The 57,671-nt window shown below is 44.1% G+C and carries 50 protein-coding genes and 2 pseudogenes (1 of these 52 running past the window's edge); 5 read left to right on the top strand and 47 right to left on the bottom strand.

What is annotated here, in order from left to right:
• The 41 genes and pseudogenes from BM195_RS13935 to BM195_RS13730 all read right to left on the bottom strand — a co-directional run.
• On the bottom strand, positions 1 to 332 hold the 5' portion of the coding sequence (locus BM195_RS13935; RefSeq protein WP_090239618.1) for a F0F1 ATP synthase subunit epsilon. The gene continues 64 nt to the left of window position 1, outside the view; 332 of the gene's 396 nt are visible here — the first part of the coding sequence; it begins with the start codon at positions 330 to 332; its stop codon lies off the left edge, out of view.
• Positions 333 to 450: 118 nt separating this feature from the next.
• Positions 451 to 1,854, bottom strand: coding sequence for a F0F1 ATP synthase subunit beta (gene atpD, locus BM195_RS13930; RefSeq protein ID WP_090239613.1), 1,404 nt, complete (start codon positions 1,852 to 1,854; stop codon positions 451 to 453).
• Positions 1,855 to 1,892: 38 nt separating this feature from the next.
• Complete coding sequence (gene atpG / locus BM195_RS13925; protein ID WP_090239608.1) at positions 1,893 to 2,756, bottom strand: ATP synthase F1 subunit gamma; 864 nt, start codon at positions 2,754 to 2,756, stop codon at positions 1,893 to 1,895.
• A gap of 100 nt (positions 2,757 to 2,856) precedes the next feature.
• Positions 2,857 to 4,368 carry a F0F1 ATP synthase subunit alpha gene (atpA, locus tag BM195_RS13920; RefSeq protein WP_090239602.1) on the bottom strand — a complete coding sequence of 504 codons (1,512 nt, stop codon included), beginning with the start codon at positions 4,366 to 4,368 and terminating at the stop codon, positions 2,857 to 2,859.
• 21 nt (positions 4,369 to 4,389) lie between these two features.
• Positions 4,390 to 4,929 (bottom strand): F0F1 ATP synthase subunit delta, encoded by a 540-nt coding sequence (locus tag BM195_RS13915; RefSeq protein ID WP_090239598.1) that lies wholly within the window; start codon positions 4,927 to 4,929, stop codon positions 4,390 to 4,392.
• Positions 4,926 to 5,453 (bottom strand): F0F1 ATP synthase subunit B, encoded by a 528-nt coding sequence (gene atpF, locus BM195_RS13910; protein ID WP_090239594.1) that lies wholly within the window; start codon positions 5,451 to 5,453, stop codon positions 4,926 to 4,928. The genes BM195_RS13915 and atpF overlap by 4 nt, the downstream gene beginning before the upstream one ends.
• Positions 5,454 to 5,568: 115 nt before the next feature.
• The gene (gene atpE, locus BM195_RS13905; protein WP_090239590.1) at positions 5,569 to 5,775 is read right to left on the bottom strand and encodes a F0F1 ATP synthase subunit C; all 207 of its coding nucleotides are present in this window, start codon (positions 5,773 to 5,775) and stop codon (positions 5,569 to 5,571) included.
• Between the two features lie 95 nt (positions 5,776 to 5,870).
• Entirely contained in the window at positions 5,871 to 6,593 is a 723-nt protein-coding gene (gene atpB / locus BM195_RS13900) for a F0F1 ATP synthase subunit A (RefSeq protein WP_090239586.1), read from the bottom strand.
• A 115-nt stretch (positions 6,594 to 6,708) separates the two neighbouring features.
• Positions 6,709 to 7,080, bottom strand: coding sequence for an ATP synthase subunit I (locus BM195_RS13895; protein ID WP_090239583.1), 372 nt, complete (start codon positions 7,078 to 7,080; stop codon positions 6,709 to 6,711).
• Between the two features lie 427 nt (positions 7,081 to 7,507).
• On the bottom strand, positions 7,508 to 9,685 hold the full coding sequence (locus BM195_RS13890; protein ID WP_090239580.1) for a S8 family serine peptidase: 2,178 nt from the start codon (positions 9,683 to 9,685) through the stop codon (positions 7,508 to 7,510).
• Between the two features lie 242 nt (positions 9,686 to 9,927).
• Positions 9,928 to 11,043 carry a non-hydrolyzing UDP-N-acetylglucosamine 2-epimerase gene (gene wecB / locus BM195_RS13885; protein WP_090239576.1) on the bottom strand — a complete coding sequence of 372 codons (1,116 nt, stop codon included), beginning with the start codon at positions 11,041 to 11,043 and terminating at the stop codon, positions 9,928 to 9,930.
• A gap of 17 nt (positions 11,044 to 11,060) precedes the next feature.
• The gene (gene upp / locus BM195_RS13880) at positions 11,061 to 11,690 is read right to left on the bottom strand and encodes a uracil phosphoribosyltransferase (RefSeq protein ID WP_090239571.1); all 630 of its coding nucleotides are present in this window, start codon (positions 11,688 to 11,690) and stop codon (positions 11,061 to 11,063) included.
• A gap of 285 nt (positions 11,691 to 11,975) precedes the next feature.
• Entirely contained in the window at positions 11,976 to 13,211 is a 1,236-nt protein-coding gene (locus BM195_RS13875; RefSeq protein WP_090239567.1) for a serine hydroxymethyltransferase, read from the bottom strand.
• A gap of 161 nt (positions 13,212 to 13,372) precedes the next feature.
• Complete coding sequence (locus BM195_RS13870; protein WP_090239563.1) at positions 13,373 to 13,957, bottom strand: TIGR01440 family protein; 585 nt, start codon at positions 13,955 to 13,957, stop codon at positions 13,373 to 13,375.
• Positions 13,958 to 13,974: 17 nt separating this feature from the next.
• The gene (gene rpiB / locus BM195_RS13865; protein WP_090239560.1) at positions 13,975 to 14,415 is read right to left on the bottom strand and encodes a ribose 5-phosphate isomerase B; all 441 of its coding nucleotides are present in this window, start codon (positions 14,413 to 14,415) and stop codon (positions 13,975 to 13,977) included.
• A 239-nt stretch (positions 14,416 to 14,654) separates the two neighbouring features.
• Positions 14,655 to 15,257: a low molecular weight protein arginine phosphatase gene (locus BM195_RS13860; RefSeq protein WP_090239559.1), complete on the bottom strand. Its 603-nt coding sequence runs from the start codon at positions 15,255 to 15,257 to the stop codon at positions 14,655 to 14,657.
• 432 nt (positions 15,258 to 15,689) lie between these two features.
• Positions 15,690 to 16,244 carry a manganese efflux pump MntP gene (locus tag BM195_RS13855; protein WP_090239557.1) on the bottom strand — a complete coding sequence of 185 codons (555 nt, stop codon included), beginning with the start codon at positions 16,242 to 16,244 and terminating at the stop codon, positions 15,690 to 15,692.
• Between the two features lie 157 nt (positions 16,245 to 16,401).
• Complete coding sequence (locus BM195_RS13850; RefSeq protein ID WP_090239553.1) at positions 16,402 to 17,424, bottom strand: L-threonylcarbamoyladenylate synthase; 1,023 nt, start codon at positions 17,422 to 17,424, stop codon at positions 16,402 to 16,404.
• Between the two features lie 290 nt (positions 17,425 to 17,714).
• Positions 17,715 to 18,116: a GNAT family N-acetyltransferase gene (locus BM195_RS13845; RefSeq protein WP_090239551.1), complete on the bottom strand. Its 402-nt coding sequence runs from the start codon at positions 18,114 to 18,116 to the stop codon at positions 17,715 to 17,717.
• Between the two features lie 66 nt (positions 18,117 to 18,182).
• Complete coding sequence (spoIIR, locus tag BM195_RS13840) at positions 18,183 to 18,791, bottom strand: stage II sporulation protein R (RefSeq protein WP_090239548.1); 609 nt, start codon at positions 18,789 to 18,791, stop codon at positions 18,183 to 18,185.
• Positions 18,792 to 19,003: 212 nt separating this feature from the next.
• Entirely contained in the window at positions 19,004 to 19,864 is an 861-nt protein-coding gene (gene prmC, locus BM195_RS13835) for a peptide chain release factor N(5)-glutamine methyltransferase (protein ID WP_090239545.1), read from the bottom strand.
• Positions 19,865 to 19,867: 3 nt separating this feature from the next.
• On the bottom strand, positions 19,868 to 20,938 hold the full coding sequence (gene prfA / locus BM195_RS13830) for a peptide chain release factor 1 (RefSeq protein ID WP_090239544.1): 1,071 nt from the start codon (positions 20,936 to 20,938) through the stop codon (positions 19,868 to 19,870).
• A gap of 188 nt (positions 20,939 to 21,126) precedes the next feature.
• Positions 21,127 to 21,747: a thymidine kinase gene (locus BM195_RS13825; protein ID WP_090239543.1), complete on the bottom strand. Its 621-nt coding sequence runs from the start codon at positions 21,745 to 21,747 to the stop codon at positions 21,127 to 21,129.
• A 172-nt stretch (positions 21,748 to 21,919) separates the two neighbouring features.
• Entirely contained in the window at positions 21,920 to 22,165 is a 246-nt protein-coding gene (locus BM195_RS13820) for a type B 50S ribosomal protein L31 (protein ID WP_090239540.1), read from the bottom strand.
• Positions 22,166 to 22,540: 375 nt separating this feature from the next.
• A complete protein-coding gene (rho, locus tag BM195_RS13815) occupies positions 22,541 to 23,821 on the bottom strand; it encodes a transcription termination factor Rho (RefSeq protein ID WP_090239537.1) in 1,281 nt (426 codons plus the stop codon).
• Between the two features lie 572 nt (positions 23,822 to 24,393).
• A complete protein-coding gene (gene glpX, locus BM195_RS13805; RefSeq protein WP_090239530.1) occupies positions 24,394 to 25,362 on the bottom strand; it encodes a class II fructose-bisphosphatase in 969 nt (322 codons plus the stop codon).
• Positions 25,363 to 25,788: 426 nt separating this feature from the next.
• Positions 25,789 to 27,075, bottom strand: coding sequence for a UDP-N-acetylglucosamine 1-carboxyvinyltransferase (locus BM195_RS13800; RefSeq protein ID WP_090239526.1), 1,287 nt, complete (start codon positions 27,073 to 27,075; stop codon positions 25,789 to 25,791).
• A gap of 283 nt (positions 27,076 to 27,358) precedes the next feature.
• Positions 27,359 to 28,000, bottom strand: a complete 642-nt coding sequence (gene fsa / locus BM195_RS13795; RefSeq protein WP_090239521.1) for a fructose-6-phosphate aldolase — start codon at positions 27,998 to 28,000, stop codon at positions 27,359 to 27,361.
• Between the two features lie 433 nt (positions 28,001 to 28,433).
• Positions 28,434 to 28,793 (bottom strand): response regulator, encoded by a 360-nt coding sequence (locus BM195_RS13790; RefSeq protein WP_090239518.1) that lies wholly within the window; start codon positions 28,791 to 28,793, stop codon positions 28,434 to 28,436.
• 229 nt (positions 28,794 to 29,022) lie between these two features.
• Positions 29,023 to 30,630, bottom strand: a complete 1,608-nt coding sequence (locus BM195_RS13785) for a CTP synthase (RefSeq protein WP_090239516.1) — start codon at positions 30,628 to 30,630, stop codon at positions 29,023 to 29,025.
• Positions 30,631 to 31,354: 724 nt separating this feature from the next.
• Positions 31,355 to 31,573 (bottom strand): annotated as a pseudogene (gene rpoE / locus BM195_RS19200) (DNA-directed RNA polymerase subunit delta); the annotation flags it as partial.
• Between the two features lie 273 nt (positions 31,574 to 31,846).
• On the bottom strand, positions 31,847 to 35,083 hold the full coding sequence (gene icmF / locus BM195_RS13775; protein ID WP_090239512.1) for a fused isobutyryl-CoA mutase/GTPase IcmF: 3,237 nt from the start codon (positions 35,081 to 35,083) through the stop codon (positions 31,847 to 31,849).
• A gap of 27 nt (positions 35,084 to 35,110) precedes the next feature.
• The gene (locus BM195_RS13770) at positions 35,111 to 35,749 is read right to left on the bottom strand and encodes a TetR/AcrR family transcriptional regulator (protein ID WP_090239509.1); all 639 of its coding nucleotides are present in this window, start codon (positions 35,747 to 35,749) and stop codon (positions 35,111 to 35,113) included.
• Complete coding sequence (meaB, locus tag BM195_RS13765) at positions 35,750 to 36,676, bottom strand: methylmalonyl Co-A mutase-associated GTPase MeaB (RefSeq protein WP_090239506.1); 927 nt, start codon at positions 36,674 to 36,676, stop codon at positions 35,750 to 35,752.
• A gap of 171 nt (positions 36,677 to 36,847) precedes the next feature.
• On the bottom strand, positions 36,848 to 37,987 hold the full coding sequence (locus BM195_RS13760) for an acyl-CoA dehydrogenase (protein WP_090239503.1): 1,140 nt from the start codon (positions 37,985 to 37,987) through the stop codon (positions 36,848 to 36,850).
• Positions 37,988 to 38,048: 61 nt separating this feature from the next.
• Positions 38,049 to 39,188 (bottom strand): acyl-CoA dehydrogenase, encoded by a 1,140-nt coding sequence (locus BM195_RS13755; protein ID WP_090239500.1) that lies wholly within the window; start codon positions 39,186 to 39,188, stop codon positions 38,049 to 38,051.
• Between the two features lie 109 nt (positions 39,189 to 39,297).
• Positions 39,298 to 40,149, bottom strand: a complete 852-nt coding sequence (locus tag BM195_RS13750) for a 3-hydroxybutyryl-CoA dehydrogenase (protein WP_090239495.1) — start codon at positions 40,147 to 40,149, stop codon at positions 39,298 to 39,300.
• 111 nt (positions 40,150 to 40,260) lie between these two features.
• Positions 40,261 to 41,445 carry an acetyl-CoA C-acetyltransferase gene (locus BM195_RS13745; RefSeq protein WP_090239491.1) on the bottom strand — a complete coding sequence of 395 codons (1,185 nt, stop codon included), beginning with the start codon at positions 41,443 to 41,445 and terminating at the stop codon, positions 40,261 to 40,263.
• A gap of 132 nt (positions 41,446 to 41,577) precedes the next feature.
• Positions 41,578 to 43,686 (bottom strand): heterodisulfide reductase-related iron-sulfur binding cluster, encoded by a 2,109-nt coding sequence (locus tag BM195_RS13740; RefSeq protein WP_090239486.1) that lies wholly within the window; start codon positions 43,684 to 43,686, stop codon positions 41,578 to 41,580.
• A gap of 435 nt (positions 43,687 to 44,121) precedes the next feature.
• Positions 44,122 to 45,795 carry an arginine--tRNA ligase gene (gene argS, locus BM195_RS13735; protein WP_090239481.1) on the bottom strand — a complete coding sequence of 558 codons (1,674 nt, stop codon included), beginning with the start codon at positions 45,793 to 45,795 and terminating at the stop codon, positions 44,122 to 44,124.
• Complete coding sequence (locus BM195_RS13730) at positions 45,792 to 46,235, bottom strand: YwiB family protein (RefSeq protein WP_090239478.1); 444 nt, start codon at positions 46,233 to 46,235, stop codon at positions 45,792 to 45,794. The genes argS and BM195_RS13730 overlap by 4 nt, the downstream gene beginning before the upstream one ends.
• Before the next feature lie 334 nt (positions 46,236 to 46,569).
• Between BM195_RS13730 and hepT the strand changes: the two are divergent.
• Positions 46,570 to 46,861: pseudogene (hepT, locus tag BM195_RS13725) on the top strand (type VII toxin-antitoxin system HepT family RNase toxin); the annotation flags it as partial.
• A gap of 186 nt (positions 46,862 to 47,047) precedes the next feature.
• Complete coding sequence (locus tag BM195_RS13720; protein ID WP_244535768.1) at positions 47,048 to 49,111, top strand: transglycosylase domain-containing protein; 2,064 nt, start codon at positions 47,048 to 47,050, stop codon at positions 49,109 to 49,111.
• Positions 49,112 to 49,337: 226 nt separating this feature from the next.
• Here the strand turns inward: BM195_RS13720 and BM195_RS13715 are convergent, their stop codons facing one another.
• The 3 genes from BM195_RS13715 to BM195_RS13705 all read right to left on the bottom strand — a co-directional run bounded on the left by BM195_RS13715 (position 49,338) and on the right by BM195_RS13705 (position 51,746).
• Positions 49,338 to 49,859, bottom strand: a complete 522-nt coding sequence (locus BM195_RS13715; protein ID WP_090239470.1) for a YwhD family protein — start codon at positions 49,857 to 49,859, stop codon at positions 49,338 to 49,340.
• A gap of 65 nt (positions 49,860 to 49,924) precedes the next feature.
• Entirely contained in the window at positions 49,925 to 50,425 is a 501-nt protein-coding gene (locus BM195_RS13710; protein WP_090239465.1) for a YwgA family protein, read from the bottom strand.
• On the bottom strand, positions 50,415 to 51,746 hold the full coding sequence (locus tag BM195_RS13705; protein WP_090239461.1) for an HD domain-containing protein: 1,332 nt from the start codon (positions 51,744 to 51,746) through the stop codon (positions 50,415 to 50,417). The genes BM195_RS13710 and BM195_RS13705 overlap by 11 nt, the downstream gene beginning before the upstream one ends.
• An 88-nt stretch (positions 51,747 to 51,834) precedes the next feature.
• On the opposite strand from BM195_RS13705, the gene BM195_RS13700 reads away from it, so the two are divergent.
• Positions 51,835 to 52,686 (top strand): lipoate--protein ligase family protein, encoded by an 852-nt coding sequence (locus BM195_RS13700; RefSeq protein ID WP_090239458.1) that lies wholly within the window; start codon positions 51,835 to 51,837, stop codon positions 52,684 to 52,686.
• A gap of 615 nt (positions 52,687 to 53,301) precedes the next feature.
• On the opposite strand, the gene BM195_RS13695 is transcribed toward BM195_RS13700, so the two are convergent.
• The 3 genes from BM195_RS13695 to pta form a co-directional block, all read right to left on the bottom strand.
• Positions 53,302 to 54,060, bottom strand: a complete 759-nt coding sequence (locus BM195_RS13695) for an HAAS domain-containing protein (protein WP_090239455.1) — start codon at positions 54,058 to 54,060, stop codon at positions 53,302 to 53,304.
• Between the two features lie 15 nt (positions 54,061 to 54,075).
• The gene (locus BM195_RS13690) at positions 54,076 to 54,414 is read right to left on the bottom strand and encodes a PadR family transcriptional regulator (protein ID WP_170848265.1); all 339 of its coding nucleotides are present in this window, start codon (positions 54,412 to 54,414) and stop codon (positions 54,076 to 54,078) included.
• A gap of 279 nt (positions 54,415 to 54,693) precedes the next feature.
• Positions 54,694 to 55,662, bottom strand: coding sequence for a phosphate acetyltransferase (pta, locus tag BM195_RS13685; protein ID WP_090239451.1), 969 nt, complete (start codon positions 55,660 to 55,662; stop codon positions 54,694 to 54,696).
• A gap of 290 nt (positions 55,663 to 55,952) precedes the next feature.
• On the opposite strand from pta, the gene hemQ reads away from it, so the two are divergent.
• Positions 55,953 to 56,693 carry a hydrogen peroxide-dependent heme synthase gene (gene hemQ, locus BM195_RS13680; RefSeq protein WP_090239449.1) on the top strand — a complete coding sequence of 247 codons (741 nt, stop codon included), beginning with the start codon at positions 55,953 to 55,955 and terminating at the stop codon, positions 56,691 to 56,693.
• Positions 56,694 to 57,022: 329 nt separating this feature from the next.
• The gene (gene gerQ / locus BM195_RS13675) at positions 57,023 to 57,478 is read left to right on the top strand and encodes a spore coat protein GerQ (RefSeq protein WP_090239445.1); all 456 of its coding nucleotides are present in this window, start codon (positions 57,023 to 57,025) and stop codon (positions 57,476 to 57,478) included.
• Positions 57,479 to 57,671 lie beyond the last annotated feature (193 nt).

Raw genomic sequence — 57,671 nt, 5'->3', positions numbered from 1 at the left:
ATATCATCCTGTTTGGACTCAAGGCGTCTTTCGGCTCGTGTTTTGGCTTCTTTTGCCCGTTGAACATCTATTTCATTAGGATCTTCCGCAGATTGGGCAAGAATTGTCACTTTCTCCGGACGCACCTCCAAGAATCCACCATTAACAGCCAGGGTTTTGGTGTCGTTTTCAAGCTTTAAACGTACTGAACTGATTGTTAATGGAGCAACCATTGGAATATGACCCGGCAATACACCGAGTTCACCATTTTCTGCCTTACAGCTGATCATTTCAAAACTGTCTTCCAATACCGGACCATCAGGAGTAACAACACTCACATCCAGTGTTTTCAATGTAACCCCTCCTAGAGACAGGTGCGTAGCTGGATGAAATCCCTGCAGCAACCGCAAATGATCAATTCATGATCTCATTGGGATTACTCCGCGTTCATCCAGTATTACATCTCCGTCATTATTCCATGTTTTTTGCGTTTTCGACTACTTCTTCAATACGTCCTACCAGGCGGAATGCATCTTCTGGCAGATCATCATGCTTGCCATCAAGGATTTCCCTGAATCCTTTAACCGTTTCGCTTACCGGCACATAAGAACCTGGCTGGTCTGTGAACTGTTCGGCAACGTGGAAGTTCTGTGACAGGAAGAATTGGATCCGGCGAGCACGAGAAACCGTCAATTTATCCTCATCAGACAACTCATCCATACCAAGAATAGCAATGATATCCTGCAATTCTTTATATTTTTGCAATGTTTGCTGCACTTCACGTGCCACTTCATAGTGATCCTCACCGACGACCTCCGGGTCAAGTGCGCGAGAAGTTGACGCCAGCGGATCGACTGCCGGATAGATACCCTGCTCAGATAATCCACGGTCCAGGTTGGTTGTCGCATCCAAGTGCGCGAATGTCGTTGCCGGAGCCGGGTCCGTGTAGTCATCGGCAGGCACATAAATCGCTTGAATCGACGTTACCGAACCTTTATCCGTTGTTGTAATACGTTCCTGCAGCTGCCCCATTTCCGTTGCCAATGTCGGCTGATAACCAACGGCAGATGGCATACGGCCAAGCAATGCGGAAACTTCCATACCGGCCTGCGTGAAACGGAAGATATTATCGATAAATAACAGAACGTCCTGGCCTTGTTCATCACGGAAGTATTCGGCTATCGTCAAACCGGTCAGGGCCACGCGCATACGTGCACCCGGCGGCTCGTTCATTTGCCCGAATACCATGGCCGTTTTGGAAATAACGCCGGAATCCTTCATTTCATAGTAAAGATCATTTCCTTCACGTGTACGCTCACCAACACCCGCAAACACGGAGATCCCGCCATGTTCTTGTGCCACGTTGTTGATCAGTTCCTGGATCAGGACGGTTTTACCTACACCGGCACCACCGAACAGGCCGATCTTACCACCTTTTGTATATGGCGCCAGCAAGTCAACAACTTTAATCCCTGTTTCCAAAATTTCCGTATCAGTTGTGAGGTTTTCAAATTCAGGCGGCTGGCGATGAATCGGATCCCGCCTGCTATCTTCTGGTACCGGCTCATCAAGATCGATATTGTCACCAAGTACATTAAAGACACGGCCAAGTGTGGCTTCACCAACCGGTACAGAGATCGGACCGCCTGTATCTTCAATTACCATGTTGCGTTTGAGGCCATCTGTTGAAGCCATCGCAATTGTACGAACTGCATTATCCCCAAGATGAAGGGCAACTTCAAGTGTGAGGTCAATGTCCATGTCATCATCGACGGGGCGGACAACTAATGCATTGTTAATATCCGGGAGCTGGCCTTCGTCAAATTTGACGTCAACAACAGGTCCCATAACTTGTGTAATGTGTCCTTTGCTCATAGATTTCCCTCCTATCCTACTATCGAACGTTCAAAGAGCTATTCCAGTGCAGCTACACCGCCAATAATTTCATTGATTTCCTGTGTAATAGCTGCTTGACGTGCACGGTTATACGATAATGTCAAATCATCAATCAGCTCATTTGCATTATCCGTTGCATTTCGCATAGCTGTCATCCGTGCTGCATGTTCACTCGCTTTGCCATCAAGCAAGGCACCATAAATTAGGCTTTCGGCATATTGCGGCAGCAGTACCTTCAGAATCTGCTCCTGATTTGGTTCATATTCATACTGGCTTGTGCCGGCATTTGCGTTCTCATCCATATTGGTTAACGGTAATAATTGCTTTGAAGTAACAACCTGGGAAATGGCACTTACATAGTGATTAAAATAGATGGTCAGTTCATCAATTTCCTCATCAATGAACATCTGAACGGTTTCAGATGCAAGCTCTTTGATATCATTAAAATTCGGCTGATCCGCCATCCCCAAAATACTTTTGGATACTGGCATTCCACGTTTTTGGAAAAACTCATAGCCAACACGGCCAACAACGATAATCGTGTACTCATCAGTTGACTGATGGCGTTTTTGAATCGTTTCATAAATTTTCTTTAGAACACCGCTGTTATAAGCCCCAGCCAACCCGCGATCAGAAGTGATCACAAAATAGCCGGTTTTTTTGACATCACGCTTTTCAAGCATCGGGTGAGCGGCATCCATATTACTATTGGCGATACTGGCAACTACTTCCTGAATTTTTTCACTATACGGAACAAATGATTTGGCATTTTCTTCTGCCCTGTTCATTTTGGAAGCCGAAACCATTTCCATTGCTTTGGTAATCTGTTTTGTTTTCGATGTCGAATCGATCCGTTTTTTAATATCTCTAAGTGATGACAAGCTTTTCACCACCCTTCCTAACAGAAATTGGAGGTCAGAGGTCGGAAACTCCGGTAACAGACCTCATTTCCCAAACCTGTATTGTTACATGAATTATGATCTATTTATCAGTTGGCAAAAATGATTTTTTGAATACTTCCACTGCTTCGCTCATTTCTTCTTCTTCGGCCAATTTGCCAGTTTCACGAATGGTTGAAAGCAGTTCTTTCCGATTGTCATCAAGCCAAGTATGGAACTCTGACTCAAATCGGGTGACATCCTCAACCGGTACGTCATCAAGGAATCCTTTTGTCAGTGCATAAATGATCATAACCTGTTTTTCAACAGCCAATGGTTTATGCAGTCCTTGTTTCAAAATCTCAACTGTGCGAGCACCGCGGTCCAGTTTGGCCTTCGTCGATTTATCCAGATCAGACCCGAATTGTGCGAATGATTCCAATTCACGGTATGATGCCAGATCAAGCCGCAATGTACCTGCAACTTTCTTCATCGCTTTCAATTGAGCTGACCCACCAACACGGGATACGGATAAACCAGCATTAATTGCCGGGCGTACACCTGAGAAGAACAAGTCTGACTGAAGAAAGATTTGACCATCTGTAATTGAGATAACGTTCGTCGGGATATAAGCACCGATATCGCCTGCCTGAGTTTCAACGAATGGCAGTGCTGTCAGTGAACCGCCGCCTTTGCCATCGTTTAATTTTGCTGCACGCTCCAACAGACGTGAGTGTAGGTAGAAAACATCCCCAGGGAACGCTTCACGGCCTGGCGGGCGGCGAAGCAACAGGGAAAGTTCACGATATGCTGCTGCTTGTTTGGTCAGATCATCGTACACAACAAGCACATGCTTTCCGTTGTACATGAACTCTTCACCCATTGACACGCCTGCATATGGTGCCAGATATAAGAGCGGTGCAGGCTCTGATGCACCCGCAGATACTACAATTGTATTGTCCAATGCCCCATAGCGGCGGAATGTTTCAACCGTACTTCTTACGGTTGACTCCTTCTGTCCAATGGCGACATAAATACAGATCATATCCTGATCTTTCTGGTTGAGAATTGTATCAACCGCAATCGTTGTTTTACCTGTCTGACGGTCACCGATGATCAATTCACGCTGTCCGCGTCCAATCGGGACAAGTGCGTCAATCGCCTTAATGCCTGTCTGCAATGGTTCATTAACTTCCTGCCGATCCATAATGGAAGGCGCAGCTGACTCAATCGGGCGGTTTTTAGTTGTTTCAACCGGGCCTTTGCCATCGATCGCCTGTCCCAATGGGTTGACAACGCGCCCAAGCAGCTCCTCTCCTACAGGTACTTGCATAACTCTGCCAGTGCGGCGGACTTCATCACCTTCATGAATATCTGAGAACGGACCTAAGATGACGATACCAACATTTCCCTCTTCCAGGTTTTGTGCCATGCCCATAACACCGTTTGAAAATTCGAGAAGCTCACCGGCCATGGCGTTATCAAGACCATGTGCCCGTGCGATCCCGTCACCGACTTCAATAACAGTACCGACATCACTTACTTCAATGTCCGAGTCAAAATTCTCGATTTGCTGTTTGATCAGCGAACTGATTTCTTCAGCTTTAATGCTCATACCATTTCACCCCTATCTTCATTAGTCTGCCGTCAAAATATTCCGTTCGATCCGTTTTAATTTGCCCTGAATCGTTCCATCATAAATTGTGTTGCCAATCTGCAGTTTAATTCCGCCAATGACTGATGGATCGACGATCGTCTTAAGTTTAATGGCCTGTTTATTAAAACGTTCAGCAAACGTATTTTCAAGCTGTTCTTTTTCGTCTTCTGACAATTCGCGAACAGAATATACTTTAGCTTCTGCAATTCCTTTCACATCATTTACCAACTGAGTAAAATGGTCAATAATGGAGGGAAAGACCCCAATACGATGACGTGCTGTCAATAGTTTGAGTGTCTTTAGCACATGTTCTGAAAATCCTTGAAACACATCATCAAGAAATTGATTTTTTTTATCATTATTAACACGCGGATGTTCCAGGAATGCAACAAGCTGTTCATTTTCGTCAAAAATCGATTTCAGGACATAAAACTCCTCAACCAATTGTTCTAATGTTCCTTTTTCATTTCCGAGCTGGAAAAGAGCCTCTGCATAGCGGTTGGCAACTACTTCACTCATTGCTCTTCTCCTGCCTCTTTAATGTATTCGTTAATCAGCTCTTCCTGATCCTGTGCACTGATTTCTTTTTCAATCACTTTGCTGGCAATTAGTACAGATAGTGAAGCGACTTTGTCCTGAAGTGTTTGAATCGCTTTTTCTTTTTCATTTTCAATTTCTTCCCGCGCTGATTCCTTGATGCGATCTGCCTCACGATGGGCGGATTCAATGATATCCTGCTCCTGCCTCGTTCCAGCACTTTTTGCATCCTCAATAATCTTTTGCGCTTCCTGTTTGGTCTGCTTTAATTGTTCAGTTGCTTCCGCCTGTGCTTTTTCAGCTTCTGCACGGCTCTGTTCAGCAGCTTCAATTTCACCTGCCACATATTCTTCACGCTTTTGCATAACGCCCATCAACGGACCCCATGCAAATTTGCGGACTAGTACAATTAAGACAATAAAGAAGAAAAGCTGGGTCAGCATATCTCCAACATGGAGTCCGCCGAGTGCCGCATAAATCGTTGTAAATCCGGTGAATGACTGCACAGAATTCACTCCTTTCACTTTACGTATCGATAACGCGCTTAGGCTGGAAGTACAAACAACGGCGAAGGTCTTTTGTGAAGATAATCTTCGCCATTATCGGACTCACTCCATTCAATTACATAACCATTAGTGCGATAACAACCGCGATAATCGGCATCGCCTCAACCAATCCGACACCAATGAACATAGTTGTCTGCAGCTGACCTCTTAATTCCGGCTGACGTGCAATCCCTTCAACCGTACGACTTACAATCAAACCGTTACCTACACCGGCACCCAACGCCGCCAAACCTACTGCTACTGCTGCTGCTAAAGCTGACATAATATAAATCCTCCTCAATAAAGTTATATTAGTTTTTTAATATTTTCCTGTTTCAGCATTCATTTGCAGAAACGGATTACTTAACAATATAAATCCTAATGATCACTTGATACTTTGTGTGAGATATAAACCATTGAGAGCATGGTGAAAATGAATGCCTGGATTGTGCCAATAAATACACTGAATCCTTGCCATGCCAACATCGGTACGGCCCCACCTAAAAACCCGAGAAAACCTGATGTCGTCAATCCGACCAATAGGGTCAACAGCACCTCACCGGCATAAATATTACCAAACAGACGCAAACCCAATGTCAGCGTATTTGAAAATTCCTCAATGACTTTAATCGGGAAAAATAACGGGAATGGACGTATAAAGTCCTTGCCATATTCTTTTATCCCGCGAGATTTAATGCCGTAAAAGTGGCTCAACACGATAACCATTGCTGCTAATGTCAAAGTGAGCCCGGGATCTGATGTTGGCGATTTCCACCATAGGTCATGCCCATATACTCCCATTGTCATAACACCGAGCAAGTTACTCACTAAAATATAGGTGATGAGTGTCAATCCCAATGGCAGGAATATCTTTCCTGTCTTCCAATCCATGGTGTCACTGATCATGCCTTTAACAAAATCAAGAATCCACTCCATGAAATTTTGTACACCTGTCGGCTTCATTTGAAGCTTCCGTGCACCCAAGACACTGAGGATAAACACAATAAGTGAAGCAATAGCTATCATCATGACATTGGATAAATTAAAATCAAGCCAAGATATTCCAAACACATCATGTATGATTGGTGCTTCATGATCCATTTCTTTTCACCCCTCTTCCAAGCACTGTTCCTGAGACTTCCGGAAAAACTTGAGGCTTAGGCCAGTTTTACTGCGATTGCCGAAGTTTTACCTATACTTTAATCCTCAGAATTTTTTATTCGTTCCTAAGCCGGAACATCATAAAATCTATCATAATGACCAAATAAGATGTCATTAATCCAATTAAAACAAAGATCATGTCGAAATATTCATCAAAGCGGAGTGCGATGATGACGGCTAATGCTGCCGCCGCCATTCTGGATAAAGTACCGAGGCCCACAGCGGACTCACTTTTTTCCACAGATTCGGCAAACGCATCTATTTTGCGCTGCAACAGCCATAAGTTGTAAAAGCTTACGGCACCGCCTAAGAGTAGTCCGAGGAAAATACGTGGATATGGTGTGAAACCTGCTCCAAGTACGGATATAGCGAGAAGGTAGAACATCCACTTCCGTTGCCTGTTGACCATCTTTTCATAGTACGACATGATTTGACTCTTCTCCCTGACATCCGAGCATGATAGATTGTTCCCCCAACGCTCAAAGATCTTTTGTAATCGTGAGGTGAATCACGCTTCATGAGGAACAAATATCATCAAATTATGTAAGGACTTTATTGCCCTTTACCAAGCAGACATGAAACCCTTACCATTCCACACTAAGCTAGTTTACATGAGCCATATCCTATTGTCAATTAGTATCTCGGATAAATTAAATTGCCATCTGCTACCATCTCATATCTGATCACAAACTTGTATTTTGACAGGGATCCTTCCATTCTCAGTAGCTATTATATCGGAAAATGAGCCCCGTTTGTTTGAACATTATGTGAACAAATTTTTACTGGGTTTTTAGACTGTTTAAGGATCCGGTCAGTACGAAGACTCTCTCGGTATTCCCGGCCTGTCTTTAAGCTTATTCCGGAATGTGAAGCTCGGTCTGATAGCTTTCCATTTGACCATTTTTAAGTTTTACATTGATAACAGCCAGGTATTGACCAGGTTTCGGGAGTTCGGATTGATCCATTTGCCCTTCATTTAAACCAACATCGACATCACTTGATTGAAGCAGTGTCTGTTCGTACATAAGTGTATCCGGGTCATAAAGCATAACATCAATGCTTTCAGCCGGATCTGTCAAATAAAGCTGATAAGCATACGTATCATCAGAAAATGGCTTCAAAGTAAAATCAAATCCCATTGCTTTTGGATAGTCCGCTGATTGATTGACAAAAAGATATGGCAGCTGATATTGTTCATCATTATCCTGATTCAGCGTCAGCCAACCCTGATGAATGCCTTCATCAATTTGACTGCTATTAATCGTTAATTTAATTGGAAGCTTTTTGGTTTCGCCTTCATCCAATGTAAAGCTTAGCGGGAGGTCCCAGCTCATCCCTTTTTGTTTTTTCGGAGTAGAAAATGTATAGGTTTGCTGCTTGTCCGATTTGTTCTCGATCGTCAGGTCCAGTGACTTTGTTTTTCTGTATTCAGTAATTTTTCCAAATGACAGTAACGGATGATCGATAACCGTTGGGGTATTGATTGCCTTTTGAGGCTGAATTTCCCCAGTGCCCTGGATAACTGGGTCGAATGGTTCATCATGATCATTCTTGACTCTTTTTGCAGTTGTTTTGATCGCCCCCATCAGCTCTTGAATCGTCCATTCGGGATGAGCTTCCATGAGGAGTGCCATTGCGCCGGTGACTTGAGGTGCTGCCATACTCGTTCCCTGCAGTTCCTGATAACCATTCGGAACAGTACTCAAAACGTTCGTACCCGGCGCACTGACATCAGGCTTCAAATTCCAGTTCACGGTAACTGGCCCTCTCGAACTGAAGTCGGCAATGGTTTGTTCTGTTGTTTCATATTTGGTTTTCACGTATAGATGGTTGTTTTGTGCGTTTTGAATGAGCCATTCGCCGTTCTTTCTGGAAATCGATGCTGCGGGAATCTGAATGGAATCATCTCTATCCGAAATCATCCCCTGGAAGCTCCCCTGTTCATGATTGTAAATAATGGCAGCCACTGCCCCGGAATCCTGTGCTTGCTTGACCATGTCGGAGAAAGGGGTTTCGCCACGCTCCATCAGGGCAATTTTTCCTTGAACATTTTGACCATCAAAAACTTCCACATCATAGCTTTTATCCAGCTTCCATGGTGTTGATCCTTCCATTTCTGTCAGCGGAATGTTTTTATGATGCATTGTTTCATATAAATAAGGAACAGTTTGGGGATTTGACACAGCGCCTACGGACAAAGCATTAGCTGCTGTTGCCGGCGAGCCGATCGTCCAATTTCCCGGACCGTTGTTGCCGTTTGCAATGACAACTGGAACCCCAAGTGCTGCTGCACGATTGACAGCAGCACTTGTCGGAAAGTCCGGGCCGTTTATGGTATTTCCCAATGAAAGATTGATAATATCCGCGCCATCGTCAACCGCCTGCTCCAAGGCAGCAATCACTTGGACCGATGTTCCCATTCCGCCGGGTCCAAGTGCGCGATAAGCACGAATAGCTGCATCCGGGGCGACTCCCTTCAGTTCACCATCGGCAGCTATAATCCCTGCTACGTGTGTTCCATGCAATGTTGGCATCCCTTCCGATGCGATGGTTTCCATCGGATCATCGTCCAGATCGACCACATCATATCCGCCGGCGTAGTTTTTGACGAGATCAGGATGTTCATAGTCCATGCCTGTGTCGATTACCGCAACCTGCACGCCTTTTCCAGTATAGGATGTATCATTGAGAGCTGAGGGGATTACACTATTTTCAGTTTGTATCAGTGGCTCGGATTGTGTTTCATATGATGTGACAGGATGGACCGCCTTAATAAAATCAAGAGATTCGATATTTTCGAACCTTTTTGGATCTGCTTTTAAGGCAAGTCCATTAAACAGTGTGTCGTATGTGGCAACCACATCTATGTAAGGGTGATATGTGCTGAGATATGACTTGTGTTCTGCAGGATTGCCGTCCACTTCGATGATGACCGATTCTTCTGTTTCTGCTTGACCGCTTTGTGACAAGGCAGATACGGGCAGAGGCAAAAACGGGATGATGGCTGTGAGTGTAATAAGTAAACGACGCATAAGTGGTGCTCCTTCTTGTGTTGGTATATAAGATAGCATTGGAAAAGTGCGGGGAAAACATACATTTAATTGGTGCCCAGATTTCCTGGAAGGTGATGGGGATGGTTCTCGGACTGGAGTTTGGGTTCTCCGGCTGAAGCTTTGATTCTCGAGCTTTGATTCCCCGGCTGGAGTTTACTGCGGCTGGTATTTAACAGCCCGTCCATCTAAAAGATCCAGCACTTCAGGCTGGATCTTTTTCCCTACCTATTAAAATATCCTGCAATCACGTCGGCAATTCTTCCCGAGGCTTCACCGTCGCCATATGGATTGGATGCTTTGGCCATTTTTTCATGTGCCGCATCATCGCTTAATAGTTCGTCTGCAAGCTGAAAAATCGTTTCCTCATCAGTACCAGCAAGTTTCAATGTCCCCGCTTCAATACCTTCCGGGCGCTCGGTCGTATCACGCAGGACAAGAACCGGCACGCCCAGAGATGGTGCTTCCTCCTGCAAACCGCCTGAATCCGTCATAATGAAGTGTGACTTAGCAGCAAAATTATGAAAATCAACAACACTGAGCGGCTCAATTAATTTAATCCGGTCATCATCACCTAAAATGTCATTCGCCGTCTGCTGGACAACCGGATTCAAATGGACCGGATAAAGAACTTGAATATCATGGTATGTATTAACAAGCCGCTTGATGGCGCGGAACATCTGCTCCATATTGATGCCGAGGTTTTCCCGGCGGTGTGCAGTCACAAGTACAAGCCTTCTGTCACCGATCTGATCCATAATTGGACTGGAATAATCAGCATCAACCGTCGTTTTCAATGCGTCTATCGCTGTATTCCCAGTTACCACAATCCGATCAGGCGGTTTATTTTCATCCAAAAGATTTTGCATTGATTTTTCCGTCGGTGCGAAATGTAAATCTGCCATGATCCCTGTCAATTGCCGGTTCATTTCTTCCGGATATGGTGAATATTTATCCCATGTACGCAAACCTGCCTCAACATGACCAACTGCAATCTGATTGTAATAGGCAGCTAGTGATGCCACAAACGTTGTCGTTGTATCACCGTGAACGAGCACGATATCCGGCTCCGTCTCTTTCATGACTTCATCAAGGCCCTCAAGCGCACGTGTCGTAATCTGGGCAAGCGATTGCTTCTTTTTCATAATATTCAAGTCAAAATCGGGTTCGATACCGAAAATGCCCAGGACCTGATCCAGCATTTCGCGATGCTGTGCGGTAACCGTTACAATTGGCTCAAAAACTTCAGACCGTTTTTTCAATTCCAGAACGAGCGGAGCCATTTTGATTGCTTCCGGTCTTGTCCCGAAAATTGTCATAACTTTAATCGGTTTACTCATCTCTGGTCACCCCGGCGTTATTTTGTACCATACAGGCGGTCTCCGGCATCACCAAGTCCCGGAATAATATAGCCATGGGCATTCAACTTCTCATCCAGCGCAGCCAGAAAAATATCCACGTCAGGATGTTCGTTTTGAATAACCTCAACGCCCTCTGGTGCCCCTACTAGACACATGAGGCGAATTTGTTTTGCCCCGCGTTTTTTCAGAGAATGTATCGCATCATTCGCTGATCCGCCCGTTGCCAGCATCGGATCAATGACAATCAGTTCACGTTCTTCTATATCAGACGGCAACTTAATGTAGTATTCGTGCGGTTTCAAAGTTTCCGGGTCACGATACAGGCCGACATGACCAACACGTGCAGCTGGAATCAGCTTCAGCATGCCGTCAACCATGCCCAGACCGGCACGGAGAATCGGAATCAGTCCGATTTTTTTGCCAGCCAGCACGTTTGTTGTTGCTTCCATCACCGGCGTTTCCGTTGTTTTTTCCTGTAGCGGCAGGTTGCGTGTGATCTCAAAGGCCATCAGCATGGCAACTTCATCGACAAGTTCTCGGAATTCCTTCGTCCCGGTATGTTTATCGCGTATGTACGTCAACTTATGTTGAATTAACGGATGATCCAGTACGTGCACTTTTCCCATTTTCACCGATCACTCCTTCATATTAGTGGCATCTTTAAAATTGTACTGAAAAATGGACGAGCTTTCAAGTAACGGCGGCATATGAATAATACATATCATTAGCCGGTGTGGCTGCTTATCCGTTGGGATTTGAAGCAGAATCGATTTATTGCCGTTCTCTTTATCTTTTTTTGCCCGGCTCGATCAATTTTCCCAATCAATTTGTGATTAATCCCTGCCAGTTTAATATGCAAATTTTTCCGCTATTTGTTAAAAAAGGACGCTCCTAAAAGGAACATCCCTACCTTATGCGTATAATGGAAATTTACTGGTCAGTGCTGTAACACGCTCTTCCGCTTCACGCAGAACATTCTCATCTTCATGGTTTTTCAAAACAAAGGCAACGATGGCTGCAACTTCTTTCATATCTTCCTCTTTAAACCCACGTGTAGTCACGGCTGCTGTGCCCATGCGCATACCACTCGTGACAAACGGACTCTCCGTGTCAAATGGGATTGTGTTTTTATTGGCGGTGATCCCAATATCATCCAACACTTTTTCAGCAACTTTTCCGGTAAGATTCAATGGTGTGACGTCAAGCAATAGTAAATGATTGTCCGTTCCGCCTGATACAACCCGGACACCTTCGTCAATCAGTGCATCACTCAAGGCTTGTGCATTCCGGATAATCTGCTTCGAATATGCTTTGAAATTATCAGATAATGCTTCTTGAAATGAAACGGCTTTGGCTGCTATAACATGCATCAACGGTCCTCCCTGCATACCTGGGAATACGGATTTGTCAATTTTTTTTGCGTGTTCCTCTTTGCATAAAATCATTCCACCGCGTGGACCGCGCAACGTTTTGTGTGTTGTGGTCGTCACAAAATCAGCATAGTCTATCGGATTATGATGCAGTCCTGCCGCCACAAGTCCGGCAATGTGCGCCATATCAACCATCAAATAAGCACCAACCTGATCAGCAATTTCACGGAATTTGCCAAAATCAATTTCGCGTGAATAAGCACTTGCACCGGCAACAATCAATTTAGGCTGAACTTCCTTTGCCCGCTCGAGAACGGCATCGTAATCAAGCTGCTCTGTCTCCCGGTCAACACCGTAATCCACAACATTGTAAAGTTTTCCGCTGAAATTCACCGGACTGCCATGGGTTAAATGACCGCCATGGTTCAGGTTCATACCGAGAATTGTATCACCAGATTCCAATACGGAAAAATAAACCGCCATGTTCGCTTGGGCGCCGGAATGCGGCTGGACATTGGCGTGATCCGAACCGAAAAGCTTTTTTGCCCGCTCACGTGCCAAATTTTCCACAACGTCCACGTGCTCACAACCGCCATAGTAGCGCTTGCCGGGATAGCCTTCCGCATACTTATTCGTGAGCACTGAACCCATTGCTTCCATAACCGCTTCGGATACGAAATTTTCCGATGCAATCAGTTCAATTTTTTCCTGCTGGCGCGTTTTTTCTGCCTGCATTGCTTCAAATACTTCTGCGTCAGTTTGTTTTACATGTTCCATATGTACTTCCCCCTTGTTTTATGATGTAATTTATTCATGGTCAACTGGATTTTGTGGGTATAAAACAGATTTTGCGGGATATCAACCGAATTTACATTTATCAACCAACTAAAAAGATTATTAACCGGATCAGGGTGGTTGTCGACCCGGGCAGTACCTGCTTAATCCGGTTCTATACCAGCAGATTCATGATCATATATGGCACGTTTTCCACCGATTAATTTCGGGCGAGTGCGTGCGGCAGTCACCCGGGCATTTCCAATCATTCTTTGCTTAAAACGCAGCGGCACCGCAACCGGTTTCAAATGCATTCCAATCATTGTTTCGCCAATATCCATGCCGCTATCTGCCCTGATCACTTCAACAACGACCGGACGCTGCATCTTTTTATAGGCAAATGAAGCCATCGATCCGCCTGCGCGAGGTACCGGTATTGCAGAGACTTCTTCCAGCTGATACCGCTGCATTGTCTCATTTTCCACAATCAGTGCACGGTTCAAATGCTCACAGCACTGAAAAGCAATCTCCACTCCTGTTTTCATCCTCAAGGATGAAAACGCATCAAAAATAACAGCTGCCATTTTCTCGCTGCCGGATGTGCCGATCTGCTCTCCAGCAACTTCACTGGTGGAACATCCGACAACAAATAAGTCTCCAGAACTCAGATGTCCGCTTGCCAGCCATTCACTGGTCATAGCCTCCATGTCCTGTTTGACCTGATGTTCTAAACTCAGTTCATCACCCATCAGCTCTCACCCCGGTGTTAATTGTTTTCATACGACGCCACTTTTTCAAGGCGGTTGGCATGTCGTCCGCCATCAAATTCGGTTTCCAGCCAGGTTTTGGCGATTTCACGTGCTAGTCCCGGTCCAATAACACGCTCTCCCATTGCCAATACATTCGAATCATTGTGTTGACGGGTCAATTTGGCACTGTAAACGTCACTTACCAAAGCACAGCGAATGCCCTTTACTTTATTGGCTGAGATCGACATGCCGATTCCTGTTCCGCAAATAAAAATGCCGCGATCGAATTCTCCATTAACAACCCGTTCAGCTGCCGGCAACGCGTAATCAGGATAATCCACTGAATATTCGCATGAACAGCCGGTATCTTCATATTCAATATTCATTTCATCTAACAGATTTTTCACTTCATTGCGAATGGTCATCCCCGCGTGGTCCGCAGTTATAATGACTTTCATGCCCTGTCGCTCCTTCTTATTGTATTAATTGATTACCATTTACCCCGATGTAACCGTCCGTAAAACTTGCTCCTCTGGTACATGAAAAAAATGTGTATTGGCGTAAGTTAATGGGCGCTGGCACACCGATTCGTTCAACTAACCATCTGTGGGGGCTGATGCAGGCTCGAACAAGAAGTCAATAGCTAATGTCTGCTCTGGCATACCCATGTGTGGAAACTTCTCCACTGATGGAAGTTTTACTGTATCTTTAAAATCAATGCATCAATATGTTTTTGTATTTCGTCCAAGGTCTGCTTGTAAGTATCGACGTCTCCTCCGAATGGATCTGAAATATCGTAGTTAATCAGACTAGATTCAAGTTTTTGGATTTTTTCCCAGTCATGCCTCAAATATTCCTTAAGTTCCTGTTCGAGTTTATAATGGTCCATTTTATGCTGATACCGTTGAATGAACTGTGAACGTTTTTCTTCATAGTCGGCATACTGCTGTTTCAGTTGGTTCCATATCTTCTTATCATTGTTGGAAACATATTCTTTTAATGTATAATATTTTTCCTGAAAGTCAGGATATTCCATGATAAGTGACTGTTTGTGCTGTGTTGTCATGGTGAGTACCAGATCCGCCCAATGCAGCAATTCACCTGTCACTGGCTGTGATATTGTGTCCAGCGTCACACCCTGCTGCTGTAATGCCTCCACCACATGGTCATTCGGGCGCTGATTTTTCATAGCAAAAATTCCCGCTGACTGTACTTCAGCCTCAGGCATTTTATGCTTTAATAATGCTTCCGCCATTGGGCTACGGCACGTATTTCCGGTACAAACAAATAAAATCTTCATTGGGAAGTCCTCCGATAAAGTGAAACTTCATTCAATGGGACGCTTTTCCCATTGAATATTAGTTGAACGAATCGGGCCTTTACAGGCAGTTGACCACACATTCTTTTCAGATTTCTTCTTCTCCGATGTGGAGAACTTACTGCCTGTTAAGGCGGGATAAAGTGAAAGCCTACCCAAAACTATATCATAGAATGACAAGCTTGTCAGAAAAAATCAGAAAAACTGCTGATCGAATCAGTTTTCAAGTTTATCCGGATAATTTGGATATTTCTAAGTCATCATAAATAAATAATGAAAGCCCTGGTTTTGTATGAATACATTTATTAAAGCACAGTAAAGCAAGCCCCACTTTCTAATGCAGCCTTCATGGATACTTTTTGATCATTCCAAAAAGACTCCCCGCTGATCCGCGGAAAGCCCCTGAGCTTCCTATTAGCCAAACAATATATGTAATCCAAACCCGCAAAGAATGCTGCCACCCAGTATTTCACTGTACACCCCAAGTAAGCCATGCATTTTTTTTCCTAAAATCATACCGAGCCATGTAAGAATGGTGCTGGCTGTTCCAAACAATATTAAAGCAATGACCGTTTTCACTTCCGACATACCGAGGCTGAGACCGACCGAAAAACTATCAAGACTGACACTTAGCGCGAAAAAAACTAACCCGATTCCGATTGGCTGAGCCAGTCGTTTCGTTTCATGATTAAATGAGGAAAAAATCATTTGGGAGCCAATCCCAACGAGCAGCATTCCACCGAGAAGTGTTGCGTATTGCCCGATTTGTGCGGAGATTGCTTGTCCCAGCAAAATACCGATAAACGGCATAATCATGTGAAATAAACCAATCACGGCCCCAACAATGGCAATCCGTTTCAGCCTGACCTGCTGCATTCCCATTCCAAGACTTACCGAAAAGGCATCCATTCCTAAGGCAATCGCCATAAATACTAATGATACAATTTCACCTATATGATAAACCGACATCCACAATCCCCCTCGGACATGCTATTAAACTATATGCATGACTGAGGGGAGATATGCAGTTCAGGTGAGGTGGGCGAAAGTAAATCTTCATTCAGTAGGCGTTACGGTTATATCAGGGGAAATAAGAAACTGACTTATCCACAGGCACATCTCAAGCTCAATTTTCCACATATTCAGTGGCAGCTTTTTCGAGCCGATTCATAATGGCTTGTCCGATGTCGGATTTCGAAAATGTCTCACACAGAATCAGATCAACGTTGCCATTCTTAAATACACGTAACGCACCATACAGGTTTGATGCAATTTGCTGTAAATCGGATCCGAGCGGAATGACTCGTTCTGCCTGTAGTTTATTTGCAGTTTCCGTACTGGCCATAACACCGATTCGTTTCTGAGCCCCTTGTTCCCTGTCAATGATGGCTTGCAATCTTTCCGCTTTGCCTGGTACAAGCCACATCGGGACCTCCGGAGCATAATGCGTATATTTCATTCCCGGTGCTTTTGGATTTTCAGCGGTATTGGCCAACGCAGGATCAACCATAACCGGGCCAATTGCCGTTTCTAGCTGTTCTTTCGTGATACCGCCAGGCCTGAGAATTACTGGTATTTCCTGTGTACAATCGATGACTGTTGATTCCACCCCGACACCAGTTGCCCCGCTATCGATCAGTCCAGCAATCTTCCCTTGCAAATCCGTCCAGACATGGTCTGCATTGGTCGGGCTCGGCTTTCCGGAAATATTGGCGCTTGGAGCAGCAAGTGGTATATTACACGTTTTCAGCAAGGTTTGTGCAACCGAATGGTCCGGAATCCTTATGCCGATTGTAGATAACCCTGCTGTTACGTTATCTGCACATACGCCATTATTTGATAACACAAGTGTTAATGGACCCGGCGTAAATACATCAATTAATTTTTCAGCAACATCAGGCAGTGGTTTGACCAGACTGCGCAACTGATTTTTCGTGGCAACATGTGCTATCAGCGGATTATCTTCCGGCCTCCCTTTTGCCCGGAAAATGCCTGAAACAGCTGATTCGTCGGTTGCATCCGCACCAAGTCCATAAACGGTTTCAGTCGGAAATGCTACCGTTTGGCCGTTTTGCAATAGTTCAGCCGCTTCCTTAATCGCCTGCTGATCGGGTTGTTCCTTTTGTATGTTCCATCGTTTTGTCTGCACAGTTCGTCCCTCTTTTCTACAATATATTTTAGTGGAAAGAAAATGGTTGTGCAAAAGAAAATAGCCTGCGGGAATTTTTTCCACAGGCTATCCACAGAAGGGAAAATTCAGATTTAGCCATTATTTTACAGGCGTCAGGAGCCAGAATTCAGATTTAGTAAAAACAGTCACCAGTAGATTTCCAATTTAGATCATCGTTTTTCCACAAAACTGTGGAAAGTTTTTTTGCGTTGTTCACTTATTTTTAACAGGTTACCCACAGAACGTTGTGCATAATTGTGGATAAGTAGTCAGGAAACATGATATGTCCACCAATTTCCTTCCTTATCCGGACTAGTGCCGACGAACGTATTCTCTTTTTGTGGATAAAATTGCAATGATTCAAGCAATACATCGACCATTGGCTGGTGGCTGTGGACAAACACTTGCTTTGCCTGCTTTTCTTTTGCCATCGCTAAAATAGCTTCCAATAAAACGGGTAGAGATGCTGCCGCATTCTTTGTCACATAAAGTTGTTTCAGCCAGTAGACATCGTTATCGACCAAATCCATCACAAAACAGCCTTCGATTGTCCCCTTGAGCTCTACAACATACCCTTTTTCCAGTAATAGATTCCGCTCAACGTCCTGATTATTTTGCAAAAATTGTTCCAGCTTCTCTTCCGATGCATGATTCGCTGCGATTAGTTCCATTTTTTTCACCTCTATGATTTTGGCAGATTTTCTAGTATTTTATGTGGAAACTGGAGAATCTATGACTTAACCAAACCATTCAAAGAGAAAAAATTTTACTTCCGCTTCTTCTTCGTCTTCCTGTAGCTCCTGTTCCGATTTCTCCTCTTCTGCCTCAGCAACACTGGTTCCATTTGAAAAATCCAGAAAGCACAGCGGCGGGAACAGCACACACCACCAATTAGCTCCCTGACCTTCTCCAAGGGTAATCAAAACGGCTTCATATTCACCAGGTGGGTACAGATATGAGCCATACAGCTTTGCCGGGAATGTGACATTTCTTCCATATTCAACGTCCATCGACTGTTGCTTATTTTCCGCTTCCAGTACACCTTCCACAATCGTGCGGATTTCCGGAATACGGGCTTCAATCAGCTTTCTGGCTTCGTTGATGTCAGTCATCTCTTCTACCCATTCGGTTATGGCATCATTGACCTCGTCACGAACCTTACGCTTTAATGCCTGATCTTCCTGCTTGTCACTATTGGCTAAAATACGCAGACGGATCGCTTCATCCGGAATAACCTTTATATCATCAGACTGGGCGTTGTAGCCAGTTTCTCCACTAATACCTTTCATAGGCATTGCTAAAACGATTATAACGAATATGATTGCTGATACTGCTAACTTTCGCATCTCCCAGAATCCCCTCTCCAACCTGATTTTTTCCCGGTGCAACGTCCGTCATATTCCGTCTCTGAAACATGAGAGATAACGGGCGATGACACCCCGGTTCGTTTAACTTACAAACCAGTATGGACAGGGGGCTTTTATTTCATACTATGAATCTATTATTTTTTGGGTGCGCAGGATTGAAGGCGTAGAGGCATTTGTTCCCGCTCATGCTGTTACGCGTTATTGACTGTCATTTTAATGATACGGTCCTTGCCGTTCATATCCGGGATAATCGCCACATCACTCTTCGGAAATGCTTTTTGCAATAAGGATTGAACATCAGCTCCTTGCTTGTGTCCGATTTCAAGAAACACACAGCCACAAGGCTTCATCGTTTCTGGCAGCTGATGAATGATTTTCTTAAATGCAGCCAAACCATTGTCATCAGCGAAAAGCGCCTGTTCCGGCTCAAAATTTTTTACAGTATCGGAAAGCAATGTTTTATCAGCAGATGCGATATATGGCGGGTTGGAAACGATCATATCGATTTCAATATGCTGCTCAATCAGCGGCTGTAAATAATCACCCTGAAGAAAGGTAACATTTGAATCCAATTGTTTCGCATTTTGTCTTGCTACTTCAAGTGCTTTCTCTGAAATATCGGTTGCATAAACAGTTGCATTTGGCAGTTCCAATGCAAGGGTTATAGCGATAATTCCGCTTCCTGTACCAATATCAACAATCCTGAGCGGCTCATTTGAAACCGCTTGGATGAAGTGCTGTACGAGTTCCTCTGTTTCGGGACGCGGTATCAGGGTGTGCTCATTAACTTGAAAATCCCGCCCATAAAACGTTGCATAACCTGTTATATGTTCGAGCGGCACACCAGTTTCTGCATGCTCGGTTACCGCACGACAGAAGCTTCGTAATACAGTTTCCGGTATCGGGTCGTGCATCATCGTCAAAAAAACTGTCCTCGTCACATCAAGATAATGCTTCAGAAGCAGTTCAGCCATCTTGGGTTCACGGTTATTTTCCTCTAAAAAAAGAGAAGCCCGGCGCAGGACTTCATGTTGTTTGGGCTCTTTTTCCATTGTTTATTCACCAATTTCTTCAAGTTTCTTCGCTTGCTCTTCCAGCAGCAATGCATCGATGAACTCATCCAATTTCCCTTCCATGACCTGGTCCAGTTTTTGCAGCGTCAAGCCGATACGGTGGTCAGTCACACGAGTTTGCGGAAAATTGTATGTGCGGATTCGTTCTGAACGGTCACCGGTGCCAACAGCCGATTTACGATTTTCATCATATTCCGCCTGTGCCTCCTGCTGGAATTTGTCATAGATGCGCGCACGAAGCACTCTCATCGCTTTTTCTTTATTTTTGATTTGCGATTTTTCATCTTGACAAGAGACCACAATCCCGGTTGGATCATGGGTCAGACGTACGGCAGACATGGTTGTGTTAACACTTTGGCCGCCTGGACCGCTTGAAGCAAATGTATCGACGCGAATATCTTTTTCATTAATGTCAACTTCCACTTCTTCCGCTTCCGGTAACACGGCTACCGTTGCAGTTGATGTATGGATACGGCCGCCTGATTCCGTTTCCGGTACGCGCTGCACGCGGTGTGCGCCATTTTCATACTTCAATTTTGAGTATGCACCAGTACCATTTACCATAAAAATAATTTCCTTATAGCCGCCGACACCGGTTGAGCTTGCCTCGATCACATCGATTTTCCACCCCTGTGTTTCAGCATATTTGATATACATGCGGTAAAGATCACCGGCAAACAGCGCAGCCTCATCTCCACCGGCAGCGCCGCGGATTTCCATAAAGACGTTTTTGTCATCGTTCGGGTCTTTTGGCAGCAGCAATATCTTTAACCGTTCCTCCAGCTCTTCCACTGCTTCGGATAGTTCCTCGATTTCCGCTTTTGCCATTTCCTGCATTTCTTCATCTGATTCATCTTCAAGCATTTCTTTCGCATCCTTCAATTGTCCGGTTACATCTTTATATTGCCGATAATTCTGCACAACCTCCTCCAGATCAGACTGTTCCTTGGAGTATTCACGCAGCTTATTCGTATCACTTATGACATCAGGGTCGCTAAGTAATTCATTTAATTTATTATATCGATTTTCCAATGATTGCAGACGCTCTAACATAACGGTCACCTCTTTTCGATTAACAGTATAATTATAGTATACTCTTGAAGGGAGGTCAAAATTAGCTGAAGTCGTATAGCTGTTCTTCCGATGCTGATTCAGCAGGTTTTTGACTACCCGGTTGCCTTCGTAGCATAATCTGGTCTCTTTCAACAAAAAAAGAGCGCCGAAGCACTCTCTTTCGCTGATTATTCCGATAAGGCCCTGATTTCTTTTCCCCTGCAGCCGGGCTTGTCCGGTACTTCATGATGATGCCGGCATCTTGGTTCATAGGACTCTGATGCGCCAACCATGATGACCGGGTCGTTATATGATGCAGGCTTCCCGTTAATTAAACGCTGGGTGCGGTTTGCAGGTGAGCCGCAGACAGGACAGATAGCATTCAGCTTGGAGACGGACTCAGACTGTGCCATCAGCTTTGGCATTGCACCAAATGGTTCTCCGCGAAAATCGGTATCAAGACCGGCAGCAATGACACGAATGCCTTTATCGGCCAGTTCATTTGCCACGGAAACAATGTTGTCATCAAAAAATTGAACTTCATCGATCCCGACCACATCTACATTTGTATGATGAAGATATTCAAAAATTTTATCGGAAGTTTTCACAGGGCGTGCGATAATTGATGTACCATTATGGGAAACGACAGACTCGTCGGAATATCTGTCATCAACGGCCGGCTTAAAAACAAGGACTGATAAATTGCCATATGTTGCACGGCGAACCCGTCGTATCAGCTCCTCTGATTTTCCGGAGAACATACTGCCGCAAATTACTTCCAGCCATCCGCTTTGTTTCATCACGTACATGTACAGGGACTCCCTTCAAGGTCGTATTTCTATTATGTAATGTTTAGTTTAACATTTGATCGGACTTTTAACCGGTAACGGCATTTATCCTTTTCATTAAAGTGAAAAAAACAGGCAACGTAGAGACAGATTGCCTGTTTTCATATGAATGAGGTTTGGTCGCCTCAGCTTTTTATTTCATATTATATTTTTTCTTGAATCGGTCTACTCGTCCGCCGACTTTATCAGCTTTTTGTTTTCCTGTGTAGAATGGGTGTGAAGCTGAGCTGATTTCAATTCGGATAAGCGGATACGTGTTGCCATCTTCCCACTCGATTGTTTCCTCGGAAGTTTGTGTTGAACCGCTCAAGAATTTATAATCTGAGCTCGTGTCCAGAAAAACCACTTTTCTGTATTCCGGATGAATTTCTTTTTTCATATCTTTCCACTCCTTTTTGCCCTGAATCCTTTGGAAACAGAGTTATTGCAAGAGCCGTCACAGGTCTCAATACCTTATTTAAACTCACATAAAAATAGGTTGTTCAAAAGTCCGGTAAAAATGACACGTCGATAGAGGACCTTCTGCTAAAACCACCCACGTGCTGTAGGCAACGCAGAAGTCATCACATCCTGTGGGAGCTCGTTAGCTTCCCGTTCCGTTGCTCATGTATTTTAATACATACGTTCCACTACTCAAAGCTACGATATCTTGAACTTCTCGGTCCTTTTTATCCATCTTTTGAACACGCACTAGAAAAAATTATAACAGCATGACGTTATGATTGCAATAGCCAATCATTGCTTATTATCTTTTCTATACTTTTGTTCCTTTACGCTTCATTTCTTCCTCCATTTGCTGGAAAAATTCATCATTATTTTTCGTTGACCGGAGACGTTTCAGGAAGCGATCAAGGAAGTTATGGGAGTCTTGCATGGTTTTGCGGATGGCCCATATTTTATCCAGATGATCTTTCGAAACAAGCAATTCCTCTTTTCGTGTTCCGGATTTCAATATGTCAATTGAAGGGAAAATCCGGCGTTCAGCAAGACTCCGATCAAGGTGCAATTCCATGTTGCCGGTTCCTTTAAATTCTTCATAGATGACGTCATCCATGCGGGAACCTGTATCAATTAAAGCAGTTGCAAGGACAGTAAAACTGCCGCCTTCCTCAATATTCCGCGCTGCACCAAAGAAACGTTTCGGACGGTGAAATGCAGCCGGGTCGATACCACCGGAAAGCGTACGGCCACTTGGCGGAATGACGAGATTGTATGCACGGGCAAGACGTGTAATGCTATCCATTAACACAATCACATCACGTTTGTGTTCAACCAGGCGCATTGCACGTTCCAGGACAAGTTCCGATACCTTGATATGGCTTTCCGGAACTTCATCAAAAGTTGAACTGACAACATCCACATCCTCATGAACCGAGCGTTCAATATCCGTTACTTCTTCCGGACGCTCGTCCACCAGTAAAATAATCAGTTTGGCTTCCGGATGATTCGTCGAAATACTATTGGCAATTTCCTTCAGGAGCATTGTTTTACCAGCTTTTGGCGGTGCAACGATTAATCCGCGCTGACCAAATCCGACCGGTGTCATCAAATCAATGATACGCGTTGATATATTTTTAGTCTTCTGCTCAAGCTGCATTAGACGATCAGGATACAGTGCCGTGAGTGCAGGAAAATGAACACGTTCTTTTGACGTCTCCGGATCTTCCCCATTTACCGCGTCAACATGCAGCAAACCGTAATAGCGTTCGTTTTCTTTTGGCGGACGCACTTTGCCGGAAACTTTATCCCCATTTCTTAAATCAAAACGGCGAATTTGTGATGCGGAAATATAAATATCTTCTGCACTCGGGGAATAATTGATTGGGCGAAGAAAGCCAAATCCTTCTGAAGGTATTATTTCCAGAATCCCATCCATAAATAAGTAGCCATCTTTTTCAGCCTGTGCTTTTAAAATAGCAAAAATAAGTTCTTTTTTTGTCAGTTTTGCATAGTACGATACTTTGTATTCCCGTGCCAGAGCATAAATCTCTTTTAATGTTAATGTCTCCAGATGGGAAATTGTTAATGATGCCATTAAATCACCACACCTATTCATTTGAGGTTGTTCAAAAGTCCGGCAAAAATGAATCGCCGTCTAGTGAAGCTTCGACTAAATACCGACATGTCCTGTATCAATGTCGAAGCCACCCATACTGTGGAAGCTCTGCTTGCTTCTCTGTTGCTCGTGTACTACTTCGCTACTCAAAGCTGCGCAGCCTCGAACTTTTAACACACACGACGTGTTAGTGCCGGCGTTTTCAAAGGACATGACGAACCTAACCGACCGGGCCTTTTTATCATCCTTTTTGAACACACGTATATATTTACATCTTGAAAACTGTGAATGTTCTCATTCTATTTGAATGGTCAGTATAACTATAGGAAGAGTTTGCAGGAAGCTAGAATGGAAGTTTTCCTATTTTACAATTATCATTGCCGTTTATTCCTATTCATAAACATATCCATCATACCCTTTTCCAGGGTAATATTCAATACTATTTCAAATATTTTTGTCTGTACCAACGGATTAAAGTTGAAAGCAGATTCAAGAGTAAAGGAAGCCAGCTGGAATTTGGCTTCCTATTATTTGATTTATGTTAAACGTTATTAAGGTTGTATAACAAGATTTGGTTTTTTACTAAGGCTGTGTTCACCGTCAATGAAACGGACTGTCCCGCTTTTGGCACGCATTACAACAGTTTGTGTTGTTGCTTTTGAACCTTTGAATCGTACGCCTTGGAGCAGTTCTCCATCGGTTATTCCGGTAGCAGCAAAAATAGCATCGTCACCATCGCAGAAATCATCCATGTAAAACACTTTATCCAAATCAGCAATCCCCATTTTATGACAGCGTTCAATTTCTGCATCACTGGACGGGACGAGCTTGCCCTGGATTTCGCCGCCAAGGCATTTTAACGCTGCCGCACTGAGGACACCCTCTGGAGCACCCCCGATTCCCATTAGAATGTCAACACCAGTGTCGTCGAAAGCTGTATTCATGGCTGCAGCCACGTCGCCATCCGGGATTAACTTGATCCGTGCTCCAGCAGTACGGATTTCTTCAATTAGTTCCGTATGACGCGGACGATTCAGAACAATCACGACCAGGTCTTCAACTGCCTTATTTTTTGCTTCAGCAACTGCTTTTAAGTTATCCAGTACAGAGGCATTAATATCAATTTTTCCAACAGCCTCCGGACCAACTGCTATTTTTTTCATATACATGTCCGGGGCATGCAGCATTTTTTTCTCATCGGCAATCGCAATAACAGCCAGCGCATTCCATGTACCTTGTGCAACGATATTTGTCCCTTCCACAGGGTCTACAGCTATATCCACTTTTGGACCGGAACTTGTACCGAGTTCTTCACCAATATAGAGCATCGGCGCTTCGTCTTTCTCCCCTTCACCGATGACAACAGTGCCCTGCATCGGGATTGTGTCAAAGACATCACGCATAGCTGAGGTTGCAGCGTCATCTGCTTCATTCTTTTTCCCACGTCCCATCCAGCGTGCGGATGATTGTGCCGCCGCTTCTGTTACGCGGACGATTTCCATTGTTAAACTTCTTTCCATTTTCCCCTCTCCTTTAATAAAAATTATCCTCATCCCAAAAGGATTTACATATAGAGGGGTTTCTTTAGCCCTTTTCGCAATATATTGTTGCTTTTTGACCACCGCAGCTGAAATTCACGAGTGCTCGTCGCGTTAAATGTTGTCTCAGTGTAGCATACGCTCCTCGCAGTTTCGCAGCTTTCCCACAAGATGCTTTGCTTGGTGCCCGTCGCGTTAAATGTTGTTTCGGTGTAGCACGCGTTCCTAGTACGCACATCACTGTGGAGCTCACTTTGGCCACTATTCCCGCTTGAGTCGACGTGTGTTTCAACTGCTATATTTTAATTTCTTCTATACAGTGGCTTGTAAAAAACAACATTCATTAAAAAAGCAGTCTTTCTTTATGGTATTTCACTTTTATTTGAAGTCAAGTCGTCTGCTCTTTTATTAGGAATCCTGAAAATGCTCGATTTCCTGCTCATTCATTTCTTCGCGCCATATGTTGGCACCAAGATAATTTAGCTTTTCAGTGATTTTTTCATAGCCGCGGTCAATATGCTCCACACCTGTGATTTCAGTGACACCATTTGCCATCAGTCCAGCAATGATAAGTGATGCACCTGCACGCAGATCACTGGCTTTTACACGTGCGCCTTCGAGCTGGACGGGCCCGTTTACAATCACTGAGCCGCCTTCCACTTTAATATTGGCATTCATCCGCCGCAATTCATCGATATGTTTAAGACGCGCGGAATAGATCGTATCCGTTACAACACCTGTATTGACAGCCTTCGTCAATAATGATGTGAACGGCTGCTGCAGATCAGTCGGAAACCCGGGGTAAACTAATGTTTTAACATCAACACTTTTAAGCGGATGCTTCGGTGCGATATATAATTGTTCATCGCTTTGCTCCACTGTAACACTCATTTCTTCCAGCTTGGCCAGTACGGATTCAAGATGCTGTGGTATAACATTGTCTAAAATCACTTCGCTGCCTTGTGCCGCAGAGGCTATTGCATATGTACCAGCCTCAATCCGATCCGGAATAATAGTATGCTGGCATCCATGCAATGATGGTACACCTTCAATCCGGATCACGTCTGTCCCAACTCCTTTGATTTTGGCGCCCATATTGGTCAAAAGTGTTGCAACATCAATAATCTCCGGTTCTTTTGCAGCATTTTCAATGATGGTTTTGCCTTTTGCTTTCACTGCGGCAAGCATAATATTAATGGTTGCCCCTACACTGACGACATCAAGGTAAATCCTGGCTCCACGCAGCTGATTGGCCCGGATATAGATGGCGCCTTGTTCATTGGTTACTTCAGCTCCCAATGCCTCAAAGCCTTTAATATGCTGATCGATCGGACGCGGCCCCAAATGACAGCCGCCCGGAAGCCCAATAACCGCCTGATTGAATTTACCGAGCATGGCACCCATAAAATAATAGGATGCCCTTAATTTTTTTACTTTACCGTTCGGCAGCGGCATCGATACCATATTTTCAGGATCAATGTGCACTGTTTGCCCATCCCAGCTGACTTTTCCACCTATTTCCTCCAGCAAATCACCTAGCGTATAAACATCTGATATGTCGGGCAACCCCTCAATCATGACATGTGAATCAGCTAAAAGAGCAGCAGGCAGTAATGCAACAGCACTATTTTTAGCTCCATTGATCCGTACTTTGCCATTTAGTAAATGACCGCCCTCAATTAATATTTTTTGCAATTACAGCACCCCGCTTCTCGACGTCGTACACTTCTACCCTGTCCAGTCGCCTCCGCTTTTCTTTGGCTAACTGCGGCTCCTAGCGACTAGCGGAGTTCCTGACTCCTCCCTGCGATAAGTCAACGTCAAATCGCTTCAGCTCTTCGCGTTTCCTTTATCTCAGTCGGAGCAGTCCACCCCGTAAGTCGCTGACCAGTCGCCTCCGCTTTTCTCCTTACCCTAATCATTTTTTCCAGTTATATGCATTTATTCCGCATTAACATACAATAGATTCAGTTTCAGTTTATTTTTGCTTGTTCCAGTCAGCAAGGAATTTTTCAATACCTTGATCTGTCAATGGGTGCTTAACCAGTTGACCGAGCACTTTGTATGGCAGTGTCGCAATATGTGCACCATTTAAAGCAGCGTCTGTCACATGCAGTGGATGTCTGATGGAAGCTGCTATAATTTCCGTTCCAATATTGTGACGATCGAATATTCCGGAAATGGTTGCAATCAGATCCATACCATCATGTCCAATATCGTCCAGTCTTCCAAGGAATGGCGATACGTAGGAAGCACCTGCACGAGCTGCCAAGAGTGCCTGGTTCGCATTAAAGATCAGTGTCACGTTTGTTCTGATGTTCAAATCACTGAACGCTTTAACGGCTTTCAGGCCTTCCAGTGTCATCGGAACCTTAACTGTAATATTCGGTGCGATTGCCGCCAGCTCTTTCCCTTCTTTCACCATACCTTCTGCATCTTCTGAAATAACTTCCGCACTGACGGATCCGGATACTTCATCGGTAATTTCCTTCAACCGGTCGTGAAAGGAAACACCTTCTTTTGAAACGAGACTTGGGTTAGTTGTCACACCCGCCAGAATACCAAGTTCATTTGCAGACCGGATTTCATCAATACTTGCGGAATCCAAGAAAAAATTCATTGGTAAAACCCTCTCTTTCTTAATTTAAACGGTCTCTGCCAGGCAGTGATCAAATCTGAGATTTTTCACCCGGCAGCCGTTATTGTTACAGCCTATGACTAAAATAATATGCCAATCTTATGCTTGATTAGAAGAACCGAACTCGTGCATTTTTTCGACAACCGTTTGCTTGATGGCATCACGCCTTGGAAGGACAATTAGAAAACTTGACTTCTTCCAGCCTTACCTCAGTTGTACTTATCAGGCAGGACGTTTTATACGCTTCTATCTGCTAAGTAAATTAATTACAGTATAAGAATATCAACAAGAACGTAAAGTCGCAAGCTACAGAATGAGATTGCTTTATTTCTGCATTTTAAAAATGCAGCAAAAGAAAACTGTCTGCTGCATCATTACCCTATTATGATATGACTATAAGCACGATAAAAGCGCATTATTCCAATATACTTTTGACAAAACGGCTGACTTCCTGAATGCTGAACGGCTTAGCAAATACTTTTCTTATAATACCGAAATGTTTTAATTCCTCCCCGGCATCTTCAGCCAAACCACTCATCACAATTGCCGGAATAAAGATTTGATCATGTTCCAATTGTTTTAATACCTGTGAACCATCCACAACGGGCAATTTATAGTCGAGCATTAGTAAATCAAATGACCCGGCGTATATTTTGTCCAGTGCTTCCTTACCCGTTTCAGCCGTTGTCACACTAAATCCTTCATCAGTGAATACTTCCTGTAATAACATACGTATTCCAGCCTGGTCATCAACTACCAATATCTCCTTTGTCATGCTTGTCTACCCCCAGCTACACGAATTCTATATGATGTTTACTTATCTGTATTCGATAAAATTTCGTAAAATCCTTCTTTTTAAAGAACAGAATTCAGGAGGGACTGAGTTATTTTTAGAAACACTTGGCTTTTCTGGAAACACAGAAGTACGACGTTTTATAGAAAAAAGACCTAACCCAAAAACCAAGTGTATGTTCTTGACTTAGATCTTTTTGCTTTAGTTGTGATTATGATATTGCTATCCGGGCAGCAGCACCGACGAACCCGTGGAACAGCGCTTGGGGGCGGGTCGGGCGCGATTTGAATTCTGGATGGAACTGACATGCCACAAACCATGGGTGGTCAGCGATTTCAATGGTTTCAACCAATCTGCCATCAGGACTGGTACCAGAAAGAATCATTCCATTCTCATGCATTTGCTCCCGGTAATCATTGTTAAATTCATAACGGTGCCGATGACGCTCATATACCAATTCCTCTCCATCATACGCCTGTTTCGTTTTCGTATCATCCATCATTTTGCATGGATAACTGCCTAGCCGCAACGTACCGCCCAAATCAGAAATGTTTTTCTGTTCTGGCAATAAATCAATAATCGGATGTGGTGTATCCGGGTCTATCTCAGCGGAATGCGCGTCCTCAAGACCCAGAACATTCCTGGCAAATTCAACCGTGGCAAGCTGCATTCCCAGACAGATGCCTAAAAATGGTTTTTTGTTTTCACGGGTATAGCGGATTGCTTCGATTTTGCCTTCAATTCCGCGGTCGCCGAAACCACCAGGAACAAGTACTCCATCTACATCTTCCAATTCACGTTTGATGACTTCTTTATCCTGCTTCTCCGCGTTTATCCATTTGACTTGAATATCTGTATCAAAACCAAACCCTGCATGTTTTAATGCCTCTACAACTGAAAGGTAAGCATCCGGAAGCTCCACATATTTTCCGACCAGTCCGATAACCGTTGTGCTTGATAAATTGCGCACACTGGAAATGAGTTGTTCCCATTCTTGCATGTCTGCTTCCTTGCAATCCAGCCCAAAATGATCACATGTCAATTGATCAAGTTGCTGCTCTTGCAGTGCAATCGGAACCTGGTACAATGTATCTGCATCACGCATCTCAATCACTGCTTGTTTATCCGTATCACAAAACAGGGCAATCTTTTCTTTCATTTCATCACTGATCGGCAATTCCGAACGCAATACAATAACATCTGGCTGAATGCCTAATGAACGTAATTCTTTCACACTATGCTGGGTCGGTTTTGTTTTAACTTCACCGGCAGCCTTGATATATGGCACAAGTGTACAATGAATGTACATGACGTGTTCCCGTCCAATGTCACTTTTGATTTGACGGATGGCTTCCAGAAATGGAAGTGACTCAATATCCCCAACTGTTCCGCCAATTTCCGTGATAACAACATCAGCTTTTGTCTTCTGTCCAGCACGAAAAACCTGTTCCTTAATTTCATTTGTAATATGCGGAATGACTTGGACAGTACCGCCTAAATAGTCACCGCGGCGCTCTTTCTTAATTACACTGGAATACACTTTTCCTGTCGTAATATTGCTGTACTTATTCAAATTGATGTCAATGAACCGCTCGTAGTGCCCCAGATCAAGGTCGGTTTCCGCACCGTCTTCAGTCACGAACACTTCACCATGTTGGTAAGGGCTCATTGTTCCCGGGTCAACGTTTATATACGGATCAAACTTTTGAATCGTCACCTTCAATCCCCGATTCTTCAAAAGCCTTCCCAATGAAGCAGCTGTTATCCCTTTCCCCAGTGAAGAAACTACACCGCCGGTCACAAAAATATATTTAGTCAATGATTCATCCCTCTACTTTCTATTTGAATTAATGTTGTATCGCTTATTACTTCTGTAAATAGGTTATATCGTTCGTTAAAAGTTAAACATAAGAAAAAATCGGCTGATGCGCCGTCTGTTTGAAAACTGGATTCAAGAAGCCGAATTCAAGGAAATGGGTGAATTAGCCGATTCCAATTAGAACTATACTGAAACATAAACAAAAAACGCCCCCCCTTTTATAAACAGGGGGAGCGCCGGATGTTTATGAATTTAGCGAGCCCAATTAAAATTGTACCCATCGGTATCTAAAAAGTCAAGCGGATTCTTTATCCACCACATAACTGGCAGTAAGTTCCTCTCATTACAGAATGTTTTATAAAAGTGTGGGGGGATCAACTGCCTGTAAAGGTCCGATTCTGTTCAACTAACATTCAGTGGGGAAAAGCACCCCACTGAATGAAGTTTCACTTTACCTATTATCTTCATCTTCATTGCTATCATCATCATCTTCATTATCATCTTCATCATCATCAAAATCGTCAACTTCATCGAATTCATCGTCAAATTCGTCGTTTTCATCAAGTTCATCTTCACCGAGTACTTCATCATCAAATGTACCTGTCAATATCTCGACATTATCGTCCGCAACATCCAAGTTCCCTTCTTCAGGCTCTTCACGCGGAACTTCTTCTTTCTTTTTCTTCTTCGCTTTCTTTTTCTTAGGTGCCGTTGATACGATTTCGTCCATTTGTTCAACCGGATACCAGCGCTTCAATCCCCACACGCCGGAACTGACTGTCAGGAATCTGCCATCTAATGTCAGATCTGTATAAAATTGTGCAATGTATTCCTGTTTCTGTTCTTCGGTAAATCCTTTGAATTCAGCTATTTGGTCATAAAGTTCATTGAAATCCATTGCTTTTTTTTCATCCCATAAGCGTTCATTTGCCAGTTCAACCATTGATTTTACTTCCAGTTCTTCGCGGCTGTAGTTTTTCAAGCTCACGACTACCGCACTCCCTTTTCATGTATTTCATTTCAAGGCTATTACACCTGATTATTAATGTTCTGTACATCATATTGCTTAAATCGTACCATTCATTATAAACAAAAATGGACGGAATATGCCAGTATAAACAATAATGAGAAATGAATTATTTCTAAAGCTGCAGCTGCGGACATGAAAAGTCAGGAATCGGCTATTTCGCCGATTCCTATAATCCTGCCTCTGCTATTACATATTCCTTCTGTACTGACCGCCTACTTCATAAAGTGCGTTCGTGATTTGGCCAAGGCTAGCCACTTTTACGGTTTCCATCAATTCTGCAAAAATATTACCGCCGGATGCTGCCACTTGCTTTAATTGTTCAAGGGCAGCGTCAGTATATTCTTTATGAGTATCCTGGAATTTATGCAGTTCACTGATCTGATGCTCTTTTTCTTCTTTGGATGCCCGGGCAAGCTCCATTGAATTAATGTTATCTTCTGACGTCGAATTTGGATTGACATAAGTATTCACTCCGACAATCGGCAGCTCACCGGAGTGTTTTTTGCCTTCATAGTACAATGATTCTTCCTGGATTTTGCCGCGCTGGTATTGGCGTTCCATGGCGCCAAGCACACCACCGCGGTCATTCATTTTTTCAAATTCCTGCAGAACAGCTTCCTCCACCAGGTCCGTCAGTTCTTCCACAATAAATGACCCCTGCAGTGAATTTTCATTCTTTGTCAGTCCAAATTCTTTATTAATAATCATCTGTATGGCCATCGCACGCCTGACAGATTCTTCTGTCGGTGTTGTGATCGCTTCATCGTATGCGTTCGTATGCAGTGAATTCGTATTGTCCTGAATAGCTAAGAGTGCCTGCAGCGTTGTCCGGATATCGTTAAAATCAATCTCCTGTGCGTGCAATGAGCGGCCGGATGTCTGGATATGGTATTTCAGCTTTTGACTCCGCTCATCGGCACCATATTTATCGCGCATCGTAATCGCCCAGATGCGGCGGGCAACACGACCAATCACCGTATATTCGGGATCTAGCCCGTTGGAAAAGAAGAACGACAGATTTTGCGCAAATTTGTTCACATCCATGCCGCGGCTCAAATAATATTCTACATACGTAAAGCCATTAGCAAGCGTGAATGCCAGCTGAGTAATCGGATTGGCACCTGCTTCTGCGATGTGATAGCCAGAAATGGAAACAGAGTAATAATTCCGGACATTTTTATCGATAAAATACTGCTGAATGTCGCCCATCATGCGAAGAGCGAACTCCGTCGAGAAAATGCATGTGTTCTGACCCTGATCCTCTTTTAAAATATCGGCCTGAACCGTTCCACGCACAACGGATATCGTCTCATCCCGCATATTTCGATATTCTTCACCGCTCGGTTCACGTCCTTTTTCTTCTTTGAATTTCGTCAGTTGCTGATCAATCGCTGTATTGAAAAACATCGCCAGAATAATGGGTGCCGGGCCGTTGATCGTCATAGACACCGATGTTTTCGGGTCGATCAGGTCAAACCCGTCGTACAGTTTTTTCATGTCATCCAATGTACAAATGCTCACACCACTTTCGCCGACTTTTCCGTAAATATCCGGACGGGGTGCAGGGTCTTCCCCATACAGTGTTACCGAATCGAATGCTGTTGACAGCCGTTTTGCTTCACTGTCTTCAGATAAATAATGAAATCGCCGGTTGGTGCGTTCCGGTGTGCCCTCTCCGGCAAACTGTCGTGTCGGATCTTCACCTTTGCGTTTGAATGGAAAGACACCTGCCGTATACGGAAAAGACCCCGGAATATTCTCCTTCATCAGCCACTTTAGGCGATCTCCCCAGTCCTTATATTTTGGAAGCAGGACTTTTGGTATTTTCAGGCCTGAGATCGACTCTGTCGTTAAGTCCATTTCAATTTCTTTGTCACGGATTGAAAATGTCAGTTTATCCTGATTGTATGTTTCTTTCGTTTCATCCCAATTGTCGAGCAGTTTTTTCGCATGCTTATCAAGTTTGTCTTCATACGTTTGGATGGCTTTGTTGATTGTTTCGGTGCTGTCATCATCATTTAGGACACTTTTGGTACCTTCAAGCTGGTAAAGTTTTCGTGCTATATCACTTTGCTTTTCCGTCTTTTCGTGGTAATCCCTGATATGTGAGGCGATTTCCCGCAAATAATGACGGCGTTCATTTGTAATGATCATGTTTTGCTTCTTGGCAATGGTATTGCGATCAAAGCCGATTGTGTCATTCCAGCCGAACTTTTCATTCAGCGTATCTATCATGGATGCGAACAATGCATTCGTGCCGGCATCATTGAACTGATTGGCAATTGTACCGAAAACCGGGAACGTTTCCTTATCTTCACCGAACAGCATATGACTGCGCTGATATTGTTTGCGGACCTGATTCAATGCATCTTCAGACCCTTTTTGCTCAAATTTGTTAATGACAACAAAATCAGCAAAATCAATCATATCAATTTTTTCAAGCTGTGAAGGTGCACCGAATTCAGCCGTCATAACATACATGGAAAGATCAGTGACATCGGTGATTGCCGCATCTCCCTGGCCGATTCCGCTTGTTTCAACAATAATGAAATCATATTCTGCGGTACGGAGCACATCAATGACATCCTGGAGCGCCTGGGACAGCTCTGTTCTTGATCCCCGTGTCGCCAATGACCGCATATAGACACGATCAGTAAAAATCGCATTCATCCGGATTCGGTCACCAAGCAAAGCGCCGCCAGTTTTCTTTTTCGTCGGGTCGATCGAAATGATGGCTATTTTTTTGTCCGGTATTTCATGGATAAAGCGGCGAATCAACTCATCGGTCAGTGAACTTTTACCGGCGCCTCCTGTGCCAGTAATACCCAGGACCGGTGCATGGTTCGATTGTGACCGCAGTGTATTCAGAACGGCTTGCTTTTCCTCATCCTCATCGTGGTTTTCGATATAGGTGATCAAGCGGGCAATTGCCTGCCGCTCACTGTCAGCCAGCTTTTCCTGTTCACGTTTCAAATCAATTGGCGGTAGGAAATCACATTCCTCAAGCATGCTGTTGATCATTCCCTGAAGCCCCATTTCACGGCCATTATTGGGTGAAAAAATGCGTGATACCCCATACGCTTCCAGTTCGGTGATTTCACGCGGAATAATCACACCCCCGCCGCCGCCATAAACCTTGATATGACCGGCGTCCAGCTTATGAAGAAGGTCAATCATGTATTTGAAGTATTCCACATGCCCTCCCTGATAGGATGAAATCGCAATTCCCTGGGAATCTTCCTGAATAGCCGCGTAGACGACTTCCTCCACTGAACGGTTGTGACCGAGATGGACAACTTCTGCACCACTTGATTGAAGAATTCGCCGCATAATATTGATCGAGGCGTCATGTCCGTCATATAAACTTGATGCCGTTACAAATCGGACAGGATTGACCGGTTTATAAATCTGAACTTGTTCCATATGAACCCTCCTTGAAAAACTTTCTGTTCAGTCGCTCTTAACATTTGGCATGCCGTTAATGGACAGAGACTGCATCAGAAAATGGATTTGACGTTCAATATACTCCTTCAGGGTGAATTGTTTTTGCAACATCCACCTCCTGAACCCCCACATTTGACCTTGAACAAAAATATTATTGGCGATAAGAGCAGCATCCTGCCTGAGAATGCTGCCAGGTACACAGGTCACAATCATTTTTTCCAGCATAGCCACCATATCCCGTTCCTTCTGCAGCACGTATTCTTTCGTTTCTTGTTTGAGTGACTTGACTTCCTGATACATGATGACAACTTCTTCCTGCATGTCGTCCATCAGGTGAAAATACGATTCAACGACTTTTTCCAAATTGGCTACAGTTGGATTCTTCCAGTCAATGGCAGCTTCCAGACGCTCTCTTACCTGATCATAAATCGCATCACAAACGAGAAACAGCACATCTTCTTTTGTCCGGATGTATTCGTACAATGTACCGATACTGAATCCCGATTCTTTTGCGATCTCCCTCGTTGTCGTGCGGTGAAACCCTTTTTCTTTGAATAAGGCAATCGCACCCTTGATCATCTGATTTCGCCGCTTCTCGATCAAATCGGTATCTTTCACAGAAGAAACAACTTGGTTATTTGTCATTCAGCCGCCCCCTTTCTTTTTCCATTGGTTAAAGATTTCCTGTGCGCATTTATACGGGTCATCTTCGGCTTTAATTGTCATGTCTTTGTTCTCCACATAAGCTTTTACATCCCGCCAGATTTCTTCGCGGATCAGTTCATATACTTCCAGCTCCTGCTGCTGTTTCCGGCGTTTTTGGCCTTCCTTGGTACTGTATAAATAGTCATGGTGCTCATTGATTTTTTCCCAAAATGTATCGATTCCTTTGTTTTCAGTTGTGATCGTTTTGACAATCGGAATTTCATATGTTTGCTTCGTCATCATAACGAGCTCTTTCAGGAGTGCTTTTAATCTCCCTACACCTTGGAGATCTGCTTTGTTGATGATGAACAGATCGGCAATTTCCATGATCCCTGCCTTGAAAATCTGAAGCACATCACCACTGTTCGGTGTCAGGATAAGTGCGGTTGTATCAACAATTTTCATGATATCAAGCTCAGATTGCCCAACACCTACCGTTTCCACCATCACAACGTCAAAGCCATATGCATCACAAATACGGACAGCATCTTTGGTTGCACGGGCGAGGCCTCCCAGACTGCCGCGAGTTGCCATGCTGCGAATGTATACACCGTCATCGGTGAAATGCTCGTTCATGCGGACACGATCACCGAGCAAGGCACCGCCGCTGAACGGACTCGTTGGATCAACCGCAATGACCGCAACTGTCTTGCCTTCACTTCGGATATGGGTGATCAGACGGTTCACAAGTGAACTTTTTCCTGCCCCCGGTGATCCGGTGATGCCCACATAGCGCGCATGCTTTTTGCCGGAAAAAACACCACTGAGGAGTGCGAGCTTATCAGGGTGATCATTTTCAACGATTGTAATCGCCCGAGCCAATGCACGTATGTCTTTTTGTTTCATCTGTTCAACAATTTGGTGCATAGGACTGACTTCCTTTCATGCAATGTGAGCTGCTTTCGGCGCAGGTTGATGCTGTTGCCGTGTGAATTTGCAACCTTTTCGTGATTTGGTGGTGCGCTCGCTGACTTTAGGCGTTCACTCGAAATGGTGAACTTGAGCCGATGACAATTTAAGCCAAACTTCGAGGCCTTCCTATTTCGTCAGCATCCGACCAATCACGAGACGTTGGATTTCGTTTGTTCCTTCATAAATTTGGGTGATTTTTGCATCGCGCATGTACCGCTCAACCGGATAATCTTTTGTATAGCCATACCCGCCAAATACTTGCACTGCTTCGGTCGTAATTCTCATAGCAGCATCACCGGCAAATAGTTTGGACATGGCTGATGCTTTCCCGTATGGCTGACCTTCTGACTCAAGCCATGCCGCCTGATAGGTTAATAGACGGGATGCTTCTATCTCTGTCGCCATATCGGCCAGTTTGAATGAAATACCCTGATTGGCCACAATTGGTTTGCCGAACTGTTCACGTTCTTTCGCATAATCCGCAGCGGCATCAAGTGCACCCTGAGCAATCCCCAGTGCCTGAGCAGCGATACCGTTGCGTCCGCCGTCAAGTGTTGTCATGGCGATTTTAAATCCTTCACCTTCTTCACCCAGCAAATTTTCTTTTGGAATACGGCAGTTTTCAAAAATAAGTTCAGTTGTTGGGGATGATCGGATGCCGAGTTTTCTTTCCTTTTTGCCAGTAGTGAATCCTTCCGTTCCTTTTTCCACAATAAATGCGCTAATGCCTTTATGTCTTGCCTCCGGATCAGTCAGGGCAAATACAATATAAATATCCGCAACACCCCCGTTCGTGATCCAGACTTTATTGCCGTTTAGAATGTACTCATCACCATCTTTTTTGGCAACTGTTTTCATGCCAGCTGCATCACTGCCGGACCCTGGTTCAGACAGTGCATAGGCGCCCAATGCTTCCCCGGTTGCAAGAAGACTGAGGAACGTTTTCTTCTGTTCTTCGTTACCATATTTATAAATGGGCCAACTTGCAAGAGAAAGGTGCGCTGATAAGGTAACCCCGGTTGAGGCACACACTCTCGATAATTCTTCTACCGCAATCACATAACTGACAAAATCAGCACCGATTCCACCATATTCTTCCGGCCACGGGATTCCCGTCAGCCCCAATTCAGCCATTTTATCAAAAATATCGCGATCAAAACGTTCTGCTTCATCTCGTTCTGCTGCAGTCGGTTCTACATCTTTTTGGGCAAAATCACGAACCATCTTGCGCAGCATTTCCTGTTCTTCTGTCAGTTGAAAATTCATCGTACGTTGTCCCCCTTCAAAATTGAAAAACTTGATTGATTACCAGAGAATCTTTATTCATTCAGCGCAGTAGTTCTTTTGCAATCACGACATGCTGAATTTCATTCGTTCCTTCATAAATTTCGGTCACCTTAGCATCACGGAATAATCGCTCAACCGGATAATCCTCTGTGTAGCCATAACCACCATGAATCTGAACAGCTTCAATAGCTGCTTTCCGTGCTGTTTTCGATGCATACAATTTAGCCATAGATGCTTCTTTCTCGCATGAAACCCCACGCTGTACCAATGACGCAGCCTGATAGACCAATAGTTTGGCAGTTTCGACCTTCGTTGCCATGTCAGCAAGCTTAAACGCTACCCCCTGGTTTTGGACAATTGGTTTGCCGAATTGCTCACGCTCCCTTGCATAGCTGGTTGCATACGCAAGTGCTGCTTCACCGATTCCCAAAGCCTGAGCGGCAATACCGATTCGCCCCACATTTAAATTGGCCATCGCAATTTCAAAACCATTATCCTCTTCGCCGAGAAGCTGCTCTTTTGCAACGACACAGTTTTCAAAATTAAGCTGCACTGTACTCGACCCATGCAAACCCATCTTCTTTTCGGATTTCCCAATATCCAGTCCCGGTGTATCTTTTTCAACAATAAATGCGCTGATCCCTTTCGATCCCGGTTCGTCACTCGTCCGGGCAAACGTTACATATGTATTCGCCTCTCCGCCATTAGTAATAAACATCTTGGATCCGTTCAGAATGTAGCTGTCGCCATCTTTTTTCGCTTTAGTCCGCATGCTGGCGACATCAGAACCTGCCCCAGGCTCCGTTAATGCGAAGGCACCAAGATATTCACCTGTGGCAAGCTTTGGAAGGTAGTATTTTCTTTGTTCGTCATTGCCAAAATATAAAATCGGGTTGGTACCGACTGATGTATGAACGGATAAAATGACGCCGAGGGTCGCACTTACTTTGGAAAGTTCATTAATGGCTATAATATATGACATAAAGTCCATCCCGCTTCCGCCATATTTTTCAGAAATCGGAATTCCCATCAACCCGAGCTCCCCCATTTTCTGAATGATTTCTGCCGGAAAACGGTCTTCCCTCTCCATCCTGTCAATTTCCGGCTGCACTTCATGCTGGGCAAAATCCCGAACCATTTTACGCATCATTTTTTGTTCTTCGGAAAAATGCAGGTTCATATGATTTGGCCTCCTTTCTGCCATTCTAGGCTGTTTTAGTGACAATTGGCTTTATAATACAGAATACGCCACTTTCGTATTCCTGGGTTGATCTTAATTTCGCTTCCATTCAACTGTACTGATAAAAGCCTCTGCCTGATTTTTTACCGAGCCAGCCGGCATTCACATATTTGCGAAGCAGCGGGCATGGACGATATTTGCTGTCGCCAAAGCCGTCATGGAGCACTTCCATGATGTAAAGGCACGTATCCAGACCGATGAAGTCTGCAAGTGTCAGAGGCCCCATCGGATGGTTCATGCCGAGTTTCATCACCGTATCAATATCCTCCACTGATGCCACATCTTCGTGTACTGCATAAATAGCTTCGTTGATCATCGGCATTAATATACGGTTCGCCGCAAAACCGGGATAGTCATTCACTTCAACGGCTGTTTTGGAAAGTTCCTTCGCCATATCAGCAACTGCCTGATACGTTTCATCACTTGTCTGAAGCCCGCGAATAACCTCTACAAGTTTCATGACAGGCACCGGATTCATAAAATGCATCCCGATGATCTGGTCAGGGCGATTAGTGGCTGCTGCCATTTCCGTGATGGGAAGGGAGGATGTGTTGGTCGCCAAAATTGCATGGCTTGGTGCACTGGCGTCCAGTTCACGGAACACCTTTGTTTTTACATCCATATTTTCGACAATTGCTTCAATCACCATATCGCAGTTTTCGACTTTCTGAATATCTGTTGTCGGTTGAATCCGGGAAAGTGTATCGTTTTTTTTCTGTTCACTGATACGTTCTTTATCGACAGATTTTGTCAGCAATTTATCGATATGGCCGAAACCTTTCTGAATTGCTTCCTCACTGACGTCGTTCAGCAAAACATCATAACCAGATTGCGCGCAAACCTGGGCAATACCTGAGCCCATCTGTCCTGCGCCGATTACCATTACTTTTTTGATAGTCATTGCTTGCGCCTCCTTTTGAATTGAAATTGATGAATGAGCGATTTTGTCAGCAACTTCAGCAGCATCACATAAATCGGTCGACTCCAAAACCACGATCGAATAGCTTACACATCACTTTGGCACTTCCACCAGCATGGCGTCACCCTGGCCGCCGCCGCTGCAAATCGCTGCAATGCCAAGCCCTCCGCCACGGCGTTTCAGTTCGTGAATCAATGTCAAAATAATACGTGCACCACTTGCGCCGATTGGATGGCCTAAAGCAACTGCCCCGCCATTTACGTTGATTTTTTCCGGGTCAATACCGGCGATTTGGCCGCTAGCCAATGACACTGCCGCAAATGCTTCGTTAATTTCAAACAAATCAATATCATCTTTGGAACGACCGGTTTTTTCGAGCAATTTGTTAATAACCAGTCCCGGCGTTTTTGGAAAATCCTTAGATTCCACGGCAACTTCTGCATGGTCATGAATCGTTGCTATTGGTGTTCTGCCAAGCTGTTCCGCTGTTTCATCGGCCATCACGACAAATGCACCAGCCCCATCATTGACCCCGGGGGCATTGCCGGCTGTAATCGTTCCGTCACGGTCGAACGCCGGACGCAGTTTCGCCAGCGCGTCAACACTGGTATCCTTGCGCGGGGCTTCATCGGTATCGACAACGATCGGATCACCCTTTCGCTGCGGTACTTCAATCGAAACGATTTCTTCGGCAAATTTTCTATTCTCAATCGCTTTGACGGCACGCTGGTGACTGCGATATGACCATTCATCCTGCGCTTCCCGCGTTAAACCATATTCTTCGGCGGTGCTGTTGCCGTAGCTTCCCATGTGAACATCCGCAAATGAGCAAGTCAAGCCATCATATACCATCATATCGACTACTTTTTTATCGCCCATACGGTTTCCCCAACGAGCATCAGGCAAAATATACGGCGCATTGCTCATGCTTTCCATTCCGCCGGCAACAATAATATCTTCATCACCAAGCCTGATGAGCTGATCCGCAAGGGTAACACTGCGCAGGCCTGAAGCACAGACTTTGTTGATTGTTTCCGTTTTGACCTTCCATGGAATTCCTGCTTCACGTGCTGCCTGGCGGGATGGAATTTGTCCCTGTCCTCCCTGTAAGACAGTTCCCATAATGACCTCATCAACTTTTTCTTCAGCCAATCCTGCACGTTCCAACGCTTCCCGGATCGCTTTTCCACCCAGCTGTGATGCCGTAAAAGGCTTTAATGCACCCCCAAATTTACCAAATGGTGTTCTGGCTCCAGATACAATGACAGACTTTCGCATATATCCAACATCCTCTCTTAAAAATAGTTTTATCGTAGTATATGATAACGCTTACTTGTTAACGACTGAACGCTCGCTCGGGAACAGCTTTATGATAAAGAGGGGATGTCGATTCATCCCCTCTTTATCCACTTAGGCAGACTTCTGTTCCTCTTCCACAAACACGGACAATGCCAGTATTTCAGCAACATCCATGGTACTAATGTCTTCCTCAACTTCCTTTGCTTTCGTGCCATCACTCAGCATCGTCAGACAGAATGGACATGCGCTGGAAATCATTGTTGATTCAGTTTCCATGGCCTGTTCGGTACGAGCAACATTAATACGGTTTCCGGTTGTGTCTTCCGTCCACATGAGACCGCCGCCTGCACCGCAGCACATGCCGTTCTCCCTGCTGCGATCCATCTCAGTCAGCTCAAGTCCCGGGATAGATGTCAGAATCTCTCTCGGCGGATCATAGACACCGTTGTATCTTCCTAAATAACAGGAATCATGGTATGTCAGTCGCTGATTAATTTCCCGCTGCGGTTTCAGTTTACCATTCATCACCAGATCATAGAGCATTTGCGTATGGTGATAAACTTCTGCTTCAAAGCCGAAATCAGGATATTCATTTTTGAAAATATTATACGCATGCGGATCTATCGTCACAATCTTCTTCACATGATGTTTCTCGAATTCTTTTATATTTTTCTCGGCAATCTCCTGGAATAAAAACTCATTCCCAATACGACGGGCCGTGTCACCGGAGTTTTGTTCTTTATTTCCAAGAATAGCAAAGCTGACACCTGCCTGGTTCATTAATTTGGCAAAAGCAAGGGCTATTTTTTGACTACGGTTGTCAAATGATCCCATAGAGCTAACCCAGAAAAGATATTCAAAATCTTTTTCCTCTTTCTTGAGTTCTTTGACTGTTGGGATATAGGCATCTTCATCCTGTTCACGCCATTTGATCCGGTCTTTTTTGGAAAGTCCCCAAGGGTTCCCTTGACGTTCAATATTCATCACCGCACGCTGCGCATCCGGATCCATCTTACCTTCCGTCATAACAAGATAACGGCGCATGTCGATAATGGTTCCAACATGTTCATTCATAACCGGGCACGCATCTTCACAATTGCGGCATGTTGTACAGCCCGAAAGCTCCTCTTCCGTGATAACATCACCAATCAGGCTGACACTTTCCATGCCTGCAGCAGCTTCATCTGCTCCTGCACCGGCCAGCTGGTTCCCTTTTGTGTTAGAAAATGCATATGCAGGTACCCAGGCAGATTTTCCTGTAACGGCAGCACCTTTTTCGGTCAAATGATCACGGACTTTGATCATAATATCCATCGGTGACAGCATCTTGCCTGTGCCTGAAGCCGGGCATACATCCGTACAGCGCCCGCATTCGACACATGCGTAAAAGTCAATCATCTGGTGCTGTTCAAAATCCTCCACTTTTCCGACACCAAAGGAGATTTCATCTTCATTTTCTTCTTCATCTATATCAAAGTCGATCTTTTTTAATTTTCCCGGCACGCGTTTGCTCAAAAATACGTTGATGGGCGCAGCAATTAAGTGTGCGTGCTTGGATTGCGGTACGTATACCAGGAATGCCAGAATCGTAACGGTATGAATCCACCAGAAAACATAGAACATGACCATTGCTGCTGTTTGCGGCAACCAGCTAAAGGCCAAAGCTATCAAACTGGCAACTGGTTCTGTCCATGTTGCCGTTTCACCGTGCCAAAGAATCGCCATCCCATTTCCAGCCAGCACGGAAAGCATTAATGTCCCAATGAACAACAGAACAAGTCCCGCTTTAAAACCGCGCTTCAAACGAACGAGCTTTTCAATATAACGCCGGTAAAATGCCCAGACAACCGCCACAAGAATCATTAAAGTCACGATTTCCTGGAAAAACGTAAACCCTGGATAAAACATCCCAAATGGTAAATGATTGCCCGGTGCCAGCCCTTTTACAAACATATCGATGGCACCAAACTGAACGAGTAAAAAACCATAGAACATCATGATATGGATGATTCCGGATTTTTTATCTTTCAGCAGTTTCGACTGTCCGAAAACAATCTTGCCTATGCGGCGGAAGCGTTCTTTAAAATCCCGGTCAAACTCAGATTTCTTTCCCAACTTAATATAGGAAACCCGTGTTGCTACTACTTTGACGAATAAGTATATTCCATAGGCGGCAATCGCTATAAATGCGAGCCAGTTGATCAATAAAAATGTGTTCATCTTCCGCTCCCCCTTTGATATAGTATAACGAAAAATGTTAGCGATTGCATTATTTTGAAAAATAAAAGATGCGTGCCCTACATTTTTGCTGATACTATCACTTTATATGATGAATGATCATTCAGTCAACAGATTTATAGAAACTTAAGAAATTGGATTCACAACTACAATCTTAAGAAACGGACAAAAAGTGGGCATATTTTTTATGATGATGTTGCCCCTTTTTAGGAACTTTTCTCGATTGTAGTAGAAAGAAGGCTCACGGAGACAGGCAGACAGACTCCCGTTTAAGCCAACATGCGCCACACTATGCGGTTTGTCATTGTACGTTTATCAGGGAATCCCCATATTATCAGCTCAATGATTGCTTCGGGAAGACGACCAAAATAACGCAAAAAACTTGCAGAAGCATCTATCTCTGCAAGTTTTTCATCACTACATTTTCACCGGTGCATTTACACCGATCAGCTTGAGACCGTTTGCCAACGTTACCCGTACTGCCTTCATCAGAGCGATGCGTGCTTTGGTCAATTCCGGATTGTCCGGATCGAGCACTTTTTCAGCATTGTAGAAACTGTGCAGCAAGGATGCCAGATCAAAAACATACTGGGTCACTTTATGTGGTGCGTGTTTTTCAGCCGCATCAGCCACTGTCTGCGGGAATTCACCCAATTTTTTCAGAAGATCTGTTTCTTTTTCAACCGTTAACAGTTCGGCGTTAAACTCCCCGCTGGCAGCAATACCTTTTGATTTAGCCTGCTCCAGCATCGTACAGATACGGGCATGGGCATACTGGACATAATAAATCGGGTTATCATTTGATTGGGAACGTGCCAGATCCAGGTTAAAATCAAACTGTGTATCGTTTGATCGCATAACAAAGAAATAACGTGTCGCATCAGGACCTACTTCCTCCATCAAATCGCGCAATGCAACCGCATTACCTGTCCGTTTGCTCATGCGAACTTTTTCGCCGCCTTCGAACAGGTTGACGGTCTGAATGATTTTTACATCAAATTTTTCCGCCGGGTAGCCGAGTGCCTGGATCGCAGCACGCATCCGGGAAATATACCCGTGATGGTCGGATCCCCATACATTAACGATTTTATCAAAACCACGTTCAAGCTTATCTTTATGATACGCGATATCTGGTGTCAGGTACGTGTAACTGCCGTCCTGCTTAATCAGCACACGGTCTTTATCGTCCCCGAAATCGGTTGATCGGAACCATGTTGCCCCGTCCTGTTCATAGACATAACCGCCATCCCACAATGTCTGAACAGCCTCTTCCACCCTGTTATCATCATATAAAGACTGCTCAGAAAACCAGTTGTCAAAATGCACGTGAAAATCTGCTAAATCTTGTTTCAGATTGCCAAGCTCATAATTCAGACCATATTCTTTGAAAAATGCCAGGCGTTCCTGTCTGTTTTTATTCACCCATTGATCACCATACTCATCAGCCAATTTCTGACCAATGCCAACAATATCGTCACCGCGATAGCCGTCTTCAGGCATCACAGCTTCATAGCCAAGCGCTTCTAAGTAGCGGGTTTCAACGGACAGCGCCAAATGATCAATCTGATTCCCGGCATCATTAATATAGTATTCACGTGACACGTCATACCCCGCTGCATCCAGGACATTACAAAACACATCGCCATAGGCCGCGCCACGGGCATGGCCGAGATGCAAATCACCGGTTGGATTCACCGACACAAATTCAACCTGAATCTTTTTGCCTTGACCGGTATTTGATCGTCCGTATGTCTCACCGGCTTCCAGAATAGCCGGGATCAATTCACCAAGAAAGTCATTTTTCATGAAAAAGTTAATGAATCCGGGTCCGGCAATCTCCACTTTTTCAACATTTGCCTTTGCTTCGTCTATTTCAGCCATGATATCTTCGGCAATTTGACGCGGGGCCTTTTTAGCGACCCGTGCAAGCTTCATGGCAATATTCGTCGCAAAATCACCGTGCGCTTTTTCCTTGGGCTTTTCGAGAATGATTTCTGGCAGTTCGCTTTCTCCAGCCAGATCCGCTTTCAGGACAGCTGCGGCAATCTCTTGTTTCAGTATATCTTCTGTTTGTGATAATGCATTGCTCATTGGGAATCCTCCTTGGTTCGAATCATTAATGTCAGCTGATGCTTTCGTTCATCCTGTCCGTTCAGCTTAACGGTATAGTCAATGGTGAGCAGACCATCCTGGTGTTCGGACAGCGCCTGATAGTTTATCGTATTTGTAAATGTTTCCATATGTAGATTGCCGTGCGGATGCTGGAAAACATTTTCCGACGTCTTTTGCTTGCGGAATTGCTGGTGCATGCTGATGGAACCTGTTCGTTTTACACTCACTTTATCTGTAAGAATTGTGATCATATTATAAATCGGCGATCCGTCGTCAGCTGTTTCGTTATAGGTCAGCACATCCATGTTTTCTTTTCGATAAAATCGGCCAGTTTGCCTGACTGTATTGTATTCCATTTGCCCGTTGTCATCAATGGCTGTCTGCAGTTCAACAGCAACCTGTTTCGGGGTTTTGTTCATCGTATCGCTCCTGCTTGATATAATGTCCTATTATAGCGATAAGTTCCAGGAAATTTCAATATAAAGACTGACTGATCTTAAAAAAATACGCCGACCAGCTAAACTTGCGGTACAATTGTCTGATATAATGGTCAGAATTAAACAAGTCATGAGTATGTACGCCAGACTGAATGAAGGGCGGCAGGTCATTTTAAACAAATCCGGGAAAGGGGTTCTGTATATGATAGATGATGTATTTTAAATAAAGCAAAATATCATAGAGCGGTGTATCTACAGAATTGAAGAGGTTTATGATGACCCGGTAATCCTTAAGGACTTCACCAAATAAGACAGTATCATTTTAAATATCCAGCGAGCATGTGAAACTGCCATCGACTTATCGATGCACATTGTGGCCGAACAGCAGCTTGGATTGCCGCAAACAAGCCGTGAAGCATTTAAACCTGCTCCAGTATGCCGGGATGATTAATAAATCCATTGCAGCACAAATGAAGGCAATGGTCGGATTCAGAAATATTGCAGTAGTTAATTATCAAGAGATTGATCATCAAATATTGGAAAAAATCGTAACCACTCATATAAGCGATTTAAAATCATTCACCCACCAGATACGGAAGATTACGGATGAAAAATCAATGATGCCTATCCCCATAAAAATAACGGTCACATGCCCGGGGTTGCGAAATAAATCCGGGCGTTTTTTGGAAACAATCACGTATCTATGCCGCTGATCCATGCCATCCCGGGTTTAATTCCGTCCATTTTTTCCCATAATGAAAATAATAAACACATCATAAATGGAGTTAAAACATATGAAGAAATTTTTACGTTTGAACGGGGAAAAATACCGGCTGTTTTATCTCATACCGATCGGGCTATTTGCTTTCGGTCTGCTTTTGCTTGGCGGCGTATATTTTATCAGCTTTCTGTTGGGGCCGCCACAGCTTACTGATGATCAAAATACGATTTATTACAGTATAGACGGCGACGTAATTGGTGAAGAGCGTGGGGCAGAAAACCGGTATTGGGTGGATTTGGAAGAGATGTCCCCACATTTGATCGAGGCAACCCTGGCAATTGAGGATCGGCACTTTTACAATCATAATGGCTTTGATTTGCAGCGAATCGCCGGTGCAGCTATTTCCGATCTTAAACATTTTTCACTGGAAGAAGGCGCCAGTACACTGACCCAGCAATATGCCCGGAATCTGTTTTTATCACATGAAAAAACTTGGGCACGCAAACTGAAAGAAGCGTTTTATACGGTGAGACTGGAAATGTACTATTCAAAAGACGAGCTGCTCGAAGGTTATTTAAACACCATTTATTATGGGCACAGCGCTTATGGGGCGGAAGCAGCGAGCAGACATTTTTTTGATAAATCGGCAAGCGAGCTGACGCTGGCAGAATCTTCTATGCTTGCAGCCATCCCGAAAGGGCCCTCTTACTATTCACCCTTTCATCACCTGGAAAATGCCGAAAACCGACAGCAGCGGATTTTAGAATTAATGCTGGAAAATGATCAAATAACCGAACAGGAGCATTTTCTTGCCGTCCGGGAAGACCTGGCTTTCACCGAACCTGAACAACGGGAATACGTATCTGCCGCACCCTATTTTCAGGATGCTGCATTAAGCGAAGCAGCAGGGATTTTGGAGCTTGATGCCGAAAAAGTCCGTTCTGGTGGTTATCACATTCATACCACACTTGATACCCAGCTCCAAAAACAGCTTGAAACAAAAACAGAAAGTGTCATCCAGTCGGAAAGCGACATCCAGATTGGTGCCATGGCTATGCATCCGGGCACTGGAGGGATCCGTGCTTTAATCGGTGGCAGAGATTATAAAAGCAGTCCGTTTAACCGGGCAGTAAACGCGGAACGGATGCCAGGATCAGCTTTTAAACCGTTTTTATATTACGCAGCTCTAAACAACGGCTACACACCGACGACCATGCTGATGAGCAAACCAACCGCATTCAGACTTGAGGATGGTGAAGTCTATCAGCCGAGCAACTATAATGGCTATTATGCAAACGAACAAATCACGCTTGCCCAGGCACTGGCACTATCCGACAATGTGTATGCTGTTAAAACCAATTTGTATCTTGGACCGGAAAAATTGGCTAATACAGCGCAGACATTCGGCATTGACAGCAAGCTTAATGCTGTGCCCTCCCTGGCATTAGGTACTTCTTCGGTCACGGTGGAAGAATTGGTCACAGGTTACGGAATGCTCGCAAATGGCGGCTACGATATAGAAAGTCATACAGTATCCAAAATCGTTGACAGAGATGGCATTACCGTATTTGAGCGAAAACAGGAAGAAGAGGAGCCAGTCCTTGATCCGCAATCGGCCTTTGTGCTGACCCAGCTGATGACCGGAATGTTTGACCGGTCATTGGATGGTTACATGTCTGTAACGGGATCCTCCATCGCCGATGAGCTCAGCAGGAAATATGCCGGAAAATCCGGGACAACCAATACCGACAGCTGGATGATCGGCTACAGCCCGTCATTGGTGACTGGTATTTGGACTGGGTACGACAATAACAAGCAAATTACTAGAACTGCAGAGGAAGCCTATGCCAAGGATATATGGGCTTCGTTTATGGAGGATGCACATGAAAATGCTGCTACCCAAAAATTTGATGTTCCGCCTGGTGTTGTCGGCGTCAGGATCGACCCGGATAGCGGTAAACGGGCGACACCTTATTGTGAAACAAGCCGGATGATGTATTTTGAAAAAGGAACTGAACCTGAGGAGCACTGCACCGTGCATATGCCTGATGACCAGAAGGACTCGGATCATGACAGGAAGCAACAAAATGAAGATGATCAGGGTTTATTTGAGAGAGTGTTTGATCTGTTGTTTTAACAATTCCTGTCACGCTCTGAATTTGGTCATATTTGTGGAATGCAAAAATCAAAAAGAGCTGACTCACGCTAAGGGATCAGCTCTTTTTGTGTCCTAGTAATACATGTGTTAGCCCATGTACACATATTTTACAAATTTACGGGTTAAAGTACAAGATTTTAACCAATTGTTCATAAATCGGTCACAAAATGTTCATGATCTTTCATGACCGGACAGCGAAGCTTTGCTATTCAGGCAGTGCATTTTTCAATTCATCTGAAGAATGATGCCACATGTCGCCGCCTTCAAAGTCAGCAAGAAAATCCTTCAGTAATTTCTTGGAATGATCGTCCATATGGTCAACCATTATGTTCCCCTTCAAGGATTTCTCCATATGTTTGACATGTTCCGGCATCGACTTGTAAGCACGCTTGATCGATCGGTCAACAACGATTTCACTGCCGCACACACCGGCAAAGTAAGGACTATTTTCACCTTTTTCCGTTGTAACCCAGACAATCCAATAACGTTTGCCGTTCGCTACGACCTCTCTGTCATTCTGAAACTTCACACGCCGCTCTACTTCACTGCGCGCATGCATCGCACCCATATCGACAAAGGCACGGTCCTCATTCGGATCAATAATCACGGATGACATATTTTCAAGACTGATCGCGCCGACACCATAACCGCCATGTCCATCGTTCGGATCGTCTTTAATAATGGTAAATTGATTCGTCTTCTTCTGGTTGGAAGATTGATCTGCCATTTCAAGAACCCTCCTGGATTTATGTTGGTTCTTATTGTAGCATATCATTGAAAAGCATCCAAAGCTTATTGTACCGGCCTGATCTCACCTATGAACCGGAATGCTTCATCGATTTCAGCCTTGGTGTAGTTTTGTTTCGGTTTAACGGCATGCACTTTCTCCACCACTTCATTTACCGGCAGCCCTTCAAAATAGAACACAGTCGAAACGAGCTCAAGAAATCGTGAACTCTGCCCTTTCAGCAATGCAATCTGTTCTGTCATATCCGGCATTTCCATTTGAAATTGGTCTAAAAAAGCCTCCCCATCACTAGTAATCTCATAATGATATTGAATATAGTTCGATTTTGTTTCTTTTTCCTCAGATATAAATCCCAGATTACACAGTTCCTCAATCCTTAGTGAAAGTTCCTCCGAGTATGGCCCATAAAAATGAAATTGGTATTTTTCCTCAAACGGAACATGACATTTTTGCAGGATATAGATCATTTTTTGCAGCTTTTTCCGTCCGGATACTTCATTAGCTGCCGAAAAAAATTGCATTAGTTTGGCATGGTTAGTCAGCATCTTCACCCGCTCCTTCCAGGGAATACTCAAGATTTAAAAGTTCCAGAATTTGTTTTTTGACTGGATTATCATTGGTAAGCTTCAACAGCATATCTTCCGGGAAATACAGTTTGTGATCGGTCCGCTTTTTTCCGGAAATTGATTCAACAATATCCGAATGCCTGGAAAGTTCCTTTAAATTCCTATCAGGCATTAACAGATTGATCGGCAAGCGTTCGTCATCTTCGCCCGGTCGGTAAAAATCATACGGCAAATCGGATGAGGAATCGACGACGAGATAATATTCCGGATCGATCCCTGCCTCCTGAAACAGCCTGTACAGTTCCATCCATTCGTTCATCTGCAAGTTCGGATTAAATTCAATGTACTTTAACAAACGGCGGTTCATGAATCGCTCGCACAAATCCCGTAATATATTATCGTCCTCTTCCTGCCACAGCTGAAAGTAATAGAAAACAATCGATTCGTCGAGCTTTAAATAATCATTTAGATCGACATTCTCTTGAAAAAATGAAATAAAGTGAAACGGCTTTAATTTAAAAGTATAGTTGTTTTCAAATAAGTACTTTGCCCGGTGCAGAATTTTTGACAAAATCACCTCGGCACTGCGCGTTACCGGATGAAAGTAAACCTGCCAGTACATCTGGTAACGGCTCATGATGTAGTCTTCAACTGCATGCATGCCGCTTGATTTAATCACCACCTGATCGTCAATCGGGCGCATGACGCGCAAAATACGCTCCATGTCAAAGTGCCCGTAACTGACGCCGGTGAAGTAGGCATCACGCTGCAAGTAATCCATCCGGTCAGCATCGATCTGACTGGAAATCAGGCTGACGACAAGCTTATCCTCATATGTTTTATCAATTACGTCGGCCACTTTTTTGGAAAATGCCGGTTCTACCCGTTCGAGAATATGATGTATTTGTGTATCGCCAAGGATGATCTGCTGTGTAAAATGCTCATGATCCAATTTGTAGACTTTTTCAAACGAGTGTGAAAACGGACCATGCCCCAAATCATGCAAAAGAGCCGCGCATAGACAGAGCAAGCGTTCTTCATTATTCCAGCGATCACGGTTTTCAAAATTGCCGATAATACGCCGGACGATTTCATAAACACCGAGCGAGTGATTGAAGCGGCTATGCTCAGCACCATGAAATGTCAGATAGGATGTCCCGAGCTGCTTGATCCGCCTTAACCGCTGAAATTCAGGTGTGGCAATTAAATCCCAGATAACCCGATCCTGTACGTGAACATACCGGTGTACCGGGTCTTTAAAAACTTTTTCTTCATGTAGCTGTTCGTTTTTGTATGACATTATTTCAACCCGTTTCTGTTCGACAATGTTATCATATATTATATAATAGATATCTTGGGGATAAAAGGTTTAATCAAAGGAGAAGCAGATGAAAAGTTGGAAAGATGTGGTCGCACACAGGCAGTTTCGTTATCTTGACCATTCGAAAAAAAAATCGTTCCATGGAAAATCATATACAGCACTGACATCATTTGCTATTGACGATGTGCTGGCGCTGTTTGCTGATGGTGTAAATGCAGATCCGGCGCTTCGATTATGGGTGCATCCGAACACCATTGTCCTCGGCATTCCTGATTCACGTCTGCCGTATTTGGAAGAAGGTGTCAGGCTGCTTTCTGAGCGAGGCTACTATACGGTCGTGAGGAATTCCGGCGGGCTGGCAGTTGCACTGGACTCGGGCGTTTTGAACATTTCACTCGTCCTGCCTGATGTACAAGGGACTTCCATCCACGATTGTTATGAAGCAATGGTTAGTTTTATCCGTTACATGCTTCGTGATCTCACAGATAAAATCGAAGCCTATGAAATTGTCGGCTCGTACTGCCCTGGCGATTATGATTTAAGCATTGACGGCCGGAAATTTGCCGGCATTTCTCAGCGGCGCGTTAAGGACGGGGCAGCGATTCAAATTTATGTGGATGTAGAGGGAAATAGCAGAGAGCGCGCGGAGTTGGTCAGGGATTTTTATGATAGTTCCCGGAAAGGTAAAGATACAAAATTTGATTATCCGGATATCAACCCTGATGTGATGGCCTCATTGTCGGAGCTGCTTGGCATGAAATTGACCGTTGCGGCGATGAAAGGGCGAGTACTGAACGCATTGCAGAATACGAGCGAGCGAATTGTCACCGATGACTTTTCGGATGAAGAGCTGGTGCAGTTTGAGAAGCGGTATGAGCAAATGGTGAAGCGAAATAAGAAAGTGGCAGGAATGCAGTGAGGTGATTTTGTCATAGATTGGCCAGAGGGCAAGTTTTGTATGGATGTTTTTGATTTCGGGATGAAATTTTTGATTTTGGAATGAAGATTCTTTTTCACGCTGAAGTTTTTGTTTTCGGGATGAAGTTTGCCAGCTGTAAAGAGACTGGGACAAAAGTATATAAGCCAAAGATAAATCCGAACGATGATTCCACTATTATGGGAACAGTTCGGTTTTATCTTTTGAGGTATTTTTGAACATTTGTTGCGAATGATCGATCAACTGAGAAGTAACTTGGTCTAAGATTTGCTTGCTTCCATGCTTTTGTTGGTGAATGCATGATTGTCGCTGCGGAAAAAATACGCCTTTTCCGGGGACACGAGCCGAAGACCCCGCAGGAAAGAGGTCTTTGCTTTCCGAGGAGGCCCATGGAAAGCGCAGTATGCCGCCGGATCGCACGCAACTAACATCAGAATGGGAGGAAGGCTACACCAAGACAAATTGTCACGCTTTCGCAGTCGTTATCAACGGTGAATAAGGATGTGACTGTTGAAAAATTCAAATGCTGCACTTCCTGCCCTGTCATCGTTCGTCTTTAGCGTGGAACGTTTTAACTGTGTTCCAGCCTGTTTCATATCACGATGCTTTATTCATTTTACTGTCTATGAACATATAAACACCGATACCGCCAAAACTGGCGACAGTACTTAAAATCATCTGTGTCTCCTGGACCATCGCAGTCAGCCTGAACAGATATTCAGGCAGCAATAGCATTGTTAAAACAATCGGCAGCACCCATGTCTTTGCCCACCAGGATACTGCAATGAGGAAAACTACGGTAATGACTGCTGTCAAAATCGTTCCCGCTGTACCAAAGTAAATCATGGGTGTTTCAACAGCCCGATTTATATAAGTCAATCCGACAAACAAGCCGATGGGAATTATTCCCAATACAAAAAAGATGCTTAATTCTTTCCATTTTGAAAGTTTGTTCCCGACTATGTATTTAAACGTCATTAGCATGCCAAATATAAAAATGACACCTAGAACAACATGACCTATCAATTCAAGCACTGAATAGGATAACGTGCCTTCAAATAAATCATTGGCCAGTGAAAACGAAAAAGACCCCAAAATGATAAGCATTACATACTTAAACCACGATTTGTAATCAGCGGCCAGCTCATTTGACAGCTGTTCCATATATTCCTTTGGAGAATGTCCTATAATTTTTTCAACCGATTTTCCTTCTTTCTCTGCTTCCATCAAATGGACTTCCAGTTCTTCTACTATGTCCTGTATATCATCTGAATTTTTGCCGTTGGAAAATAAATAAACCCGCAAGTCCTCTAAAAATTCTCTGCTTTTGGTCGATAGTTCTGTTTTTCCAGGCACACAATCATCCCCTTTCTAAAATTCATCTGATGATGTTTCATGTTCCAGAATCCGATTGACATTATTCTGCAGATCATTCCACCGCCGGATAAAACCATCCAATTCCTGTTCTCCTTTTGATGTGAGGGAATAATATTTTCGTTTTGGCCCGGCTGTTGATTTTTTGCGGGTGGATGTCACCAGTTCTTCTTTTTGCATCCGCATCAAAAGCGGATAGATCGTCCCTTCACTTAACGCGTCAAATCCATACCTTTCCAGTCGCTCAGCCAATTCATAGCCATATACTTCCTTGTCCTTAATAATAGCCAGCAAGCAGCCATCCAGAATTCCTTTCATCATCTGTGTTGTCGACAAGGGCTTTTCACCTCACTTATGTATCTTGCATTACAAGGTATATAAGTATTGTATATTATAATATCTTGTAATGCAAGGTATTTAATGAAAAAATCATTCTGTTTAAAAGGATGTGCCACCATCTATCAACGCTTATGGGAGATTTATAGTGAAAGACTTTGGTTTTTTAACACTGCTTTTTCCCATTTCATCATTGATTCAGCAGCCTATCAGCGTTTACTGATTTTTTCAATAACGTATAAAAGCGCACAGCCCGTGCTGTACGCCCTTTCCTTCTATTTATGCCTGTGCCGCTGTAATCAGTGCCAAATTATATACATCCTCAGCACTGCACCCGCGCGACAGGTCATTGACCGGTTTGTTCAGTCCTTGCAAGATTGGACCGACTGCTTCAAATTCACCAAGACGCTGGGCGACTTTGTAGCCAATATTCCCCGCTTCAAGACTCGGGAAAATAAAGACATTCGCATCGCCTTTGATTACCGATTCAGGTGCTTTTTTTGCTGCAACACTCGGCACAAATGCTGCGTCAAACTGAAATTCACCATCGATGACGAGTGAAGGATTTTTCTCCCGTGCCAGATTCAATGCGTTGATAACTTTATCCGTTTCCTCCGATTGAGCGGAACCTTTCGTGGAAAAGCTGAGCATGGCAATCCTCGGGTCAACATTGAACAATTCGGCTGTGTTAGCGCTCTCCACCGCAATCTCGGCCAAATCCTGACTGTCGGGGTTCATATTGATCGCGCAATCAGCAAATACATATTTTTCATCATTGCGGACCATGATAAAGACGCCGGATGTTTTCTTAATGCCGTCCTTTGTCTTAATGATCTGCAGTGCCGGCCGTACCGTATCAGCCGTTGAATGGGTTGCACCGCTGACAAGTCCGTCCGCCTGGTTCATGTAGACAAGCATTGTCCCGAAATAATTTTCATCCAGCAAAATTTGCCGTGCGTCAGCAGCCGTTACCTTTCCTTTGCGGCGCTCAACAAACGCATCGATCATATCGCCAAACAACGGGAAATCATGTGGATCGATCATCTGACACGCGGACACATTCACATTTACGGCTTCCGCCTTCTGCCTGATTTCCTGTATATCTCCCAGTAATATGGGTGTCACGATGCCGGAAGCGCCAAGCTGACTGGCAGCCGTCAGAACCCTTTCATCCCGGCCTTCAGGAAAAACAATTTTTTTATCCGTATTTTTTAACTGATCCTTTATTTGCTCAAAAAGATTACTCATCAAGAGCACCTCCCATTGTGTATCATACTTGATTCTTTATTTCTTGAAAACAATTGTCACTTAATTGACATGATCTTTTGACAGAACCCTGACATGCGCTCTATTCCATGCTTATCGTACCCTAAATATGATATAGTTAAAACATGCTAGAAAAAACTCAGCATAACCTCGTTTTTTAAAGGTCAGAGTTCAGATGCTGGAAGTCTGATTGAGGAAGTCGGTTAGCTGATTTCAGTATCAAAAACAGCAAAAAATACATTTCCAACATCGTCAATAAAGGAGAGATTTCTATGGCAGCTGAAGCAGTTAAAACATTGGACGGCTGGTATTGCCTGCATGACATGCGTACGATCGACTGGACATCATGGAAAATGGCTTCATCCGACGAACGTGACAAAGCCATTCAAGAATTCAAAAGCTTGTTGACAAAATGGGAAGAAGTCGAAGCAGCGGAAACCGGCAGTCATGCTCTCTACAAGGTTGTGGGCCAAAAAGCGGATTTAATGTTCATGTTCTTACGTCCGACAATGAATGCATTAACCGATATTGAAACAGAATTCAATAAATCGAAAATTGCCGAGTATCTGCGTCCTGCCAAATCCTATGTCTCCGTTGTGGAACTTTCGCAATACAGTGGGAACAGCTCAGCAGATGATCCAAAAACACGGGAACGACTCTATCCAATTTTGCCGAAATGGGAGCATATGTGTTTCTACCCGATGGACAAACGCCGCCAGGGGGACGAGAACTGGTATTCACTCGATTTCAAAGAACGGACGCGACTGCTTTATGAGCATTCTAAAACCGGGCGCAAATATGCCGGCGAGGTGAAACAAATCATTACCGGCTCATTCGGCTTTGATGACTGGGAATGGGGCGTTACCCTGTTTGCCCATGACGTGCTGCAGCTGAAAAAACTCGTCTACGAAATGCGCTTTGACGAAGTAACTGCCCGCTACGGTGAATTCGGCGAGTTTTTCGTCGGTAACCACCTGGCGAAAGAAAACATTGACACTTATTTGCAGGTTTAAATTGAAAAAATCATAGATAACCCCTGGAAGAATCGGTGAATCAGCCGATTCTTTTTTATGCCAAATCGTGCACCGCATCCATTATTCGATGACATTGACGCGCTTGCAATTTGTAATATTCAGCTTTCACCTTCATAACCATCCGCCCAAAAAATGTCGCAAATTGCCCCATACTTTTTCATCCGCATCTGTCATCATTTCATTCCAGCCTTCATACATATATCTAGTAGGCCAAAACAGCATGAACTCAATAGAAATGTGCATTTCTGTTTTGATGTACCTGGTTCGTCCGAATGTCCGAAAGTATATTAATAACAGGAGGTTTTTTCATGAGTGAGAAAGACAACAATGTCCATTATCCGTACACAAATCCCTATCAAGCATACCCATACTACTATTACCCGCAGTCATCCCCAGTATACTATCCCTTTTACGACCCGCGGCAAGTTCCTCAAAACCAGCAGCAACAACAACAGCAGGCTCAAAATGGTCAGGGTATGCTGCCGATGGAACAATCGTACATTGAAAATATTTTACGGTTAAATGAAGGAAAACGTGCAACGGTTTATATGACGTTTGAAAACAATGAGGAGTGGAACGCTAAAATATTTCGGGGAGTCATTGAGGCAGCCGGAAGAGATCATATCATTTTGCGTGACCCGCAAACAGGCAGAAGATATTTGCTATTAATGATTTATCTGGACTATGTCACATTTGATGAAGAACTGAATTATGAATACCCATACGGTGCTGAAGGACAAATGGCGCAATACCCGCCAAGATAACTTTGATTCGCCTTTTAACCAGAATTGAATAGACTATAAAACCCGTATTTTTCTGGAATGAAGCGCCCTCCATTCATTGGGCGCTTACATTTGTTTTTTCCCACCTTAACAGGCTGTACGCTTCCCGTATTTTAAAGTTATCGTATCATCGCACGTTCTGACGGAAGCTACTGCCTGTAAAGGTCCGATTCTG

Origin of the sequence: Lentibacillus halodurans, from assembly GCF_900112045.1 — a bacterium.
Lineage (GTDB): Bacteria > Bacillota > Bacilli > Bacillales > Amphibacillaceae > Lentibacillus > Lentibacillus halodurans.
Note: the sequence above shows the minus strand (reverse complement) of the source record. Positions and strands in the feature narration are given on the sequence as shown.

Bases quoted from the DNA above. Each gene is read 5' to 3' on its own strand.
- BM195_RS13825 (WP_090239543.1), bottom strand. From the start codon at position 21,747: ATGTACGTGATGAAACAAAGCGGATGGCTGGAAGTAATTTGCGGCAGT.
- BM195_RS13705 (WP_090239461.1), bottom strand. From the start codon at position 51,746: ATGTCATACAAAAACGAACAGCTACATGAAGAAAAAGTTTTTAAAGAC.
- fsa (WP_090239521.1), bottom strand. From the start codon at position 28,000: ATGAATTTTTTCTTGGATTCCGCAAGTATTGATGAAATCCGGTCTGCA.
- BM195_RS13770 (WP_090239509.1), bottom strand. From the start codon at position 35,749: ATGACAAATAACCAAGTTGTTTCTTCTGTGAAAGATACCGATTTGATC.
- prmC (WP_090239545.1), bottom strand. From the start codon at position 19,864: ATGGAAAAAGAGCCCAAACAACATGAAGTCCTGCGCCGGGCTTCTCTT.
- pta (WP_090239451.1), bottom strand. From the start codon at position 55,662: ATGAGTAATCTTTTTGAGCAAATAAAGGATCAGTTAAAAAATACGGAT.
- BM195_RS13845 (WP_090239551.1), bottom strand. From the start codon at position 18,116: ATGGAACTAATCGCAGCGAATCATGCATCGGAAGAGAAGCTGGAACAA.
- BM195_RS13700 (WP_090239458.1), top strand. From the start codon at position 51,835: ATGAAAAGTTGGAAAGATGTGGTCGCACACAGGCAGTTTCGTTATCTT.
- BM195_RS13710 (WP_090239465.1), bottom strand. From the start codon at position 50,425: ATGCTGACTAACCATGCCAAACTAATGCAATTTTTTTCGGCAGCTAAT.
- BM195_RS13870 (WP_090239563.1), bottom strand. From the start codon at position 13,957: ATGGGTGATGAACTGAGTTTAGAACATCAGGTCAAACAGGACATGGAG.
- BM195_RS13755 (WP_090239500.1), bottom strand. From the start codon at position 39,188: ATGAACCTGCATTTTTCCGAAGAACAAAAAATGATGCGTAAAATGGTT.
- meaB (WP_090239506.1), bottom strand. From the start codon at position 36,676: ATGCACCAAATTGTTGAACAGATGAAACAAAAAGACATACGTGCATTG.
- gerQ (WP_090239445.1), top strand. From the start codon at position 57,023: ATGAGTGAGAAAGACAACAATGTCCATTATCCGTACACAAATCCCTAT.
- prfA (WP_090239544.1), bottom strand. From the start codon at position 20,938: ATGTTAGAGCGTCTGCAATCATTGGAAAATCGATATAATAAATTAAAT.
- BM195_RS13745 (WP_090239491.1), bottom strand. From the start codon at position 41,445: ATGCGAAAGTCTGTCATTGTATCTGGAGCCAGAACACCATTTGGTAAA.
- BM195_RS13915 (WP_090239598.1), bottom strand. From the start codon at position 4,929: ATGAGTGAAGTAGTTGCCAACCGCTATGCAGAGGCTCTTTTCCAGCTC.
- BM195_RS13890 (WP_090239580.1), bottom strand. From the start codon at position 9,685: ATGCGTCGTTTACTTATTACACTCACAGCCATCATCCCGTTTTTGCCT.
- BM195_RS13855 (WP_090239557.1), bottom strand. From the start codon at position 16,244: ATGTCGGTTTATCATATAGGTGAAATTGTATCATTAGTATTTATGGCG.
- BM195_RS13875 (WP_090239567.1), bottom strand. From the start codon at position 13,211: ATGGAACATGTAAAACAAACTGACGCAGAAGTATTTGAAGCAATGCAG.
- BM195_RS13750 (WP_090239495.1), bottom strand. From the start codon at position 40,149: ATGACTATCAAAAAAGTAATGGTAATCGGCGCAGGACAGATGGGCTCA.
- BM195_RS13715 (WP_090239470.1), bottom strand. From the start codon at position 49,859: ATGGCAGATCAATCTTCCAACCAGAAGAAGACGAATCAATTTACCATT.
- BM195_RS13860 (WP_090239559.1), bottom strand. From the start codon at position 15,257: ATGAAGATTTTATTTGTTTGTACCGGAAATACGTGCCGTAGCCCAATG.
- wecB (WP_090239576.1), bottom strand. From the start codon at position 11,043: ATGAGTAAACCGATTAAAGTTATGACAATTTTCGGGACAAGACCGGAA.
- hemQ (WP_090239449.1), top strand. From the start codon at position 55,953: ATGGCAGCTGAAGCAGTTAAAACATTGGACGGCTGGTATTGCCTGCAT.
- BM195_RS13720 (WP_244535768.1), top strand. From the start codon at position 47,048: ATGAAGAAATTTTTACGTTTGAACGGGGAAAAATACCGGCTGTTTTAT.
- rho (WP_090239537.1), bottom strand. From the start codon at position 23,821: ATGGCATCATTAACAATTTCCCATCTGGAGACATTAACATTAAAAGAG.
- BM195_RS13790 (WP_090239518.1), bottom strand. From the start codon at position 28,793: ATGACAAAGGAGATATTGGTAGTTGATGACCAGGCTGGAATACGTATG.
- BM195_RS13740 (WP_090239486.1), bottom strand. From the start codon at position 43,686: ATGAACACATTTTTATTGATCAACTGGCTCGCATTTATAGCGATTGCC.
- atpA (WP_090239602.1), bottom strand. From the start codon at position 4,368: ATGAGCATTAAAGCTGAAGAAATCAGTTCGCTGATCAAACAGCAAATC.
- glpX (WP_090239530.1), bottom strand. From the start codon at position 25,362: ATGGAAAGAAGTTTAACAATGGAAATCGTCCGCGTAACAGAAGCGGCG.
- atpB (WP_090239586.1), bottom strand. From the start codon at position 6,593: ATGGATCATGAAGCACCAATCATACATGATGTGTTTGGAATATCTTGG.
- BM195_RS13895 (WP_090239583.1), bottom strand. From the start codon at position 7,080: ATGTCGTACTATGAAAAGATGGTCAACAGGCAACGGAAGTGGATGTTC.
- atpE (WP_090239590.1), bottom strand. From the start codon at position 5,775: ATGTCAGCTTTAGCAGCAGCAGTAGCAGTAGGTTTGGCGGCGTTGGGT.
- atpD (WP_090239613.1), bottom strand. From the start codon at position 1,854: ATGAGCAAAGGACACATTACACAAGTTATGGGACCTGTTGTTGACGTC.
- BM195_RS13820 (WP_090239540.1), bottom strand. From the start codon at position 22,165: ATGAAAAAAGAAATTCATCCGGAATACAGAAAAGTGGTTTTTCTGGAC.
- BM195_RS13730 (WP_090239478.1), bottom strand. From the start codon at position 46,235: ATGAACAAAACCCCGAAACAGGTTGCTGTTGAACTGCAGACAGCCATT.
- upp (WP_090239571.1), bottom strand. From the start codon at position 11,690: ATGGGAAAAGTGCACGTACTGGATCATCCGTTAATTCAACATAAGTTG.
- BM195_RS13760 (WP_090239503.1), bottom strand. From the start codon at position 37,987: ATGAATTTTCAACTGACAGAAGAACAGGAAATGCTGCGCAAGATGGTT.
- spoIIR (WP_090239548.1), bottom strand. From the start codon at position 18,791: ATGCGAAAGTTAGCAGTATCAGCAATCATATTCGTTATAATCGTTTTA.
- argS (WP_090239481.1), bottom strand. From the start codon at position 45,795: ATGAGCAATGCATTATCACAAACAGAAGATATACTGAAACAAGAGATT.
- icmF (WP_090239512.1), bottom strand. From the start codon at position 35,083: ATGGAACAAGTTCAGATTTATAAACCGGTCAATCCTGTCCGATTTGTA.
- rpiB (WP_090239560.1), bottom strand. From the start codon at position 14,415: ATGAAAGTCATTATAACTGCGGACCACGCGGGGATGACCATTCGCAAT.